We start from the raw sequence: 57,671 nt of genomic DNA, 5'->3' as shown, positions 1-57,671 counted from the left end.
AGATCAATCAGCAACTAATGCGACAGACTGTCGCACAACAAAAGCAAAACAATAAAAAACTAAAAATTGGAAAATAAAAACATATAAAACTAAAAAATAATCACATTTAGCAACTATCAACCAATTTTAAAACATAGCTTGCAATAAAAAACCTCAATCTATAGTTTTGTAATCAGAGACACGCAGTACGGCGTACCTTTTATCTCATTATCACAATAATGTCAGTATGCCCTGCGGTTATGTTTTATTTCATTGACGACGATTAAGGATCAGCTATGCCGATGTTAAGTAACCCCACCACTAAATACCGTGCCTATCCTGCCTTGGACTTGCCTGACCGCACCTGGCCCAATAACCGCATAACCCAGGCACCGATCTGGTGCAGCTCAGATCTGCGCGATGGTAATCAGTCATTAATAGAACCGATGAGCCCAGAAAAAAAGCTGCGCTTCTTTAAAACCTTAGTAGCCGTGGGCGTTAAAGAGATTGAAGTCGCCTTTCCATCCGCTTCGCAAACAGATTTTGATTTTGTGCGGTTGTTGATCGAAGAGGGTCACATTCCCCAGGATACGACCATTCAAGTACTGACCCAAGCCCGTGAGGATTTGATTGCTCGTACCTTCGAATCATTAAAAGGTGCCCCCAAAGCCATTGTTCACATGTATAACGCGGTGTCCCCAGCGTTTCGCCGGATCGTCTTTAACCAAGACAAAGACGGCGTAAAAGCCATTGCCGTGCACGCCGCCGAGCTGTTTAAAAAATATGCGGCCATGCAACCCGAGACTCAATGGACCTTCGAGTACTCGCCAGAAACCTTTAGCGCTGCTGAAACCCCGTTCTCTGTAGACGTGTGCAATGCGGTTTTGGATGTTTGGCAGCCTACGGCTGATAACAAGGTCATCTTAAACTTACCAGCCACTGTTGAGGTCTCGACACCCAATGTCTACGCTGACCAAATTGAATGGTTTGCACGTCATATTAACCACCGTGAAAACGTGATTATTAGCTTGCACACCCACAACGACCGTGGCACTGGTGTAGCGGCTAGCGAATTAGGCTTATTAGCCGGCGCTGATCGGGTCGAAGGTTGCTTATTTGGCAACGGTGAACGCACCGGCAACGTCGACTTAGTGACCTTAGCCTTGAATATGTACACCCAAGGCGTTAATCCCGAGTTGGATTTTTCAGATATTGATGCAGTACGCAAAGTCGTGGAAGAATGCAACCAACTGCCCGTGCATCCGCGCCATCCCTATGCCGGTGATTTAGTGCATACGGCGTTCTCTGGTTCACACCAAGATGCGATCCGCAAAGGTTTTGCTCAGCGCGAGGCCAATGGCATTTGGGAAGTGCCTTACTTGCCGATTGATCCCGCCGATATTGGTCGCGATTATGAAGCAGTGATACGCGTCAACAGTCAATCCGGCAAAGGCGGCGTGACTTATTTACTTGAACAAGAATATGGCATGCAATTACCGCGTCGAATGCAAATTGAATTTAGCCAAGTAATTAAAGCCGAAACTGACCGTTCTGGCTTAGAAGTGTCGGCTGCGCAAATTTACACATTATTAGACAGCGAATACCTGCAGGCTGTAACACCCTATGCCTTGCATAAACATCGCTTACAAGAAGAAGATGGTATCTGCACCTTAGTGACTGAAGTATCGGCGGATGGCACGATTAACAGTTGGAGTGGTTGTGGTAAAGGCCCGCTAGAAGCCTTAGTGGCGAGCTTACCGATGTCAGTGGAAATCATGGACTATCATGAGCACGCAATTGGTAGCGGTAGCGATGCCAAAGCAGCAGCCTACATTGAACTGCGCCTACCTGGACAACGCTCAGTATTTGGCGTTGGGGTCGACGCCAATATCACCACTGCTAGCATTCGTGCATTCTTTAGCGCACTAAACCGCGCAACAGCTACTGCTGAACCTATGCAAGATTCTGCTTAAACTGTCGTTTTTAGAGCAATAAAAAAGCCCTTGTCTAGTATTGAACTGAACAAGGGCTTTTTTTGATTCAACGAGTCACTATTGAAAGTGAACTCTACAGTCATTAAGCGTCTGCTTTAGCGACCGCATCTTTAACCATAGTCTGCAACTCACCACTTTCATGCAGCTCAGTGATGATATCGCAACCACCAACCAACTCACCACCTACCCATAATTGCGGGAAAGTTGGCCAGTTTGCATAAGCAGGTAAGTTTGCGCGAATATCTGGATTTTGCAGAATATCAACATAGGCAAATTTTTCGCCACACGCCATCAGGGCTTGAGTTGCACGCTGTGAGAAACCACACTGTGGTGCATTTGGAGAGCCTTTCATGTACAACAAGACCGCATTACTTGCGACCTGTTCTTTAATAGTTTCGATGATATCCACAATCCACCTCGACAAATATTGTAATCATTACGCTCATACAGTAGTGAGCACCTGACGCGTATTCTAGCCTAAAACCCAGCACAGCGCTCGGCTTTAGATTAACTCAAATCAAGCATTTTATTTTACTTGTGCAAATTAACCACAATCGTTGCCTTTTAATCAAGCGCTGTACAGAAAAGCGGCGGGCGGCTCGGTAAAAACAGGCCGCGTTTGCACAACACACCCTTTACCTTATAAGATTCAGTCCCAATCGCATTGGGCAAGCGGCTATACTCAATAGCCCTTACTTATTCGACGGTCTGGCCGCAAGCAGACATGTGCTTGCATGTGCAAAAGGCTTTATTGGAATTTTAATCTATCCGGTACCCTATCAGCATGGATAAACAAGGTCCTTTATTAAGCCTCACTGATTTAAGTTGTGGCTATCAGAATCAAACGATCGTGCAAGGTCTAAGCCTACACCTCAATAGCGGTGATATCGGTTGCTTGCTGGGCCCTTCTGGCTGCGGTAAAACCACAACATTGCGTGCAATTGCTGGCTTTGAACCCATTATCAAAGGCTCCATAACCTTGGCTGGCGAAGTCATTTCTCGTGCCAATTTCACCTTAGCACCGGAAAAACGTCGGATAGGGATGGTTTTCCAAGATTACGCGCTATTTCCACACCTGACTGTTGAAAAAAATATCGCCTTTGGCATTCGTAAACATCCCAATGTTCAACGCATCACCCAAGAGTTATTGGAACTGGTCAAACTCAGTGCTTTAGGTCAGCGTTACCCCCATGAACTCTCCGGCGGCCAACAGCAGCGTGTTGCTTTAGCGCGCGCCTTAGCCCCAGAGCCAAGATTACTATTACTCGACGAGCCTTTTTCTAACTTGGATGGCGAGCTGCGTCGCAGCTTAAGTAAAGAAGTTCGCGGTATTCTTAAACATCGAGGCACCAGTGCTATTTTGGTCACCCATGACCAAGAAGAAGCCTTTGCCATGAGTGATAGCATTGGCGTGTTTAATAAAGGCCAGCTGGAACAATGGGATTCACCTTTTAATCTCTACCATGAACCGCTCACGCCTTTTGTTGCCAGTTTTGTCGGGCAAGGTTACTTCATTCGCGGCCAAATGCTTACCAATGATAGTGTGCAAACAGAACTGGGCGTGATTCGTGGTAACCGTGCGTATAATTGGCCCGCCGGTAGTACCGTCGATGTGTTATTGCGACCTGACGATATTATTGACTCGCCAGAAAGCCCTCTCAAGGCCCGTATTATTGGCAAAACCTTTTTAGGCGCAGCCACTTTATATCGACTTGAGCTGCCCACAGGCAATCAACTGGAAGCCATCTTCACCAGCCACATCGATCATTTTCTGGGTGAAAATGTCGGCATCGCGGTGGCGGCTGATCACTTGGTAGCCTTTGCCACGCCTGGCACGGTTGCTGCACATAACAGCTTGCCGATGACAGGGGTCCGTCGTTACAGCGCCAGCAACTGATTCAATCAAAAACCATACCCAGGAACAGCTAACTCCGAGCCATTCTCGCGAAGGGTTAGCCAACAACCTCGACCCACAGCTCAGTAACAGAAACGACGCTCTACCCTTTCCTAACTATTTCGTGAACCTTTGCGCCCCTGCCAGATCAGCCACGGCCCGCGTATGAGCCCTCGCACAAAACCTTTACCGCATCACCATGTGCTCACCTATCACCCGTCTTGATATCTTCTCTGACTTGACCCCTGTCAATTCATAAAACGCTCTCTTCGCGTACCTTGCACTACATCTTGTGTCTGGATCGACACAAAAACACAACATAAGGTATCAAGAGGTTATCTATGCCTGCGCTATCCGCTGTAAAAACCCCACGCCAACTGCGTAAACGTGATCATCGCGACGTCTCTTTTGATGCACAAAAAATTCTGCATGCGATTACCGCTGCGGGGCGTGCGACTAGTGAATTTAACCCAGCATCTGCCGCTCAGCTCTGCGAGCGAGTGCTGGAAAGCCTGCCTGAGCACGACGCACTCAACGTCGAAGAAATTCAAGATTGTGTAGAAATCACCTTGATGGAAGCAGGGCATTTCCGTACCGCTCGCGCTTATATTGTTTACCGCGAACAACATTCACGTTTACGCCGTGATCGCAAATCATTAGTGGATGTTGCCTCATCAATGAACGAGTACTTATCTCGTGAAGACTGGCGCGTGCGTGCCAATGCAAACCAAGGTTATTCATTGGGCGGTTTGATTCTTAACGTATCTGGGAAGGTGACTGCCAACTATTGGCTCAATGAAGTTTACAGCCCTAAAATTGGCGAAGCGCACCGTGAAGGCGATTTGCATATCCATGACTTGGATATGTTAGCAGGCTATTGCGCCGGCTGGTCGTTACGCACCTTACTTAACGAAGGTTTTAACGGTATTCCAGGTCGCGTTGAAGCCGGTCCACCGAAGCATCTTTCCAGTGCTTTGGGACAAATGGTTAACTTTCTTGGCACCCTACAAAACGAATGGGCCGGCGCACAAGCGTTCAGCTCCTTTGATACTTATCTCGCGCCTTTTGTGCGTAAAGATAATCTCAGCTATGACGAAATACGCCAAGATATTCAAGAGTTTATCTACAACCTCAACGTACCTTCACGTTGGGGCACGCAAACGCCTTTTACCAATCTGACCTTTGACTGGGTTTGCCCTGATGATTTACGTGAGCAAATCCCTTACATTGGCGGCGAAGAAATGCCGTTTGCTTACGGTGATTTGCAAGCAGAAATGGAGCTGATCAACCAAGCCTATATCGAAGTGATGCAAGCGGGGGATGGTTTAGGTCGAGTGTTCACCTTCCCGATCCCCACCTACAACATTACTCATGATTTCCCTTGGGATAGCGAAAACGCCAATCGTTTATTTGAAATGACTGCACGCTATGGCCTGCCCTACTTCCAAAACTTTCTTAATTCTGAGCTAGAACCCAATCAAGTTCGCTCAATGTGCTGCCGCTTACAGTTAGACGTACGTGAATTACTCAAGCGCGGCGGTGGCCTGTTTGGTTCAGCCGAGCAAACCGGCTCTTTAGGTGTGGTCACCATCAACTGCGCGCGCTTAGGCTATTTGTATAAAAACAATCCAATCCGCTTATACCGCCGTTTAGATGAACTACTAGAGATGGCTAAACAGAGTTTGGAAGTGAAACGCAAAGTGATTCAGCACCACATGGATGCAGGCTTATACCCTTACACCAAGCGCTATTTAGGCACCTTACGTAACCATTTCGCCACCATTGGTCTCAACGGTTTACATGAAATGCTGCGCAACTACACCTCAGATCAAGACGGTATGCATACTGCTGCGGGCCGCAAGATGGCGATTGAGTTGCTTGATCATGTGCGTGAGCGTTTAGTCGCTTTCCAAGAAGAAACCGGCAATTTATACAACCTCGAAGCAACACCAGCGGAAGGTACCACTTACCGTTTTGCCAAAGAAGACCAAAAACGCTTTGCCGATATTCTCCAGGCCGGCAGCTACGAAGCACCCTATTACACCAACTCATCACAGTTACCGGTGGGCTTTACCGATGACGCGTTTGAAGCGCTGGAACTGCAAGACGAACTGCAATGTAAATACACTGGCGGCACCGTGTTGCACTTATATATGTCGGAGCAGATTTCGTCGACGCAAGCTTGTAAGAACTTAGTGCGTAATGCCTTAGGCCGCTTCCATTTACCTTATTTAACCATCACGCCAACCTTCTCTATTTGCCCGACTCACGGCTATTTAGCGGGCGAACATGAGTTCTGTCCGAAGTGCGATGAAGCACTACTGCAAGAACAACAACGTGCCCAACATCTCCAGGCGGTCAACTAAGACCACTTCGAGTCACCCAACGCGCTCAATAGTGGCGCATTGAACAGATGCTTAGCATCAAAAAAAAGGAAGCGATTATGCAAAATTCTGTACAACTCCCAGAAGAACAACGTCAACGCTGTGAAGTTTGGACCCGTGTGATGGGCTATCACCGTCCAGTCAGTGCCTTTAACCCAGGTAAACAATCTGAGCACCGCGAGCGTCTACACTTTAACGAACAGCCCACTCAGCGCCAATCCGCCTAAGTATGGCTGAGCTGTTAAGAGTCGGGGGCTTCGTGCCCCTGACCACCTTAGACTATCCTGATCACCTGTCTTGCGTGGTGTTTTGCCAAGGTTGTGCGTGGCGCTGTCGCTATTGTCATAACCCTGACTTAATCCCTGCCCGCGGTGAACAAAATAAGAGTTGGCCAAGCGTTTTAGAGTTCTTACAACGCCGCCAAGGTTTGCTTGAGGCCGTAGTCTTTAGCGGCGGTGAAGCCACTTTACAACACGCGCTCAAAGCAGCTATGCAAGATGTGAAAAAACTCGGTTTTAAAGTAGGCTTGCATAGCGCGGGGATCAACCCGAAAGCCTTCGAGCGAGTTTTGCCTGAATGCGACTGGGTTGGTTTTGATGTGAAGGCGTTAGTTGAAGACACTGAACTGATTACCGGTGTATCAGGTAGCGGCCAAGCGAATTGGCAGTGCTTAGAATTACTTCTCGCCAGCGGTGTCAGCTATGAATGCCGCACCACAGTGCATTGGGATTTAATTGACCCGCAGCGGCTACTGCAACTTGCTCAACGTCTCAGTGCAGCGGGTGTTGCCCATTTTGTCGTGCAACATGTACGGACAAAAAGCATGCTCGATAACCAACTGGCACAGCGCAATGCCAATCTTGGCACAAAAGCACTTTGGCAAGAAATCAGCAAACTGTTTAGCACCTTTGTACGTCGCAACGATTAATCTCGCCCAACGCACACTTGCACTTAAAGCAATCGAGAGAAAACACTAGTGCCGTTAAGCAAACGGCTCTAGTAAGCGTTCAATACTTGGAATATGGATACTACGGCCTTTCATTATGATCAATTCTTGTTGATTTAAACGCGCCATAATTCGTGACAAGGTTTCCGGCTGCATCGACAAACGCGCAGCGATCAGGCGTTTTGGCAAGGGTAATTCAATATCAACGGTTTCTTGTCCACGGTCTTCAAGCTGTTGAATCAAATACAAAGCAAAGCGCTGCGTCGCATTTTGTAAAGTTAGGGTTTCTAACTCACCTAGACGCTGATGTAAGCGCATGCTCATATGACCCAATAACTGAATGCAGACTTTTGGATTTTCTTCGAGCAAGGTCATCATCAGTCGATTTGGAAAACTCACCAACTGCACCGCTTCTAAGGTTTCGGCACAAACCGGATATTCCGAGCGCTGCATAAACATGACGGCTTCAGCAAAGGTTTGCCCTGCTTGAATGATTTCAACGACCTTCTCTTGGCCATCCGCAGAAATACGGTAGAGCTTAACCCGTCCTTTTAGAACCAAGAAGAAACGCTCAGCAGGCTGCCCTTGGCGGATTAATAGCTCGCCTGCGCCAAACTCCTGCTCATGACTTTGCGCAATTAAACGCTCTTGTTCCACTGGACCAAGATGCTTAAAAAAAAGATGCCGCAAAATAGCACTCACAGCTGGATGCGTGAACTGCATACACCGCTCCTGAACAAATCAATACGTATAGGGCATCATTCACAACGACTGTATTAATCAGAGTTGATGCCAGTCAAGTTGCGCTTACCTTAATACCTTATTGATAATGCTTCACTACTCTTGACGCGCAGCACAGGCTTTTCTTGATTTACAACAAGAAGCAGCACAGCACGACGCGCCCATCACTCACTAAAGTTAGCAATATCAACACACTGCCCTTGAGTTAAGAGCAACAAATCATCAGCCGCAATTTCAACTTCCAAACCTCGACGACCGGCACTGATATATAAAGTGGCAAATTTCTTAGCACTGCAATCTAAAAATGTGCGTAAAGATTTTTTCTGTGCCAAGGCGCTGATACCGCCGACTAAATACCCTGTACTCCGTTGCGCCTGTCTTGGGTCAGCCATTTCAGTTTTTTTAACTCCAGCACAGGCAGCAATAGCTTTTAAATTAAGCTGCGCATGCACCGGCAACACTGCAACCAATAACTCTCCCGCCTCGGTGTTGACCAATAAGGTTTTAAACACACGTTCAGGCGCTAAACCTAGTTTTTCCGCCGCCTCAAGACCGTAAGACGGCGAACGTGAATCATGGTTATAGCTATGCACGCGATGAGCAATGCATTTTTGTTTTAATAAGAGAATAGCCGGAGTCATTACTCACCTTTCTGTGCAAAATAAAGCTGTGCACCATTATGCCTAAAAAGCTAGAGCAAACACGCTATTTAGCGATAAAAAACCGCCATTTAAATAAGCCTCTTACCAACATACACCAATGAATGTATATTAACCGGCTAAATCAAAACGCACTGCATTTCAGCCTAAAACAGTGCATAATTGAGCAGCTCTGCACCCGTATTTGCGTGCGTTTATCGTGCACTGCTAAAAAAGATGCTAATTAGGAATATTTCTATGACCCGCCCTTCATCAAGCACTACTGCTATTTTTCTGACTCTTGCTTGTGCAGTACTGATCAGTGCTTGTGACCAACCCAAAGAGCCTGTACAGCAAGAGCGTCCAACGCCTAAAGTTGGCATTGTCACTCTATCTTCACAAGCGTACACCCTAACCAGCGAGTTACCCGGTAGAACCGCTGCCTATCGCATTGCTGAAGTGCGACCGCAGGTCAATGGTATTATCCAAAAACGCCTCTTCAAAGAAGGCAGCGAAGTTAAAGCCAATCAACAACTGTATCAAATTGATCCTGCTCTTTATGAAGCCAATTTAAAAAGTGCACAAGCCAGCTTCTTAGCCGCTCGCTCGTTGGCCGATCGTTATAAATTACTGGTCGAAGAGCGCGCTGTGAGTCGCCAACAGTACGATGACGCACAAGCCAACCGTCTGCAAGCAGAAGCGGCGCTGGAACGGGCAAAAATCGAACAACGCTACACTCGCGTACTCGCTCCTATTGCCGGTCGTATTGGCCGCTCCAGTGTCAGTGAAGGTGCGCTAGTCAATAGCGGTCAAGCACAAGAGTTAGCAGTGATTCAGCAGTTGGATCCCATTTATGTGGATGTCACCCAATCCGCCAATGACTTATTGCGCTTACGCCGCGAACTGGCCAGTGGTCAACTGGAAAAAGCCGGTGATAATGCCGCACAGGTCTCGTTAAAGCTCCAAGACAGCAGTGCCTATCCACATACCGGTACTCTAGAGTTCTCTGAAGTATCAGTCGATGCCAGCACCGGTTCAGTGACCTTACGCGCCGTCTTCCCAAATCCTGACGGTCTGCTGCTACCTGGCATGTTTGTTCAAGCCAACCTAGTCAATGGTGTGCAGAGCCAAGCCATTTTAGCGCCTCAGCAAGGGATCACCCGCAACGCTAAAGGTGAAGCGACAGCCATGGTGGTCAATGCCGACAATACCGTTGAAGTACGTAGCTTAAAAGCGCAGCGTACTGTTGGTGATCGCTGGTTAGTCACTGAGGGTTTACACGATGGCGATCGTATCATCACTGAAGGTACCCAGTTTGTGAAGTCAGGCGCAAGCGTTGACCCATACCCTGCTGGCAACGTTAAAGCAGCAACAGACAGTACTGAGACTTCTGAAAACGCTGCAAGCCAAGCTCAATAAGGGATAACTTCATGTCGAACTTTTTTATCGACCGCCCCATTTTCGCTTGGGTTTTAGCCCTTGTGGTGATGTTAGTTGGTGGTCTCGCAATTCTTAAATTGCCGGTCAATCAATACCCCAGCATTGCTCCACCTGCTGTAGGTATTTCGGTCAGCTACCCTGGTGCCTCTGCACAAACAGTGCAAGATACCGTGGTGCAAGTGATCGAACAAAAAATGAACGGTATTGACGGTCTGCGTTATATTTCGTCAGAAAGTAACTCCGATGGCAGCATGAGCATTACCATCACTTTTGAGCAGGATGTTGATCCCGATACGGCTCAAGTGCAGGTGCAAAATAAACTGCAACTGGCCACACCATTGCTACCGCAAGAAGTACAGCAGCAAGGGATTCGCGTGACCAAATCGGCGCGCAACTTCTTAATGGTCGTAGGGATTATTTCTGAAGACGGTAGCATGAGCAGGTATGACCTGGCTGACTACACCGTCTCCAACATTCAAGACCCTATTTCACGTACTGCAGGTGTCGGTGACTTCCAGATTTTCGGCGCACAATATGCAATGCGTATCTGGCTCGATCCAGCCAAACTGACCAACTTCGCGATGACGCCGGTGGATGTTTCGAACGCCATTCGTGCGCAAAACGTGCAAGTATCATCAGGCCAACTGGGTGGTTTACCTGCCTCGCCTAACCAGCAACTGACTGCTACCATTATTGGTAAAACCCGCTTTGAAACCCCAGAACAATTTGAAAACATTCTGCTGAAAGTGAATCAAGATGGCTCACAAGTACGTCTGAAAGATGTGGCTCGGGTTGAATTGGGGGGTGAAAACTACAGTGTTAACGCCGAATACAATGGTAGCGCAGCAACAGGTATCGGTATCAAGCTGGCCACCGGTGCCAACGCCCTAGATACGGCTCGCGCCGTACGTGCGACCTTGGCTGAGCTGGAGCCCTTTTTCCCGCAAGGGATGAAAATTGTTTACCCGTACGACACTACACCAGTGATTTCAGCTTCGATTGAGGGGGTTATTTACACCCTTGCCGAAGCCTTTGTGCTGGTGTTCTTGGTGATGTACTTATTTATGCAAAACCTGCGTGTGACCTTAATCCCGGCCTTGGCTGTTCCGGTCGTGATTCTCGGTACATTCGGTGTATTAGCAGCGTTTGGCTACAGCATTAACACCCTGACCATGTTCGCCATGGTATTGGCCATCGGCCTCTTGGTGGATGACGCCATTGTTGTGGTGGAAAACGTCGAACGAGTGATGGAGGAAGAAGGCCTATCACCGCTCGAAGCAACCCGTAAATCAATGGGGCAAATTCAAGGTGCTCTGGTTGGTATCGGTTTAGTACTGTCGGCAGTATTTATTCCGATGGCCTTCTTTGAAGGCTCGACCGGGGCGATTTACCAGCAATTCTCGGTCACCATTGTTTCCGCCATGGTGCTCTCGGTGATGGTCGCTTTGATCTTTACCCCAGCCCTGTGCGCCACCATGCTCAAACCCATTAAAAAAGGTGGCAATATCGAAAAACGCGGTTTCTTCGGTTGGTTCAACCGCAGCTTCCAGCGGGGTGTTAATCGCTACGAGCAAGGCGTTACCGCGATGATTCGTCGTAAAACACCTTACCTACTGATGTATCTGATAATCGTGGCCATTATGGGCTGGATGTTTACCCAAATCCCCACCTCATTCTTACCCGAAGAAGATCAAGGCGTGCTATTTGCCCAGATACAAACGCCAGAAGGCTCAACCACTGAACGCACCTATGAAGTCGTCAGCAAAATGCGTGACTATTTGCTCAATGAAGAAACCGACACCGTTCGTTCTGTGTTTGCGATTACCGGCTTTAACTTTGCCGGGCGTGGGCAAAACTCTGGGATGGCGTTTATTGGCCTGAAGCCTTGGGAAGAGCGCACCCAAGCGCATCAAAACGTGTTTTCTTTAGCCAAACGTGCACAAATGCACTTCTTCTCTTTCCGTGATGCAATGGTGTTCGCTTTTGCACCACCCGCAGTGATGGAGCTGGGTAACGCCACTGGTTTTAATATGTTCTTGCAAGACCGTGCGGGTGTCGGCCACGCCGTACTCAGCCAAGCGCGCGATCAGTTTGTCCAGTTGGCGAATCAAGACCCACGCTTAACACAAGTGCGCGCCAACGGTTTGCGCGATGAGCCGCAATACAAGTTGATTATTGATGATGAAAAAGCCAGCGCCATGGGCTTGTCATTAGCCGAAATTAACCAAACGCTATCAGCGGCGTGGGGCAGTAGTTACGTCAACGACTTTATTGATCGCGGCCGCGTGAAAAAAGTCTTTATGCAAGCCGAAGCTAATGCAAGGATGAACCCTGAAGACTTAGCTAAATGGTATGTGCGCAATAATAAAGGCGAGATGATTCCATTTAACAGCTTTGCCCGTGGCGAATGGACCTATGGCCCACCGAAACTATCGCGTTATAACGGCGTACCGGCCATGGAAGTTCTTGGTAGCGCAGCGCCAGGCTCAAGTTCGGGTGATGCCATGTTGGCCGTAGAAGAAATCGCCAAGCAACTACCGACTGGTGTGGGTATGGCTTGGACAGGCTTATCCTACGAGGAACGTCTGTCGGGTGACCAAGCGCCTGCTTTGTATGCGCTGTCGTTATTAGTCGTATTTTTATGCTTAGCAGCGATGTACGAGAGCTGGTCAATCCCATTCTCGGTGATGCTGGTCGTACCTTTAGGCATCATCGGTGCCTTGCTAGCGACTTATGGTCGTGGCTTATCCAATGACGTGTATTTCCAAATTGGTTTGCTCACCACCATTGGCTTATCGGCGCGTAATGCGATCTTGATTGTTGAGTTCGCAAAATCTCTGCATGAGCAAGGCATGAGCTTGGCTGAAGCGGCAGTAGAAGCCAGCCGTATTCGTCTACGTCCGATTATCATGACCTCGCTGGCCTTTATCCTCGGCGTAACACCACTGGCGATATCGACGGGTGCTGGTGCGGGCAGTAAACATGCAATCGGAACCGGCGTGATCGGCGGAATGTTAACCGCAATGCTTTTGGCTATATTCTTTGTGCCCTTGTTTTATGTATTTGTGAGCTCTTTATTTAAAACAACCGCTGATAAACAGGAGGACGCACCATGAAGCGTACCGCCCTCGCCGCTGCGTTATTGATGGCACTAACCGGTTGTTCACTGATTCCTAACTATCAGCAACCCGAAGCGCCGGTTGCTGAACAGTGGAGTGATACAGATGTGCAACAGAGCCTAGCGGCCCTCCCCAACTGGCGTGAGTTTTTCCAAGATCCAGTCTTGCAATCTCTGATCAATACCGCCTTAGACAACAACCGTGATATGCGTATTGCGGCACTGAATGTTGAGGCATTCCGCGCACAGTACAGCATTCAACGCAGCGCTCTGTACCCTTCGCTCGATGCCAGTGGCGGTGCCACTCGTCAGCGTATTCCTGGCAGTATGAACCCTACTGGGAGTGACTCGACGATCAACAGTCAGTACTCGGCAAACGTAGGTATTAGCGCATGGGAACTCGACTTCTTTGGCCGTGTGCGCAGCTTACGTGATCAAGCATTAGAGACCTACTTTGCCAGCGAGCAAGCCCAGCGCAGTACACAGCTGAGTTTAATCGCTAGTGTTGCCACTGCTTATTTGACTCTGCAAGCAGATCAAGAAACCTTAGCCTTAGTGCGCGACACCTTAGCCACCTATGAAGACAGTTTGGGGCTGGTTGAGCGCAGCTATGATGCTGGAATTGCAGCCTCACTTGAACTGCAACAAGCACGCACCGCGGCTCATGGTGCACGGATTAGCCTGGCCCAGTTTGAGCGACAAACAGTACAAAGCCGTAACGCACTGAATCTGCTGTTAGGCAGCAAAGCACCAGCTGACCTTGCTAAAGCCGTACCACTCAATCAGTTTAGGTTTGCACAGTTACCGGTCGGTTTACCTGCTGATTTGCTGCAGCGTCGTCCCGACATCCTACAAGCCGAATATGAACTGAAAGCGGCTAACGCCAATATTGGTGCCGCCCGTGCAGCATTTTTCCCCAGCATTAGCTTAACTGCGAATGCGGGTAGCTTAAGCCCTGACTTATCGGGATTGTTTGATAGCGGCAGTGGTTCATGGTTGTTTATGCCAAGCATTAATATACCGATATTTAATGCTGGTCGTTTAAGCGCTAACTTGGACTACAGCAAGATCCAAAAAGATATCAATATCGCCCGCTACGAAAAAGCCATTCAAACGGCTTTCCAAGAGGTGGCTGACGGCCTGATTGAGCGTACCACCTATAAGCAACAACTGGCCGCCCATGATGATCTGGTTCAATCCAGTGACGAGTATTTAAAACTGGCTGATCGTCGCTACCGTGAAGGGATTGATAATCAGCTGACTTTACTGGATGCACAGCGCTTGTTATTTAATGCGCAACAACAACGCATCAGCACTCAGTTTGCGCAGTTGGTCAGTGAAATCAATCTGTATAAAGCCTTAGGTGGTGGTTATACCGAGGACAACGCACAGCAACCATAACGCTGTGCGAAAGCGCTGCTGGTCAAAGCATATAGCAATAAAAAAGGGCGTCCTGTTAATACAGACGCCCTTTTTTATTGCTATATGCAAGGTGCTGATTAGTCACCCCGTTGCGCTGATAGCAACTCAATTTTGTAGCCATCCGGGTCTTCAACAAAAGCTAGAATACTTGAACCATGTTGCATGGGTCCCGGCTCACGAGTGATTTTTCCACCACGCGCACGGATATCATCACACGCCTTATAGACATCATTCACTTCTAAAGCGATATGGCCGTAACCATCACCCAAATCGTACTTTTCAACGCCCCAATTATGCGTTAATTCAACCACACTGTTACTGGCTTCATCACCATAACCAACAAACGCCAAGGTGAACTTACCCTCGGGATAATCACGACGACGTAACAGTTGCATGCCTAACACTTCAGTATAAAAAGCAATCGAAGCATCCAGATCACCCACACGCAGCATTGTATGTAAAAGTCTCATCAAGTTACCCTCTTTAGCATCATAAAATGACATCAGTGCAAACATCAGCATACAGGCTGAGAGGTATTTTACCCATGAATCGCACGGCTTAACACCCAGCCGCTTCAAGTCAGTCACAGAGACACTGAGCTATTTCTTTATGGGAAGGTTCTCAAGTAGTTTTATGATGGTGTGGTTGTTGTTTAGATTGGCCAAATCAAGAAGGTAGCTTCTTTCAATATCAAGCATGGGCCGGTTGCCCAATAGCTTTTCCACCAACGCCTCCTCGCCATTTATTATGGCGGTTTCTAAGGCCATGTAATTTGCCATTCGATGCTCATTTTGATCAGTCATCCTAGACCCCATTCGTTATGTTAATTGTTCACAGCTAAAGTCACAGCTCATTGTGAGTCCTAACAATATGACCCGTCATGTTGCAATGCAAGAGTCTGGGTCAACCAAACTCTTGCTCAAACCTAGGCAATAACAAACAAGTCCATAAAGCGGTTAACTGGTGTGGCCTCCAACGTGGTTTGATCTTTACACAGAGTGAAAATCGTTTCACTTTGCTGGCTTGGAAAACGTGTAGCTAGATTTGATTTAAATTTAAGCTCCAACAGAGGAATCCCCTCTGCACGACGACGGCGATGACCCACTGGGTATTCAACCACTACGTCTTCGGTGCAACTGCCATCTTTAAAGAACACCTGAATAGCATTAGCAATCGAGCGTTTGTCCGCTTCTAAATACTCTGCAGTAAAGCGTTTATCTTCGACAATTTGCATTTTGTTGCGCAGTTCATCAATGCGCGGATGAGCCTGATGAAAATCATCTTCGTAATGCTCAGCGATCAAGTCGCCAAAAATCAACGGCACAGCAACCATGTACTGTAAACAATGATCGCGGTCTGCCGCGTTAGCCAATGGGCCTGTTTTTGAAATAATGCGAATGGCAGACTCGTGGGTACGAATCACGATTTTGTCGATATCCGCTAAGCGATCTTTAACCTGAGGATGTAAAATAACCGCCGCCTCTGCAGCTGTTTGCGCATGGAACTCTGCAGGAAAGGAAATCTTAAACAAGATATTTTCCATCACATACGAGCCATAGTCTTGGGAAAATGAAAACTGGCGCTCATTCTCAGGTTTGAGTTTTTGATCTTTATTAGTTTTCGAGAACGAGACGTCATAAAAGCCCCACTGTGGCGCGGTTAATACGCTAGGAATACCCATTTCGCCGCGCATGGACATGTCGGCTAAACGCACCGCTCTTGAAGTCGCATCGCCTGCCGCCCAAGATTTACGTGAGCCAGCATTAGGCGCATGACGATAGGTACGCAGTGCCGAGCCATCAACCCAAGCTTGCGAGATGGCCGCCATAATTTGCTCTCGGTTGCCACCCATCATTTTCGTGACGACCGCAGTTGAGGCAACGCGGACTAATAAGACGTGACACAAGCCGACCCGATTAAACGAGTTTTCTAGCGCAATCACACCTTGAATTTCATGCGCCATGATCATCGCTTCAAGTACGTCGCGCATCAGTAAAGGCTGCTCACCATTGGATAGCCGCACTTGAGATAAGTGATCGGCCACGGCCAGAATGCCACCGAGGTTGTCTGATGGATGCCCCCATTCAGCGGCCAGCCAGGTATCGTTGTAATCCAGCCAGCGAATGATGCAACCTATGTCCCACGCCGCTTTTACTGGGTCGAGCGTCAGTGATGTACCTGGCACTCGCGCGCCATTGGGCACAACAGTGCCTTGCACGATCGGTCCGAGGTGTTTTGTGCATTCGGGAAAGCGCAAAGCAAGCAAGCCACAACCGAGTGTATCCATTAGACAGTTACGTGCGGTGTCGAGCGCTTCTTCGCTGGAGACTTGAAAAGTTAATGCATAATCAGCGATATCTTGGATGACTTGATCGTAATCGGGGCGAATATTAATATCTGCATTACTACTCATCTTTTTATCCTCATTCGTTTGTTTTCTGAGTCTTACGTCTACCTTACTTTAGGTTTATTTATCTGTGATGTCCTAATCTGAACAAATTGGACAGTTATAATGTGCACATGTTCGGCTGCGCTGGCTAGCTCATTCAGGCAGATCAACTCGTTTAGTCATACTGACGCCTTAACTCGCCGATGCTATTAATCACACCACTGCGCGACCTGTTGCAACGCTTATTTATAATGGACGGCCAACCATATAGTTTCGATATCTGGGTCTGTCCAAGCCACTTTATGCTTAGTGTGTGCAGGAATATTAAGGTAACTGCCAGCCAGCAAATGAACAGGCGCTTGGTTTTCAAACTCTATTTTTGCTTGACCCTTTAGCACAATCACCCACTCATTTTCACTTTGATCATACCAGCCTGACGTCGGTGAAGAATGGCCTTTGGATATGATTCGCTCTATTTTTATATTTTGCCCAGTGACAATATTTTCAAACAGCTCGTTGCTGATGTCATCCGCTAAAAACTCAAAGATATTGCTAATGGCTTGGCTCATATGTATGTCTCACTGGCGGCATAAAAATTAATAAGCCCCGATGGCTGCGCGTTTATTTGCTGTCCGCGCCCGACTGTGCCCCACCTAAAGTATCTTTAGGGAAATACGTATAATGTGTGACGGGTCTTTCGTGGGCACTGAAGGCCCAACACGGCGGAGTACCCAAGGTTTTTTTAGCGCGCTAACCACCTTGAGGTTTTATTGAGCATAGGATAAACGAACTGTTTGTCTTGCAAGCTGTGGCTTGGGGGCTGGCGAAGCTCGTAATATACCGATCTAATCATGCAAAGGGTCTAAATGCCTCTAGACCCTTTTAGCACCATCATCAGTAATCTTAAAAAATCACTTACTTATAAAAAGCTTCAACAGTTCCTTTTAGCGTAATCATCAGCGGCTGGCCGCGACGATCTTTCGCTTTAGGCGAAGCAATTTTCACCCAACCTTCGCTGATGCAATATTCCTCAACATCAAAACGCTCTTTGCCGTTGATCCGAATACCAATATTATTCTCAAAAATTTGTGCCACATGATGAGGGCTCTGCGGATGACCCGAAAGACGATCGGGTAAAGCAGGTAGTGCTGTCGTGTCGTTCATGTTTGACCTAGCGTCGATAAAAAGTGCGTCATTGTAGACAACATAGACCTAACGCTCAAGAAATAGCATTAGCAATGCACGATCTCAACCAGCCTACTGATGCGTGGTCAAATCTTTGAGTGAATCAATGCTCTTATTTAATTAGAGAAGCTCACGAGTTACGTTTATCACACGTCCTTCTACGCTGCGCTGTATCTTGTCTTCGATTTGGCTGCACTGCGCTTCGACTTCACGCTTGGAGTTTGCCACCACCACAAATGACCACTCGCTGGCATCGTGTTTGTTCTGTTCGCCACTCTCGCAGACCGCCACCGCTGGGTTGCGCCCGAACCGTTCATGCATGCCGCCGATACGCTGGCGCTTTTCTTTTAGAGAGCCGCATCCAGGTAGAGAAAAAGTCATGGTCAGGACACCGATGTGCATCTTGTACTCCTTACTAAAATGTAGCTGTCAATCGCCAATGGCTTACATCTACAGCAAAACGGGTAAAACACTGGCGACAACACACCATAGCATTACCACTAGCGGAGAAACACGCCATACCACTAGCATCCCAAAAGCAACAAGCGCAATGACCCAGTCAGTCAGACTCGATATGCCTGCGGTGAAGATAGGGTCATACAGAGCAGCACCTAGCACACCGACCACGGCGGCATTAACGCCAGCAATGGCGTTGCTCGCTGCAGAGCTGTGAGAGAGCACTTGCCAAAATGGGAGAACACCAGCGATCAGTAGCAAACCAGGAAGAAACATAAAACATAAGGCCGTTGCTGCTGTGACATAAGAGTTGTCAGCAGGTGAAATGACGGAGCCAAGATAGGCGGAGAATGCAAACATGGGGCCAGGAATAGCTTGTGATGCACCGTAACCGGCTAAAAAGTCATTGGACGAAACCCAGCCTGAAGCAACAACTGAATCCTGAAGCAATGGCAGAACGACATGACCGCCACCAAAAACCAAGGCGCCGGCTCGATAGAATGCTTCAGCGACAGACAGCAATCCAGATTCTGAAGTGGCCAACATAGGCAGTGCGATCAACAACCCAACGAATAGCGCAATAAGAACACTTCCAGTACGCGTCCCAAAGGGGACTAGCAATTGGCTTGTTTGATTGGATGTCATTTTGCCGCGAAGAAGAAACGCGCCGACGATTGCAGCCAACGCCACCACGGCCAACTGAGCCATAGCAGTCCCGAGGATGAGCAAAGCAATAGTCGCTAACACAGCAATGATTTTTCTCGGTGTATCGGGACAAAGCTTTTTGAACATTCCCAGAACCGCATCGGCAACTACGGCACAAGCCACTAGCTTTAGCCCTTGTATGCTGGCCTGCCCGACGGGACCCGATAGAAGCGGTAACGCTGCCGCAAACCCGACCAGAAAAATAGCCGAAGGCAGCGTAAAAGCTAAAAAAGCCACAAGCCCGCCGAGCCAACCCGCACGCAGCAAACCAATACTAAATCCTAGCTGACTACTGGCAGGGCCAGGCAAAAACTGGCAGATCGCTAAGAGGTGTCCAAACTGACTATCGTTGAGCCAACAGCGCCGCTCGACAAACTCAGTTCTAAGGTAACCCAGATGTGCAATAGGTCCGCCGAATGAAGTGAATCCCAGCTTCAAAAAAGCCAAAAAAACGTCTAGCACTCTTGCAGATCTTGCGGGGTCTTGCTGACGTTCAAGCATACAACAACGGTCCTCTTTTAACGGCTAGCATTGCGTTAAGCGCTGCCCTGAAAAACATTCAAGCAGTGACCGAAAGCGATTTTAAGGGAGGTGTTAACGGTACCTTTATACGGACTATAGATACGCATCGTCCATATAAAGGCTAGTACATAATTTTATCTCGACCTGATCGACAATAACGGTCAACTCTTGTCAGAACTAAAAGCACCTATTTCTATGACGTTTGATAAGGGCTAACCCCTCACAACCCTGCGCTGTAAGGCCTCTCAGCGAAAGTCAGCGTCGAGATGCAGGAGTTTCTCTTACTAAAAATTCAAACTTCTTGACGATCCTCAAGCGTAAAGTCTTACATTTTGTTACCATTTAAAACAATCCGTAGCGCTTGCCTTGCAGCTACCTCCATTTGGCCAATCTTGAGAAGACATTTATGTTACGAAGTTTGTTTATATTTGTTGCTGCAGCATTTTTATCGATGCCAGCTTTAGCCAGTGTATCTGCTGAGCCAGTCAACCACTTAAATGCTACATCGACCCTTGCCGGTTATTTGGCTGTCTTTATTTTTGCTATTGCTTACCTAATTGTTGTGCTTGAGGAAAAGCTACAGCTGCGTAAGTCTAAGCCCGTTTTAGTAGGTGCCGGTCTTATTTGGCTTCTGGTTGGAATTGTTAGCACAGACCATGCGGCAACAAGTGCAGCCTTTAGCAAAAACTTCCTTGATTTTAGTGAGCTGATGCTCTTTTTGCTAGTGGCGATGACGTACATCAGCGCGATGGAAGAGCGTCGTGTTTTTGAAGGTTTACGTGCGTGGATGGTGCAAAAAGGTTTTGGTTATAAAACCCTCTTTTGGCTGACCGGTATTCTGGCCTTCTTTATCTCTCCTGTAGCAGATAACTTAACCACAGCTTTGTTGATGTGTGCTGTGGTACTTAAGGTTGCCGAAGGTCAAAAACGCTTTATTGCCATGTGCTGTATTAATATTGTTGTTGCCGCGAACGCCGGTGGCGCATTCAGCCCATTTGGTGATATCACCACACTAATGGTATGGCAAGCAGGCAAGGTTCAGTTCTTAGAGTTCTTTGATCTGTTCTTACCTGCAGTGGTTAACTTTGCGTTACCCGCAATAATAATGACGTTCTTTATCCCTAAAGGAAAACCTGACAGCATCACTGAAAAAGTCGAACTTAAGCGTGGCGCTCGTCGCATTATGGCGTTGTTCTTGCTGACGATTGTGACTGCTGTGTGTGGTCACCAGTTCTTAGGCTTACCACCTGTGTTTGGCATGATGGTTGGTTTGGGTTACTTGCAGTTCTTCGGTTACTTCCTCCGCATGAGCTTGCCATCGTCTTTGGCCAAGAAGCGTACAGTTGCCGAGGAAAAACACGACCAGCGCCAACTGAGCTACTTAGGTAGTGTGATTCCTTTTGATGTTTTCAAAAACGTCGCCCGTGCTGAGTGGGACACCTTGTTATTCTTCTATGGCGTGGTCATGTGTGTCGGTGGTTTGGGTTACCTGGGCTACTTGCAATTAGTCTCTGTTGTCCTGTTTGACGGCCTAGGCGCATCGTGGGCAGCATTTGGTATTGGTCTTATTTCTGCCGTGGTAGATAACATTCCAGTCATGTTTGCCGTACTAGAAATGAACCCCGAAATTAGCCATGGTCATTGGTTGCTAGTGACCCTAGCAGCGGGTGTCGGTGGTAGCTTGCTGTCTGTGGGCTCTGCCGCCGGTGTTGCGCTGATGGGTGCTGCACGTGGTCACTACACCTTTATGAGCCACTTACGCTGGACCCCTGTTATTTTGCTGGGTTATATTGCCAGTATGTTGGTGCATCTATGGTTAGGTCATGCTTTGGGTGTGTTTGATGTCTACAATTAATAGCTAAGGCTAAGAAAAGTAGTCAGTGACACTTTGACATGAAAACGTACAATGGTGTGGATACCCCCTCAAGGGTTGCTCCACACCATTTGCTGATCAGTACAAATACTGTAAAAGATCTAAAATAAAAGATATCTTCTTCTCACCCATCCCTTAAGTTGAGCGGCGACCTGTAACAAAAGTCCGTTGTAATCAACTGTTGTGCGCTGCTCACCCGATAGACGAACAACCAATCAATTAACAGAGATGGCCTGTAAGCCAGTCTTCCCTCAAAATCGCATGTAAAAATACAAACGTCCCAACATTAATAGGATAACTAATGAAATTTGTTCTTTTGGCTTTAATCGTTGCATTTGTAGTCTTTTACTTCATGAGAAATTCAGATGCTAAAAAGATAGCACCAGAAAATATCGCGATAGGGAGTGATTTTTTAGCAAATAACAAAGCTAACGAAGGCGTCTTCGAAACCGCTTCAGGTCTGCAATATCAAATACTGAAAAAAGGCGAAGGGACTACTCACCCAAGTGCCAGCTCAACAGTAAAAGTGCATTATCATGGCTCGCTATTAGACGGCACTGTATTTGATAGCTCAGTAGAACGTAACGAACCCATCAGTTTCCCTTTAAATCGAGTGATTGCAGGATGGACTGAAGGTGTGCAATTAATGGTAGTGGGTGACACATTTAAATTTTTTATCCCGTCCAACCTAGCCTACGGCAATAGCGCAACTGGAAAAATAAAACCGGGATCTTTGCTGATTTTTGACGTAGAACTCTTAGAAATCCAATAATTAAAATCGCTCAACAGGTATCAGGCTCCACGCTAAAAAGCGCTACTCGAGTCAATCTCGACAGCGCTTAAGCGTTGATCAGAACGGCGCTTCAAACTAGCGCCAAGGCTTTTTCGCCAGAAAAATAGTATGCCGACTGCCTTTACCAGGCCGAGCTCTCACGGTTTGTACGGTGACGTTAAACCCAGCTTTTTTCAGTTGAATAACAAACATCGAATCTGGACCTGCAGACCATACGGCCAACATACCTTCAGGGCGCAGACTGTTATATAAAGCCTCTAAACCTGTAGTGGAATACAGCCAGTTATTATTGCTATGGGTAATGCCTTCCGGACCATTATCGACATCCAGTAAAATAGCATCAAAATCAGGCTGTTCTTGTTTGATTAACTCAACGATATCACCCAAGCGCACATGGCTGCGCTGATCTGCCAACGGCCGGCCTGCACATTCACCTAACGGCCCCTGATTCCACTCCACAACTTCTGGGATCAGTTCTGCCACAGTAACCCGTGAGCTGGCCGTCACACACTCCAGTGCTGCCGCCAAGGTGTAGCCCATACCTAAGCCGCCGACTAAAACTTGCGCGTTCTCGGTGTTTTTAAGATGCGCACAACCCAGTTTAGATAACTCCTGCTCGGAGTTAAAAACTCGGCTATTCATCAACTCTCCACGCACACCGGACAGCCGGATAGAGAACTCATCTTCACGCTGGAATAAAGTCAACTCACCACCGTTGTTGGGAATAATTGCTCTAGCGAGTTTAGTTAAAGGCTTCATGTGATCTCGTACTGGTTATATGATTTTTGATTTAGGGGATGTCCAATGCGCTCGCTTGAGCCCGCTGGAAAAGTAGCTGCTTAGTGCTGACACCTACTTTGATTACGCGTAAATATAAAAAAGATACTCCTGGCCATTTTTGATAGGTTCTTGAGCAAAGGTATAGCCATGCGCGAGCGCTTCTTCGGGAACATTGCGAAAAGAGCCAGGACAATCCGTGATGACTTGCAAAAGCTCGCCTTTATTCATGCCTTCCAATGCTTCTAGTGTGTAGATCACTGGATAGGGACAAGATTCTCCCCGCAGATCAAGGGTGAAATCAGCTTCTTTAGTGGTTTGCATGTTATTTCACTGCTCTTTTTAATTCGAAATGATGATGATAATTTTTTTCCCGAGCGACCGTTAAGGCATACAGTATCCCAAGCATGGCCAGTGTACTGAGAATGGCAGCGACTGGACCCATAGTATCCACCAAGTTTATTTTTGCCCCCCCACTGACCAAGGTATTATAAATACCTAGATGATCCCAGGCATAAGCCAGCAAGGTTGCACCAATAATATTGCCGGCAAAGACCGGTAAGAAAAGCACCTGCCCTTCCATAAGTCGATACATCATGCCAGTTTCACACCCCGAAGCCATGACAATACCCAAGCCAAACAACACACCGCCCACCAGCGTGCTGAGCGCAGCAATTTGAGTAATCGGCGTTAAGCCATAGATTGCAATAATAATGAAGGTTAATACCGAACTAGCGGCCATCCCGACAATAATTGCTTTCGCCATCAGACTGCGACCAACGAGAAACAGATCACGGAAGGCGGCCGTAAAACAGATTTGCCCACGCTCAATGAGGATGCCAAAAGCCAGACCAAACAGAGCACCTAAACCGAGCGCTTTTTGCCCCGTAACAAAAAAGTACAGAATCAAGCCAAGGTAAGCAATGGCAATAGCAGCGCCTACATACGGCTGGATAATCCGCGTTTTGACCTTAGACGGTTGTGCAGCACCGCGCACTAAAGAAGGACGACCCTTCCACCAAGGCATTTTCGTCAGCTTCGCTCCGAAAAAGGTGCCAATTCCAGTCGCGACAATGAAAATCCATGAATGCAAAGAAAACTGTGGCACCCCGGTAAAGAACGCAGCCAAGTTACAACCCAATGCTAAACGCGCACCAAATCCGGCAATGATGCCGCCAACCAATCCTTGCAGATAACGGCGTTTGTGTTGTGGAAGTCTGATCTTAAAACTATTACTCAAGAGCACCATCATCAGCGCACCGATAAACATCCCCCAGACAATCCAGCCATCAGGACGGCTCCACGTTGTGCCGTGCAGACCGACCATAGCGTAATATTGCCAAGCAGAAGCATCGACGCCCAGCAGCAGTAAAATATCACCGCCGAGCCGAGTAAACTCACCGGTTACCGCCCAAACCGTTGACGTCAAACCGAAGTACAAAGCACTGAGCACGCCAGCAATGAGCAGTACGACATAAGGATTCCAATGGCGCTGAAAAACAGTGTGAATCATTTTTTTCATGTCTTGTTGCTCTTGATTTTAAATCGTGTCGCAGCCAGAGTATTAAAATCTCCAGGTGTCTGCCGTTGTTAGCTGCAATTATACTTATTGGGATAAGCCGTCTGCGCCAAAATAATGTTGAGCCCGTTAGTCTTTTTTATCAATCGTGACCTCAAGAGCTTTGCTATCACCGGCAAACCACTTCTGCACATACAAAGTACCTACGATAGGCGCTGTTCCTGCTTCAGGAACCTCCTTATAGCGAACACTATTTTTGGTTTCTTTCTCATACTCAAACACCACTACTGTCTTTGTCATCAAATAATCTCTATCACTAACGTCGAAAACTTGGGCTCAATTCATTTAACTAGTCAGGTTTACGCGCCAACAGGGTGGCAAACTGCATCTGCGCGCCATTGTGCATCGTACCGACATCTTCATTGTACTTAACAAACTCCCAGCCCGCGTAAGCGTCACGTAACTGCCCTGCTTTAAGAGTAAAAGGGAAACGGACTGGACATGGGTTCTCTGCAGTACTCATCGCGCAAACAATCAGGTTATAACCGCCGGGCAACGTATGCTCTTGCATATCGGCAATCACCGCATCAATTCGCGCAGGATCGAGAAACATTAAGGTTACGGTGCAGGCAATAAAGCCATAGTCTGCAGTAAGCTTAGCGTTATTGATGTTGTAGACCTGCGCCTTAATGTTAGCAATGCCTTCCTCGCCAATGATTTGCTGCAGCATATCAATCGCACCGGGGTTGCTGTCTACGGCGGTGACGTCAAAGCCACGTTGGCTTAGGTACAACGCATTACGTCCATTGGAACAGCCCATATCTAAGGCGGTGCATGGCTCAATAATTTTGCACGCGTCCACGACTTCACTATGCGTAGGTGTTAAGCCGTAACGGCTATTTAGGTCAACTGTCATGGTCTTCACTTATTTTTTGAAAAGATGACCTTTATGTTACTACTTCTTAGCCACAGGTAAATGATAATAGCCAGTTCGCTGCAATGCGTGATGAGTCATTTCTCTACTTGCGGCTAAGTTTTGCAAGCCCGTGCCCAACGGCTAAAAAAGTCTAAGCGTTTAGCGTTAACAAGGAAAAACCACCACGTCATCGCCCTCTTGCCATGACTGAAACGTGCTCATAGCTTGCAGAAAGAAGGGATGCTCCACAGCGTTGGAGCCAGCTTTACCTGTCATTCGCCTTACGATAGTGACCTTGGTAATCAAAAATCCGCTCCTGTACCCGCCAATAGTGCTTGTGTTTGCGAGCAATAACGAAATCTGGGGCTGGCAGTAAGCTTTGCACAGCCACCACCTCTTCTAGCGTGCTGAACTCTTGCGGCGCTTGGCTATTGGCTAAGCGTCGGCCAAACAACTTATTGAAAACATTACGCTGCGCCGGCTTGTTGAAATCAAAGGATTCACTCAGCTCTTCGCCATCCTCAGCGTGATAGGTGACTTTCAGTTTGCTCGCGTGATTGCTGTCATTAGCATTTAGAGTGATCCCCGCGCAACGAATCACCATGGCATCTTTCAACTTGAGCGCATCGCGCAGTTGATCATCCGGATCAATAATGGCTTTTTTACAGTGTTGGCAATTACGCGCGGCGATATCATTTTCGCTGCCGCAGTGCGGGCACTCCTTGAAGCGAAAGCGGTAATCGCACTGTTCAGGGCGTTGGTACTGCGCAGCTGTCTCATTCTCCTCAGCAGACTCCAGCAAGCCATGACAACGGCGGCCGTAATGCTCAGTCACCTGCCCTTCACCGTCTGTTTTGCCCCAAAATATATTGGCAAAACCACAACCTGGGCACAACACCTGCACCGGTTCACTATCAGAGTTAGGTTTCTTCTCCCCGACTTCGGGGTGATACAAATTGACATTATTGCCAGTGTAATCAATCACCAAGCAATCTTTCTTGCCTTCATCCAGACGCAAGCCACGGCCGACAATCTGCTGGTACAAACTGACCGACTGAGTCGGGCGTAAAATGGCGATAAAGTCCACATGCGGCGCATCAAAGCCGGTGGTGAGTACCGAGACATTCACTAGATATTTTAATTGCCGCTGCTTAAAGCGCTGAATCAGCTCATCGCGTTCACGCTGATCGGTCGCACCGGTAATCAAAGCGGTCTGCTCGTGCGGCAAATAGCCAGTAATCTCCTTGGCGTGATCCACGGTGGCAGCAAAGATCATCACTGCTGTGCGCTCAAGCGCTAACTCCATCACCTGTTCAATAATGGCGCGAGTCACCCTTTGATGTTTACCGAGCAGCTCATTCACATCTTTTTCTGCGTACTCGCCAAAGCGGTTCTGCGCCAGCGCGGAGAAATCGTATTGCGCCACCGCGGCATCAACCAACTCAGGCTTGGTCAGATAACCGCGGCTGATCATATAAATCAACGGCAGCTCATAAATACAGTGGACAAAAGGCTTATCCTCTTCGCTGCGGACAAAGCCCCGATAGTGATAGCGATAAATCCAGCCCATGCCTAAACGATAGGGCGTGGCAGTCAGCCCCAGCACTTTCAGGCCTTTATTCTGCTGCCGCAGTTGCTCAATAATCCGCTGATACTGACTGTCCTCCTCGCCACTGACCCGATGACACTCATCGATGATGATTAAGGAATATTCATCTTTGAACTGCTGAAGATTCGCCGCCGCCGACTGCACACTAGCAAAGGTGACCTGATGGCGGTTTTCCTTACGGCTTAACCCAGCAGAGAAAATGCCGCCGACTACGCCATAACTCTCGTATTTGGCGTGATTCTGCTCAACCAACTCTTTTACGTGAGTCAACACCAGAATTTTACGTCGAGCCAGACGGGCCAATTCAGCAATCACCAAACTTTTGCCAGCGCCGGTGGGCAAGACAATCACCGCCGACTGATCGGATTTACGAAAGTGTTTTAAAGTGGCATCCACGGCTTCCTGCTGGTAAGGCCGCAGTGTAAAAGGTGCATTCATTGGGCAGTGCTTAATATCATGAGGATGAAAAACAGTCATACTAACAAATACCCTGACCTGCTAGCCTGTTAATCAATCTGTTCCGGCTGTTGAGGTGATTTGAAGGGTCGGAATTTCTGCCTTTTTTCCAAGAGAGCTTGCAGCTTATGCATGAAAATATCAAAATCCAAGGCCCCGCCGTCGCAGAGGAGCAACTGATTGATCTGTATCGATCCGCTCCAGATCAGCCTTCACCTTGGACTATAATCAGCGACCAAGTGATGGGTGGCGTGTCCAGCGCAGAACTGCACCAAGAACAGCGCGATAGCTCAAACTGCAGTTGTTTAGTCGGCCGCACCCGCCTGGATAACAACGGCGGCTTTGTGCAGATGAAACTTGATATTGAGCCGAGCGAGTTGCGTGCTGACTACAAAGGCTTATTTATTGAGCTGTACGGCAGCATGCACGACTATAATCTGCATGTGAAAACGACTCAACTGAACCGACCTTGGCAATCCTTTCGCTGCACCTTGTCGGTGGAGCCGCAATGGACTCGGTTTATAGTGCCCTACGAACAACTGCAGGCGCACCGTACCGATGCTGAGCTGCAGCCTGCCGATATCAAAAGCGTTGCCGTAATTGCCATCGGTCAAGCGTTTGATGTTGATGTCTGCGTGCGGCGCTTCGGCTTTTATCGCTAAAAATGCAAGGCTGTTGACGCAAGAAAATGCTGGATAACAGCCCGTCATGACTTATTCTCATGTACCGATTGAAATAAGATCATTTTTGTTCATGTCACTATCCACGTATAAATGTATCCATTCTTAGCTCTAGGCCACTAGAGACATCACAGTTAATTATTAAGGCGTACAAACCTGAACAGGTGCTGCAGACTGCTGGCAAGGAGAGCTAGCGGAGTCCAGCAACAGCACGCTTACATTCAGGTTTTATCGCAGGAATTGGATACCAGAACATCATGAGTAACGACTTTACATTTGCTATCAACAGCATTGATTTCGATGAAAATTATCATCCATCAGACAATACGCGAGCGACGACCAACTTTGCTAATTTGGCTAGAGGCGAGAGCCGTCAACAAAACTTGCGCAATACTTTAAAGATGATTAACAATCGCTTCAATGCCTTAGCGCACTGGGATAACCCCAAAGCCGATCGTTATTCCGTTGAGCTGGAAATTGTTTCTGTTGAGATGGAGATTGATAACCAAGGCAATGAAAGTCGTTTTCCTGCCATTGAAGTACTCAAAACACATATTGTTGATCACCTCACCAACAAACGCATAGAAGGCGTGGTCGGCAATAACTTTTCCTCTTATGTGCGAGATTATGATTTTAGCGTACGGCTGCTAGATCATAATAAAGGGCAACCTCAATTTAGTGTCCCCGATGATTTTGGCGATCTGCATGGCAATATTTTCAAAAGCTTTGTCAATTCAGAGACATACCAACAACACTTCACTAAACCACCAGTGATTTGCCTCAGCGTTTCAGATAATAAGATCTATCATCAAACGGGGAATCAGCATCCGGTATTAGGTCTTGAATACCAGCCCAATGAATCATCGTTAACTGAGCAGTATTTCAAAAAAATGGGCTTAGCGGTTCGCTACTTTATGCCGCCTAATAGCGCAGCACCTCTGGCTTTTCACTTCTTTGGTGATTTACTGCATGATTACACTGATCTTGAGTTGATCAGCACGATTAGTACCATGGAGTCTTTTCAAAAGATTTACCGCCCTGAAATTTATAATGCCAACGCGGCGGCAGGAAAATGCTACCAACCCAGTTTAAACAACCAAGATCACTCGTTAACGCAAATTGTCTATGACCGCGAAGAACGTAACCAGCTCGCGATTGCGCAAGGGAAATTTACTGAAGAACACTTCATCAAACCCTATCAAGCCATACTTGAGCGATGGTCTGCTAAATACGCTGCCTGAATTTGAGCTTTATAACTTACAAGAATTGAAGGAGGCACTGAATAATGCTGCCGAGGCAGTCAGGGTGGTAATTATTCAGCGCTTCCTTAATACGGAATCTACTATGAGCATTTTACTACCCACATCCACCGCAGGCAGCTTGCCTAAACCATCTTGGCTGGCAGAGCCTGAGACCATCTGGTCAGCTTGGCGATTAGAAGGCGAGCAATTAATTGAAGGTAAGCAGGATGCGTTACGAGTGTGGTTGCACGAGCAACAACAAGCAGGCATTGATATTGTCAGTGATGGCGAGCAAACCCGCCAACATTTTGTAACGACCTTTATTGAGCACCTTGATGGTGTCGATTTTTCAAAGCGTCAAACGGTTAAAATTCGTGACCGTTACGATGCCAGCGTGCCGACCGTGGTCGGTGCCGTGAGTCGAAAAAAGTCAGTGTTTGTTGAAGATGCCAAATTTTTACGTCAGCACACCAATCAGCCGATTAAATGGGCCCTGCCCGGTCCAATGACCATGATCGATACGCTGTATGACGCCCACTATAAAAGCCGTGAACAATTAGCGTGGGAATTCGCCGCCATCCTCAATCAAGAAGCCCTAGAGCTAGAAGCGGCAGGTGTGGATATTATCCAGTTTGATGAGCCGTCATTTAATGTGTTTTTTGATGAGGTGAATGACTGGGGCATTGCCGCGCTAGAAAGAGCCGTCGAAGGTCTGAAGTGTGAAACGGCCGTGCACATTTGCTATGGCTATGGCATTAAAGCCAATACCGATTGGAAAAAGACCTTGGGTTCCGAGTGGCGCCAGTATGAAGAAGTCTTTCCTAGGCTGCAAAAGTCTAATCTGGATATTATCTCGTTAGAGTGCCAAAACTCGCATGTCCCCATCGATCTACTTGAACTGATACGCGGCAAAAAAGTGATGCTCGGTGCCATTGATGTAGCCACCAATCGCATTGAAACGCCAGAAGAAGTCGCCGATACGCTACGCAAAGCACTGCAATTTGTGGATGCCGACAAACTCTATCCTTCAACCAACTGCGGTATGGCGCCTTTATCGCGTGCTGTGGCCCGAGGCAAGCTCAATGCCTTAAGCGCTGGTGCCGAAATAATCCGCCGCGAACTCACAACTTAAACTTTGGTTTTCTGTAAGCCGCTACTGAGTTAGCGGCTTTTTTATGTGGCACGAGCACCCGCTAAGCGCGCGTTAAGTAAGCCTGCGCTAACTCCACCTTGAGCATGACCGCGTAGCCGCCAAGATATTTAAATATATACAACAGCACAGATCATCAAGCTTATGCAGCATCATAGTGCTTAAAATACGCACTATTAAAAATTAATCATTTAGCCTTTCTTCATCATATTTTTCATAAGTACTTTTAAGCTTAATTTTATTTTTATTTTTATATTCATACATTTTCTTGTCTGCAATTTTATACAGCTCATTATAGCTCGTCGCTTCACTTGGATAATTTGCACAGCCAATCGAAACAGTTACGTTCAAAGAGTACCCATCAACAATAATTGGCTTTGAAATCACTCGACTCATTCTTTTTATAATCTCGTCTAACAATTCATCGTTTTTTAAATTATCTAAAATAACAATATACTCATCACCGCCAAATCTTGATATAGAATCTCCGAGCCTTAGCGTTTGACCAATTCTAGAAGCTATTTTAATCAGTACGCAATCTCCAACATAGTGGCCCAAGTTATCGTTAATCGACTTAAAATCATTTACATCTATTAATAAAAAATAAAATGGATTACTTTCATTATTTAATTTCCTATTTACAATTTTCTTAATAGCCTTTTTATTTAAAGTTCCTGTCAATGTGTCTAGCTTCAAGTCATCGAGCTTCTCTAAATAGTTCTTAACAGTTAAGTATAAAAGTAAAAATATTATAAAAAATATAAAATAAAAAAACGCATTAAAGTATTTAAAGAAACCTTGTTCATCTTTCCAGCCATCCTTAGGATAAATAGCCAGCTCCCAAGTCACCTCTGGAAGTTTAATTTTCTTTATTATTGATTTTTTGTCAAAAATATCAACAACACCAAAAAGATTTTCTTTAACATTTTCATTGTTTGATCTCAATGAAAAAAGATAGTTAACATCATTTAGACTGGTCTGATACTTTTCAAGTATCTTATCAAAATCGATAGCCACCACAGCCAATCCCCAAAACTGCTCCACATTATTTTTTTCAATAAAAATAGCTTTTCTGTTAAAGAGTAAAAAACCGCCTTGCTTAGCAAGAACTGGACCTTGTAAAACAACCACTCTTTTATCTATAGCTTTTTGCGTTAATTCAACTCGAGCTGGATCACCGAGCAAATCATGCCCAATTGCAGCTTCATTTCCAGCCAGCGGATAAACAGTTTGAATAACTGCATTTGGAGCAAACTGAACACTCTTAATATTTTTGTTATATTTTAATGCTAAAGAAGAGTACAACTCCAAAATCTCAGGTTTTATATCAGGGTTATACGAAATAATAATTGAAAAGAAATCCGTGTACACAATTGAGCTTTGAATCTCTCTCTCTAAATCATTAGCAATATCTGTTAATTTACTCAAAGCATTAAAACGCTCTAAATTACTACTAGACGTTATCTCTTCTTTTTGAAAAACAACAAAAAAGTAAAATATCAACAAAGAAAAAATCATAGCTATGATTATTGAAAAAATATCTTTTTTAAATTTTTTATTTTTAATATTTATCATAAACACCCTTTCACAACTTAAAGTTCAAAAAAAACTTATAAACTTATTAAAAATAATTCAAAAAACAACACTATTTAAACTCTAATGACCCCAATGCATTGTCACCAGAACCAACATAAAAAATATTTACCGATGCTCACTCAAGCTCAACGATAACAAATTGAAGACGCTTTAGCTTGTATAAAATCACCCGCTAAAACCGCTAAAGAGAGAGGCATAGCGAGCAAAAGTAAAGTCTCGGCATGCGGGGGAAAAACACATGTATTGGCAGCAGAAACGCCATTTGATATAGATGCGCTCATGGCCGTTGGCGGTTTGAAATACAGTAGCTGAATCGAGCCAATCACTGTCGATATCACTGAGCGCACTGAGTGGGCAAATCCCCAAGATAACGATGCAATCCAGATAGCCTAATGAACTCGCATCATCACCTAAAACCAAGTGACGCACTGCACTGCGAATGCCATCGGCACCCACCACTAAATCTGCGTTGGTCGTTTTTATCTGACCATCGACAACAAAGCTTAGCTTGACCCCCTCGATGTTTCCTTAAGATCAACCAACTGATGCCCCCACTTTAGCGCCTCATGCTTAATGTTTGCTCATCAGCAAAAGCCGTGGACCACTGTGAGAACTGCAAGTTACTGGTCACAATAATACTGCCTTGCGCATAACGCTTGCGGGGTACTCCGCTAGCAAACTTAAAATCATAGTCTTCAAAGTGCTTAATAGCTGGCATGCCTGATGTTTTTAATAGCATGTCTTGGCTGCGCTGCATGCGTCCATCCAGTTCAATATTGAGTACGCACTCAAAAAATCGCTGGTGACGTACATGAATATCCACTAATAACTCCTGAGTTAGCATCAGAAACACACCGCCGTATCCACTTAGAATTTGACGATTATTTTGCTTCAGGTGGGTCAGTTTTGCATTACCGTTAGCAATACGTTTCGTTTGCTCCGGCGTAAACGACGTAAAGCACACATAATTGACGGACGGGCTAAACTCTCACCCAACAACAGTTGGCGGCAAGTAAATAGTGAATTCATTTATTGGCTCGATTAAGACACTGTAAGGTGATTGTTGCTCTGCTTCTTTGACGATACCGAGATCAGATAAAAGCTTGAAATTTGCTGAGCGCAATTTAGCAGGCTTAACCTGCAACTCGTTGTGCCATACCCGATACGTACCGAGCTTATTGTCTCTTCGATAATAAAACCCAGCGAGAGGATGGGTAAGATAGACCAGAGCTGACTCAATATCAGGGAAGCCTGGAAAATCAAATGCGTCAGACTCTGATTGAACCAATTCAACCGAAGCTTCAGCCCAAGCAGATGAGGTTTCCATGCGGTACTTTTCGTATAAGCCAGTTGTTTCATTTAAGCTGCAATCGAACGTGATCTTTCCTGCGTGCCAAGGCATATTCCATACATATCGCGGTACCGCTAATGTCCAAGAATCAAGGGTTGTACCAAGAAACCATACACAGCGCTCACCCCTTTCAGGATCGACAATGTAAATCCGATAGTCTGTTTGCCCCATGGTAAATTTGGGGAATGGAAAGACAGCTGAAGTAAAATCGACATTAATAAGTGGAACGACTGATATCAATCCCATTTCTTGACCCTTTACTTCAACGCTATCCAACTGAAAGCGCTCGGGGAACAACCCTTTAAACCTATCAACAGGAACAGCGTAAGTAATAATTGCGAAATGCTTTAAACCACAAAGAACATCTATACCTTGCGGTTTAGGCCTTTCTATCAAGTAGTCTTTTAGCTTTCGTGATTTCTGCACAGTCCTGCCTTGAAATTTAGCGCTTCTGTCAACGGTGAGCAGAGCCAACACGCTACGGCCTTAACGAACCGAAGTTCCTCAGCAGTTCTCTCGAATTCCTCAAGCCATTGAACAACAGCTACGCCACGACCACGGCTCGTAAGCAGGATTGGGCGACGTGTATCCTGAGTTCGATTAACCACCTTTCCCTGGTTAATCTTTAGATCTGAAAGAGGGACGACATCTTCTGAAAACTTTACTTACATGACACATACTCCAAAGCCGAACAGGTGTCATTAATAGCACCATTTAACAGATGCCGTAAAGAAAACATAAAACTTAGATAACCGTCCTTGCCTCGCCCAAAAAAATCACTCGAAACCTTAGGACGTATTGTAAAAACCACCCACAAGGGGCGGTTCATCGACTTGTTGTACAGAGTTGCTGACACAAGTGCTCAGCGTTTCTTTATTAATGGAAATTCCTTTTGACCGACGTGGCCACCAGCGACGACTTAACTGCGCTGGCCCACCACAGGTCTTGCAATAAACTACCATCGATAGCCAGTCAACACTAAGTGTGAGCTGTCGCCCTCACGTATGCAGTGCCATTAAAATATCTAGTGTGACACCACCATAGCGCTTCCGCCCTAGCAGTTTTTGTAATATTTCTTGGCTCGCTTTAAATAGAATCCCAGCAAATAGTGCTTCGTTATAACGCCACAGCGGTCAGTACTCATGTGGCAAGGTGAAAATCACATGAAAGTGCGGCACATTAAGCAGTCGCGCCTTTTGCTTCTCAATCCAATCAAGGCGTTGTTTATGGGCGCAGACATAACAGCTGCGATGGCGACACGAATGAAGTTGCTCTATCTCGGCATGATTTGATTTGCAGCGATAATAACTGGCAGCCAACACCGGTGTACGGCAATAAGTTAATGCACCAATCGCTTTGAGGTTTTTAAGCAGTTGCTTGGTATTCTTCAGTTGCTCAGAGTAACAAGCAAACAGATTTTGTATGGCGCGACTGGACATATCCTTTGTCCTCAGTTGTTATATACACAACTCTAATGTTAATACTCTGCTTGCGCTGCTTATTTAACAAACAAAAACGCGCAACCTCTTTCGAGACTGCGCGTTATATTTATCTTTTGGGATAGTTCAACACCCACTTCATCTTGAATCTCCCTAGCCTCTAAACTGTTTACTCCAGTAGACGGAGATTAGCTTTAGGTTGTGGAGTAACCCAAATACTCTGGCAGCCACAGCGCAATTTGCGGGAAGAACAAGACCAGCAATAGCGCACTAAACATGGTGACCATAAATAGCATCGCCCAACCAAAGGTTTCTTCCAGCCGTATATTGGCGACCTTGGTTGTGACCATCAGGTTAATCGCCACCGGTGGAGTGAACTGGCCGATGGCGATATTCATCGCCAGTAAAATACCAAACCAAACGGGGTTCCATCCAAAATGTTGGATTAATGGCACGAGGATCGGTGTCAAAATTAAATAGATGGAAATGGCATCCAACAACATACCCGCCAACAACACCAGTAGCATGACTAATAACAGTAAGACCAGTGAGCTGTCAGAGATGGAAAGGATGACATCAGCTAAGCGGGTAAAGGTGCCTAACGTCGTGCCAGCCCAAGCAAAAATACCGGCTAACGAAATAATAATTAACACGATGCCAGAGATTTTTACTGCATCATTAAACATCTCAAGTAAGCCAGACCAGTTCAGCTGTCGGTACACGAAAGTACCAATCAATAAACCATAGGTCACCGCAACAACTGCTGCTTCAGTCGGGGTAAATAGGCCAGAGCGTAAGCCACCTAAAATAATCACCGGCGCTAATAAAGCAGGAATAGCTTTAACAAAACTAGCTCGAATCGATGGCAGCTCTTCATCAGTGCTCTTCACCGTTTCCCAACCATTACGTTTGGCCAAGAAGTAAGCCGGCACTAGCAACGATGCACCGGCTAATAAACCTGGAAATAAACCTGCGGCAAATAAAGCACGTAAATCTAAACCTGGCATCATCACTGAGTACAAAATCAGCGCAATGGACGGTGGAATAAGAATCGCCGTAGACGAGGCTGCGGCAATTAAAGAGGCCGAGAACGGGCGCGGATAGCCCGCTTTAGTCATGCTGGGCAACATCACCATCGCCACTGCCGCAGCATCGGCAGGCCCTGAGCCACTCATACCACCCATAATCAAACAGACCAATACCGCAACCAGCGCTAAGCCGCCATGTCTGCGGCCAATCAAGGATTGGGCAAAATTAACCAGACTGGCCGCCACCCCTGCCCGTTCAAAAATAATCCCAGTCAAAATAAACAATGGAATCGCAATCAGCGGGTACTTGGCAATACTGTTATAGGTGTTGGTACCCAGTGTCGCCAGCATATCCGGTGACAGGCCGGTAACAATGCCTGCGGCGCCACCCAAACCTAAAGCAAAAGCTACCGGCATACCTAAAACTAAACAAGCTCCGAAAATCAGTAGCATCCAGATATCAGGGCTCATTGCTCTTCCCCTATCTGCGGATCGCCATGACGTAAACGATCAAAGAGGTTTTGTGTGCAGCGAATGATAATGGCGCTGGCTAATACAGGCAGCCAAATCAGATAAATCCAAGTGGGGTAGCCCAATCCCGGTGACAGTGACTCCCAAGAGTATTCTTCATAGGTGAGCAATGCGCCATACCAAACCACCAAGCCCAGTACCAACAATGTACCGAGCCACTGCAGAACATAAACAATACGACGCCCCGTTAAACCCAAATAGTTTTCTAACAGGGTGATACGAATATGTTCATTACTGCGTGCCGCAACTGCCGCACCGGAAAAAGCCAGTACCACCATTAAAAACACCGAAAATTCTTCAGTAAACGCAAAAGATGCATTAGTGGTATAGCGCACGACAACGTTAGCCAGGCTGATAATACTAATCGCAGCCAAAGCGATGATGCCCAGCCAAGATTCGAGGGAAATTCGTTTCTTTGACATAAATAATCGCAACCAGAGAGAGCAAAACCCAGCGCCGGCTAGAGGTACCGAGACTGGGTTTTAGAGTGAGTAGATATTAACGGTTTTTAATGGCGTCTTGCGCGCTATCAACCAGTTTTTTACCGATACGCGGCGTCCATTTCTCATAGACTTTTTGCGTCGCATCAACAAACGCCTGATGCTGCTCAGGTGTCAGCTCAGTCACTTCGACACCACGCTCACGGATCGCTTGCAGAGTGTCATCTAACTCAGAACGGGACTTTTCGATTTCCCAAGCACCGGCATCAATCGCCGCTTGCTTAAGCAGAGCCTGATCATCTGCAGAGAGCGTTGACCACACACGTTTGCTCACACCAAAAATCAACGGATCATTCATGTAGTGCCACAGTGTCAGATAGTTCTGGTTGGCACGATCAGCACGGGCCACATCAAACACCGCCAGCGGGTTTTCTTGGCCATCAACCGCACCGGTGGTGAGTGCTGGTAAGGCATCAGTCCAACTCATTTGAGTTGGGTTAGCGCCTAAAGCATTAAAGGTATCTAAAAATAACGGTGAACCTACCACGCGTACTTTTAAGCCTTTCAGGTCGGCTGGCTCGGTCAATACACCGCGAGAGTTGGAAATTTCACGAAAACCATTTTCACCCCAAGCCAAAGGCACAACGCCACGCTTTTCAATGGCATCAAATACCATTTTTCCTGTATCACCTTGGGTAATCGCATCGACAGCGGCGTTATCCGGCATTAAAAAAGGTAAGGAGAACAGATTGACTTCAGGCACTTGGGTCGACCAGTTAATAGTGGAGCCCACCGCCATATCAATTAAACCACTGCGCATCGCAGAAAACTCGCGAGTCTGATCGCCGGATACCAGCTGTGCATTCGGGTAAATTTTTAGAGTAATGCGACCTTCAGAACGCTCCTCTACCAGCTCAGCCCATTTAACAGCCGCTTGCCCCCACGGGAAAGCTTCGGATAAAACGGTTGAAACAGAAAACTCACGGGTTTCTTCAGCAAAAGTCGATGTAGCGCTAAAAGCTAAACAAGCAGCACTGAGTAGCAGCCATTTTTTGATTCGCATTATAGTCTCCAGCATGATTTTTAGCGCACGATATTAGCAGAATATGCCGCCAAGGCTTTAGTTCGTTGGTGTAAGTTTGCGCAAACTCTAGGGTCTGTAGAGCCTACCGCCACGCAATACCGTAAACCTACAGCTTTTCTTTGCCTTTCCAGCGTTGGCCAAACAGCTTGTAAAAGACCTTGCGCTGGGCCGGTTTGTTGATAGCAAAGCGCGCTGTGAAGTTGTTTAAACTTTGCTAAACAAACATTCTGCAAAAAGAATAATCATTGTAGTTTTCTTGCCATCAATACATATGTTTGCCATGGTTACGCTAATCGTAATGCTGTTTGGGCCGCTAGATCGCAACTTTACCGAGCCGGTTACAGCTGTTTAAAGTGCAGACATATCTAAGCAAAGGGAGATTCTGAAAAATATAAAGAGCAGCCAGCTTTAACGCTACATAGGCTGGGAAACGAATCAACACGTTCCATGCAATAAAAAATAAAAATCAGAGCATTCTGAAGGAGAAATTATGAAGTTCTATAAAAAGCTGTGCGTTGCTGCAGTCTTTGGTCTTGTCACAGCGACTGGCGCTGCAAGCGCAGAAACATGGCGATTTGGCCTCGAGGAAATTGAGGGCAGCGTCCAAGCAAAATATGCAGAAGCATTCAAGGAACTCATAGAAGAAAAAAGTAGCGGTGATATCACCGTGCAACTGCTGCCCTATGGTAAATGGGGTTCCAGCTACTCTGAGCTGTACGATGCCATCCAAGGCGGTGCTATCCAGATCGGTTTTGGCTCTGGTGCTTTGGGCGGAACCGTACCAGAGAGTCAGTTGCTCAGTCTGAACTTTGTCATGCCCAAAGATCAGCTGGAGACCGTTAAAGTGCTCAACTCTCCAGAGTTTATTGACAGCGAGCCATGGCAGCAATCGTTCCGTAAACGGGGACTGGTACCGCTGGCTGAGCTGGCCGAAGGCTATCAGGTGTGGACCTCGAACAAAGCCATCGAGACCCCTGCTGATATGAACAACCTAGCTATCCGGGTTATGGACAATAGCCTGTTGCGCTCCACCTACAAGGCCTATGGTGCATCCCCGATCACCATTGCCTATGGCGAGCTCTACAGCGCGCTGCAACAGGGCCAAGCTAAAGGAAATATTCAGCCCGTGTTTGCCCATGAAGAAATGGGTTTCTACGAGGTTCAGAAAAACATGATCTTCGCCGGCCAAGCGCAGTTTGTCGCCACTCTGATGGGCAACTTGGACTGGTATGAAGGGCTTTCAGGTAAAGAGCAAACTATGCTCAAGGATGTGACCAAACAGCTGGTGCAAACAGGTCACGATATCCAGAGCAAATTCAACGAAGAGCGTTTAGACACCATCAAGTCGAAGAGTGATATTAACATCATCGAACTCAACGATGAGCAGCAAGAAGCATTCCGCAAGTTAGCTGAGCCAGTACGCCAAGTCTTTATTGATGAGGTTGGTGAGCGTGGTAAACAATCACTGGATATCTTATTGCGCGAGTACGGCCTGTCCGACTCCTGATATCAAGCTGACAGCATAGGTACCACTCGGGCATCTGATGCTTAAACCTGAAGCCGACGGACCTGACTATAAGCAGTGCCGTCGGCTTTTTTGTGGCTATTTAGCAGGGCTTCACTGGCCGCCCAGCGACGGTAGAAACAGTGAGATCTGCGGAAACACAATCAGAATGACTGTCGCCAGCAGTAAGATAAAGATAAACGGTGGTGTGCCGCGAATAACATCCATATAAGGCCGGCGAAACACCGCAATTGCAGTGAAGATATCGCAACCAAAAGGCGGCGTTGCCGAGCCTATAGCCGCCTGCAAAGTAACAATGACACCCACGTGAATCGGATCCAGACCAGCAGACTGGATCAATGGTTTAAAAATGGGTACCAAAATAAGAATGACCACAATCGGGTCGACAAACATACAGCCAATAAAGAACGCTACGGCAATCAGCAACAGCGCGAGAATTTGACTGTCACCAACCCGCTCGATAACAGGACCAAGGAGTTGCTCTGGGATGCCTGCGGTACCCAGCGCCTGGGAAAACGCCGCACCGATGGCCACTAAAATAAAGACCACTGCGGTAATCATACCGGTCGACAGCGCCAAGCTGCCGAGATCGCGAATAGAGACTTTTCTGTAGATCACCACCTCTAACAGCAGTGCATAAGCGACGGCAACCGCAGAGGCTTCGACAGCACTGAAATAACCACCGTATATCCCGCCGACAACAATGATTGGGAAGCCCATCGGCAGAATGGCCTTGCGCAACGCCCTGAAACGTTCCGACCAGGACGCTTTCGGATCTAAGGGCATACCTTTGATGCGCGCCCATAAATAACAGTATGCAGAAAACATCAGCATAATCATCAATCCTGGCAAAATCCCCGCCAGAAATAGATCACCAATTGAAGCTTTCATGACCACGCCATAGATGATGAAGCCGATGCTCGGGGGAATCAGTAGCGCAACATCACTGGCATTGATAATTAACGCTAGCGCAAAGGAGTCTGGGTAACCTTTGGCCAGCAGACGCGGACGCATCGGTCCACCCATCGCTACTACAGTTGCCTGGGTTGAGCCTGAAACCGCACCGAATAGAGCACAAGAAATGGCTGTGGTGATCGGCAAGCCACCACGAATATGACGGGTAAAAGAGTCCACCAAGTCGAGTAGCCGATTAGCCGTATGGCCCTTAGTCAATATGTCGGCGGCAAAAATAAACATAGGTACCGCAGCAAGCACCCAGCTGCCCACCCCGTTTACCATCCAGCTTACGGCCTGATCTGGGCCAAAAAAGGTCATATCCGTGAACATCATAAAGAGTGTGCCGACGGCGAGGGGTACCATCATCGGAAACCCAAGCAAGAGCAGCACAACCATAATTACGCACAATAGGATTAGCATGCTTCGCTCCGGTCAGTCGATTGTTTGTTTTTTGTTATGGAGCGGTACATCTGAATACTCTTCCTTTTCACGGAAGGAACGGTAGATATCATCACTGACCAGATTGCGTATAGTGGTCAGCGTGTACTGAATACCCGCTAAGCTGAAGCCCACGGGTAACGCCAAATTGATGACCCACATAGGAATGTGTAGCGCAGAACTGGTGCGCCCGCGCGCATATAAAGCAAGATCGTATTGCGCTGACTTGTAAGCGAAGTAAAACATCAAGACAGCGGTACCGACACTGATGATGATAAGCAGAGCCTTACGCAAGCGCCCACTGAGAAGGTCATACACCGCCGACATGCGGATATGTCGTGCGTGGCGAGCCGCATACCCCACGCCGACGAAGGTGATAATCACAATCAGCATTTCTGTGATTTCGTAGGTGCCGGGAATGCCGCGGCTGAAAAGAAGATTTCCTACGACGTGAGCACTCATAAGAAGTGCCATTAGGAGTACGCTACTGGCAATGATCGTACGTTCAATCCAACCGAGCCCCTGATCGATTGAATCGAGAACCGCAAGGAAGGCATTACGCTTAAGCCCTCCTTTGCTGCCATCGGTTTTATCCGAGTCGTCCATATTATTTCTCCTATATTCAGACGGTCGTTAACACTGCTCAGAATTAGGCCGCGTCACTGCGCTGATACGTCTGAATATATCTAATTTATTACCGAGTTCGATTTATATATAAAAGAAAGGTTACAGCCAACAGACCGCCTTCGCCACCCTCAGCTGACTTTCTATGGTCTTGAAGAGATGATACGAATCGGTCAATCGTTGAGTTAACCGTTGCTGTTTACTCAACGCACGCAGCAGCAGATTGGCAGCAGAGGTGATACGGCTCGCGGAAAATTCAGCTTGAATCTGCGCGTCTTGCTAACCTACCCCGCTTTATCTTTCATAGGCTTTACGGTAGCTGCCTTGGTAATCAAAAATCCGTTCTTGCACCTGCCAGTAGTGCTTTTTCTTGCGCGCAATCACAAAATATGGCGCTGGCAATAAGGCCTGCATCTCCAGCACTTCTGCAGCTCCTTCGACAAATATTTCCTTGATCATGCTGGTTTCTACTGCACCTAGGGCACTGACATTCGCTCGTATACCTTTTTGTCCATCATCAAACGACAGCTGCTTGGTATAACCTGTTAACAAAAAGAGGGCTGAAATACTTCAACCCTCTTTATCTGCAAACCGGCTAAATGACTTACTTCGCAGGTGCCTTAGTAAAGCGCAAGTAAGGCAATTTAATATCGATATCACCAAACTCTTTTTTCGCCTGCTCATCATTGAGACTTAAGCCCACAATCACATCCTGACCCGGAACCCAGTCAGCCGGTGTTGCAAGAGCCGCACCATCAGTGATTTGAATCGCATCCAAAGCACGTAGAATTTCAGCAAAGTTGCGCCCTACAGACATTGGGTAAGACATGGTCAGGCGTACTTTTTTGTCAGGTCCAATAATAAATACAGTACGTACTGTTGCGCTGTTCGCTGCTGTGCGAGATTCAGGCAAGTAAGCGCCCGCTGGCAGCATATCGTACAATTTAGACACATCTAATGAGGTGTCATCAATGATTGGGAAGTCTGCTGGCGCACCTGAAAACGCTTCAATATCGCGCTTCCACTTTACATGCTCTTCAACACTGTCCACAGACACACCCATGACCTTGGTATTGCGCTTAGCAAACTCCGGAGCAAGTCGAGCAACGGCACCAAATTCCGTGGTACAGACCGGAGTAAAGTCTTTTGGATGCGAAAATAAAATAGCGTAACTGTCACCAACCCACTCATGGAAGTTAAGCTGGCCGGCTGTGGAATCTACAGTAAAATCTGGAGCAATATCATCAATGCGAATGGACATAATTTATGTTCCTTAACTGTTATATTTTGAGTTTGCTACGCTGCAAAGAAACGTGCTAGCACACTGTAACACAACACACTTTCGCGTCTGTTTGAGTTATCGCTAACGCTGTTTAAACAGCACTGAAACACCTATCGATCTTTTAACAAAGCTCAACTCACAGGTGACTTTGACATAGCGAAGCGCAGACAACGGTATCCGAGTGCCGCATCTGGCCAAATTGCTATCGTTCAGTCTCCAAGCCATACCCGAGGAATAATGATGGTGCTGGTATCAATAATCCAATATCGAACCACATACTTTGCCGAAAACACTATCTCGGACAGAGTCAAATATCGGAGCTATTTTAACTGGCGTCCCGATTTTTGGAAAAATCTGGTAGGGTTCATACCCTTTGGGCTCGCCTCGCTGTACCAAATGGCTCCCTAGCGCAGCATTTGCACAGGCAGGGAGAGCACTAACGGTGGTGGGCTGTTTGTTGAAGATACTCTTCATATTGTAGGGTTGGTAGCTGTGCTGAACACCGACCGGTGATTAATGATTTTCGATGGAGGCAGTACATAGCAATGGAAGACGAAAACTCTCCTGCTCTGCGTGCTGGTGTGGACTTTCGTGGCACCCCAAACGCGACTCAGCCAGTCCTTGAACACATCAAACCGGGCAAAAAACGCGCTCCGCTGTTGCGCTACATCCGTATCAATCTGCCAAAGACCACCCGGCTGCTACTCATCGCTGTGATTGCCGTGGTTGGCGCTGCTTCAGCGGCTGTTGCGCTATCGAACCACGCGCCATTTCTTTTCGCGACCCCAGTGCTATGGAGTATTTTCGGGGCTGCCGCCGTGTTCGTCGCCGTTGCTTTGCTGACCTCTGTCCGCATCTGGACATGGGGGTTGACCATCGCGCTGTCTTCCCTGCTGGTCTACATTGCCGGCCTGCTGGGCAATGCGCCCTATGTTTGGAATGGCGCCAGTGTCGTTTCCGCCGCAATTTGGAATCTGACGCTGCTGGCCTCCATCGCCTATATGGTGCTGTTTTGGGCACTGCGCTACGGGATGATCGTTGCGGCTCCCGACAAGCAAAATTTTATGGACTGATAAGGGTTTTTTAATGGATCTCGGGTTTCCCTGGTGGCTTCGTGTGGAGCACTTCCTTAACATCATCTTTATTACATTCTTGGTGCGCTCGGGCCTCGAGATTCTGGGTACCTACCCCAAGCTTTACCGCTCGCAACATACTGTACCTGGCACAGCCTGGGCGCAGTTTACGGTGCAGGAGGAGGCCAAGCATAAGTACTATACGGTGGGCGGTGAATACAGCGATTATTCCCCGCGCATTTCCCTGCCCGGGCGTGGCCTGCTGGGTCTCGGCCGTTACTGGCATTTCATGGCGGTTACGGGTTTTGTCACCTGCTGGATAACCTACTTCGTGTTACTGCTGGCGACCGGTCAGTGGCGGCGCTATGTGCCCACCAGTTGGGACACGTTTGCTCAGGCGGGCCAGGATATGCTGGCCTACCTTGCCTTCACCATGCCGCAACCCGTCGATGGCATGGTGTTTAATGCCCTGCAGCAACTGTCGTACGGTTTTGTGATGCTGGTACTGACGCCTTTGGTGATCCTGACCGGTGCATTTCAGTCGCCGGCCATTGCCAACCATTTTTCGCGCATGACCCGTGCACTCGGTGGCCGCCAAGTGATCCGTAGCACGCACTTTCTGTGCTTGGTTGGTTACGTCGCATTCTTCATCATCCACGTGCCGTTGGTCTTTCTTCACGGCTATCTGCACGAGACATCAAAGATGGTATTGGGGCACTCCAATAATCCTGTTTTGGGCGGATCCATTTTCACTATCGGCCTCATCCTCGTAGTCGTCCTGCACGTGGTCGCCACGCGCTGGACCTTGGCAGACGGTCGTGCCGTTGAGAGGTTGCATAACCTGATTGTGCGGCCTTGGTCGAATCTGCTGTACAAACTGCCCGCGCGCATGCATTACGATCGCTCGAACATCACCGGTAAGGACGTGGGCCTGGAGAACACCACCCACAACTTCCGTGGCAGCGGGCGACCACCAGAAACCGAGGAGTATCTGGCGCTTATGGCCAACTGCTACGAGGACGACTACGTGCTGGAGATCGGTGGTTACGTTGAACGGCCAATGACACTGACCATTGCCGAACTGCGCGAGCTTGCCGCGGGCCATTCGCAGACCACGCTGCACCACTGTGTGCAGGGTTTCACCTCGATTGGGCGCTGGCGCGGCATTACCGTGTCGGACCTCCTCGAACTGGCTGGGCCCTTGCCCGGCGCAACTGACGTGGTGTACACCAGCTTCCAGAACATGGGCCGCGATGACACCTTGTACGATGGGGGCACTTACTACGTGTCGACACCCATGGTTGAGGCGCGGATGCCACAGACGCTGATTGCCTTTGAACTCAATGACGAAGGCGAGATTCCGGCCAAAAATGGCGGACCGGTGCGCCTGCGCTTAGAAAGCTCGACCGGGTTTCGCAGCCTGAAATGGCTTGATCGTATTGAGGTGGTCAACCGCTACGATATTATCCTTGAGGGCCGTGGTGGCTACTTCGAGGACACGGATTTCTACGACCGCAACCAACTGATCTGACCGTCCGCGAAAAAAAGGAAGTCCCTGTTATTATGTTGAAAAAAAGTATAACGCTGAAAAACACACGCCCACGTACCCAAGCCGAGCTCGATGCTTACATTGCCGCGCGACCCAGGCCGGTGCGCAACACCTTTGAAGGTATGTACCCGCTGCACGAGGATATTGAGCTGTCGGACGCACAGGTGCAGATCGTGCTGGACTACCTGCAAGAGGTTAATTTCCATCTGCCCGGCGCTGCTGCCCATGAGTTTCTTGTGGTGCGTTGGGCGCGTTACACTGGATTTCAGTTTCTGCAGGAACCCCTAGAAGCCTATGCTATCGGACTGCGCTGCACGCATCCCGGCATGGAAGATCAGCACACCTTTATTCGTATGTCCTGGGGCCAGCTGATGGGCGATCCCGAGGCTGTCCGTTTGCCGGTCAACGAGCCGGTGCTGGCCAGCGATATGATGACCCTCGCCCCCTATCGCGATACCCGCACTGGGCCTTCGCGAACCGGCGTTGACGCCTATGCTGCTGAGTCCAATGATTCTGTGTCAGGCACCGATTTTGACCTGAAACTGTTAAATGGTGCACTGGATGACGTGCTAGAGCAGCATCGTGCCGGCAAGGGTCGAGAAATTAACTCATGGTGGAACCCTGCACTTGACTGGGGGGTTGCATTGGCCGGGCGCTACCCGCGACTGAAGTACTTCGAGTCTAAGGGACGCCTCGATAAGAAAACCTTGGTTGCTTTGCACGCCTTCGAAGCACGGGCAGCGCAGGCGGAAACAGCGTTGCAGGAACTCGGTCTGGCCTCCCCTGCATCCGTGGCCGAATCTACGCTTAAGCAGGCGCAGAAAGCAGAGCGTGGAAAGTTTGCCCGCCACCACCGTATCCGCAACCCACAGCCGCTTACCGAATCAGAGCGTGACACCTAGCGCCAGCGAGTAGGCGGTGTCTGGCTCACTGGACTAGGTTATGCCTGCCTACTCCATCGCACCAGCATCACCGGAATGAAGAACGTATTAACGCCTTGCATCAATTGCCATAGCGAAGCGGAGGTCAATTGGATACGATTGTTATATCTAAATATATGCAAATTTAATAAGTAAAATCATTGCCAAGACAGATAGAAATGCTCTAAGAACTCTTTTATAGATATTTACATTAATTTTCTTTTTAAAGTTAATTCCAAGATACAATGCAAGTGAAACGACGATAAGCATTATCGAAGAAGTCGAAAGTTCACTTAGGTTAAAATTACCATGAATAGAAAACAACACCAATTGAATAATTTTTCCAAACATAAAGCAGAAATTTGACGCCTGAATTGTTTCACTTTTTGTATGTTTTGATTCTAGTGAATATATAATAAGAATTGGAGCCATGACATTAGTAAGCCCACCCAATATTCCCGCTGAAACTCCAAAAACAACCTTCGATAGACGTGGATAGATATAAACCCATGACAGATTTATTTTTATTTTGTCAGAGAGCAAGTAAGTTATAATTACTAAACCAAGAAGAGCTTCAAAAATATTAGAATTAGTAAATATTAATATTATAGTCCCTATAGCACTTCCCGCCATTGCCAATAATGCCAGTGAGAGATGGTGACGTAAGGCATACAGTATGTTCCCCTCACTGGCTATACTAGCTAGATTAACTAGAAGTGTTGGGATTAATGTTAATACAATTGCTGTCTGAATATCAGTAACAAGTGCCAATAAGGGTGTTGCCACCATCGGAAATCCAAATCCGATGCACCCATGAATAAGGGCTGCAAAAAATAATATAAATGTAACAGCTATCAATACCTCTGAACTTAAATCCACTAGAAACTGTACTCCGTTATTTTTTTTGATTTTTAAGCATAACGCCTTGGTAAGTGGCAATAAAATAGCAGGCTAAAATTAACGAGGAACGAGTAAAAGCCAACTATTTTTGTCCGTTTAATTAATTTTTTACATTCTTTGTGAACTTACGTTTTTATTTTTTGGCCATTATTTTTTTTACTTTTTTTGATCAAATTGTTTTGTCGAGTTTTACTTTCAACAATTCTGGTATAAAACTGAAACCGTTCTTTATAATTCCAAAAAATAAAACGTGATGGTTTTGATGGTAAGGTTTGCTCTAGTAACCCATCCCAATATTTTGAATCCCAACATTCTATCCCATCAAACGTTAACCCTAAGGTATGCGGGTATACATTACTCTGCCAATAGCCTAAGTTACTCCAGCCATCGTCTGTATAGATTGACTCCGGATCGCCGCGGCTAAATAAATGAAATATTGTGTTATGTGAATTCAATGGGGCGTCTGCGGTATCAAATGTATCCCCAAACATCATTTAATGTTTACCATTAAACTTAAACCTCAAGCAAACTTCTTTTGATTTGGCAATATCAATTCTTTTATTTACTGAAAAGTTTGCATGTTTACCATGATCCTCTCCATATATTAATTTGCTGTTCAGAATCGCTAACGCATCGTCTATTGAAGTCCAATGATATAAAACCTCGAAAAGTAAAATCTTTTCTGATGGCATGTCTTTTAATATCATTTAATCTAATACCAATGTCAAAATATACGCCAGTATTTGATAGGAATGTAATGCTTAGCTAAGCGGTGCACTGACAAGAACATTCGGCGGAGGTCGAAGGCCGGAACAAACTTAAGCATCTTGTTATGCGTGACTCTATTGCCCATTTGCGATTGCCTGCTTGATTATGGGGGCAACTGAATCAGGACTAATGTCTCGCGCTTTACAATAATTAGTTTGCAGCCAAACTGAGAGCTGCTTTTGACCTTTGCTAACATTACAGCCGCGACAACAGAGGCAGATATTTTCTCTTGTGATTATTGAAGCAATATCAATGATGTGCTCCAAGCTTGCGGAGACTTTCGTCGATTCTTTATGTGAAAGAAACTCGTTTCCGCAGTAGACGCAGAGGTTGTCTCGCTCTCTGATTTCCCGCTCTAGTTCAGCGGGAATATTCCAATTATTTGCCATAGTTCACTTCGATCTCTTTACGCATAGCGCAGCTGTGCTGCGTCCTTGTTTATATGAGACAAACTGCGGCTGTCCGCGCGTATTTCAATAAAACATCACTCCAAAATTAAGGCGCATCCACCGCGATCCACTGGATTAACTCGTTAGCATTCTTCAGGGCGTGCTGCCTTTTAATCATCCTTCCAGATGCATCGAAGAGTAAAAGCTCCGCCATGCTGGCATCGTGTGCAGCGATCAACTGGTCGCCCTCTGGAGTGTGAATTTGGGCGACGAGAAAGAAAGCTTGGTCGCCAAGCTGATCGCGAGCTTTATTCATTTGCTCAGTCTGGCTTACGCTAACGCCAAGGTTTGGATCGTAGACAAACACCAGAGCCGGCTTACCGGTACCTATTTGCTCGTGGGTCATCTTAAAACCTTTAGGCATTGTCGTAAATATAAGCCCTAGAAATATCAATATGGATGCGATGACGCCAATAAAAACCCAAGGCTTTCGGCGAGCAGAGTTGGAATTATATTTTTCGTTGATGATAAAATCCTCTTTATATTTTTGAAGCTATAACGCTGTCATAAACCGCGCGAGCTTGCGAGCGTCGGACAACCAAAGGAAGCGAATTTAATGGCCTTGTTAAGTTTTATCACGGTAGTAATTGGATTCCAAATTGGCGAACCACGAATGAAAAAGTCGCAAAACAAAATATGGTAATACCAATACTCATCAGCATCGTGAGCCAGAACCCAAAGCGCGGAAGTAATAGGGGAAATGCGAGGAACATAGGTAAGGTAGGAATCACGTACCAGAAAGTATACCAAGCATGATTGGAAATTTTTTCCATTGGTTGTTTTTCAACGTAGAGCCATATAAGCGCAAGAAACGTCACTAAGGGCAGTGCCGCAATGAGTCCACCGAGTTTGTCGCTGCGTTTTGCGGCCTCAGAGATTAACACCACAACTGCTGCGGTGAGCATGTACTTAGTAATCAACCAACTCATAAATAATCTCCAAAAAAGACCTAACGCTCTTGTTTAGCAACGCCCGTGTAGCACAGCGAAATCGACGCCCGCTGCAGGGCCTGAGACCCGGAACGAACTACACCAGTTGGTTATGTGGTGCGCGGCCCAAACATAATGATAGCCATACCCACCAACGCAACGACAGAGCCAACCAAATCCCAAACGGTTGGGCGAATCCCATCAACAGCCCAAAGCCACATGATCGCCATAAAAATATACACACCACCATACGCAGCATAGACCCGACCAGCAGCGGTGGGATGGAGCGACAGTAACCACGCAAATGCTGCAAAACTCAGCGCAGCTGGCACCAAAAGCCAGATGGATTTTCCCTCACGAAGCCAGAGATAAGGCAAATAACAACCAACGATCTCTGCTAGCGCGGTGACGAGAAAAAGACCTATTATTTTCAGCTCAGACAAAGAAATTGACCTCTTGGCAGTAAAATATAACGCCCACCACACACGCGAACAACTTGTTGTGAGTCGAGCGTTGAAAGAGCGCGTTTGTGCTGGCGTTTGTTATATGCTGTCGACATGGCCAAACACTAAGCTTATGAACAGCAAAAGAATACCAAAAGACTGAATTAAAATATCAGATTGGCGATACTTGTTTTTTGTCTCCATTAGCGTTGAAAACGATAACTTCCGAGCGAATAAGTCAGCTGGCACGAGCCGGATACTTGAATATCCCAAACAGCTAAAGCTAACAGCTTGCAATAACAATGACGCCTTTTGTTCATAGATAAAGGCAATAGCAGCAACAATCGCAACAGAGAACCAAAAATAACTTGGCCAGTGTCTATTTCTTTTTTTATCCATTCGTCAAGCTACTCCGTATTCTCTATATTCCAAGCATATAGCGCCCCAATAAGAGGCAAAAAACAGTTGGCTATAATGTTGAGGAACGAAAACAGTCAACTGTTTTTTGTCCTGCTTTATTGCCTTGTTATGCTATTGGCTAAACTTACCTTTTACAGCCATGTCAATTTTTTAAATTTTTTTTACCTTTTTTTTCATCTACTAGCTCGACACCCGCACCGCCGACAAAAACACCCATTTTTATATACTGGCTAACAAAATAGTTTTTATCGTTTTCTGTTTTAACAAGTAGATTATTAGGCGAAAACTCTGATTCTGTAGAAATCTTATGCTCAGTATTGGGTGAACATTTCGCTGGCACAACCAGTCCTATGGATGATTTAGCACTACTTATCAATGATCATTAAAAACGCGCAACCCCTTGCACAACTGCGCATTTTATTTGTTACCTAGCTATCTCTAGCTCACCAATCTCAACCCTATTGGTTTTCCCTGCTCCTAGTCGCTGTCTAATTTATAAGCAGTGTAAATGTTTAGCTTATAGCTGGATAAATAATGGTTATACTAAAATTAACCTAAAAAGGAGTGATATGAAATGAAAAAACAATTACTTGTAATAGGCGTTACGTTTGCTCTTGTGCTTGCAGGCTATGGCTCGGCGGCAACAAACGATGAAGAGTCCACTAAGAGCGCAGAGGTTTTCCACGAAGATATGAATGACATGGTTCATTCTGACGATGGAAGTATTCCCAATGGTTTAATGAAAGCCGCAAACCCCACGTATGCAGTCGGATCTGAAGCAATTATTCAAACGGATCATATGGAAGGCATGCAAGGAGCCACCGCAACAATTGTCGGAGCATTTAACACCACTGCATATTCCATCAACTACACCCCTACAGATGGTAGTGAGAAAGTATTAGATCACAAATGGGTTGTCCATGAAGAAATTGAAAATCCAGCACCCGCTCCTCTTGAAAATGGAGCTGAAGTGACGGTACTCGCTAATCATATGAAAGGGATGGAAGGAGCAAAAGCAGAAATTGAATCTGCCGAACAGACTACCGTTTATATGATTGATTATTTCTCAACAACAGACGGGGAAAAAGTAACGAATCATAAATGGGTCGTTGAAGATGAACTATCAGAAAAGTAAGTCATTAGGCATCTCTTTACGCTGATTACCCACAAAGATGAAATCGGACTGTCTAAGCGAGATGACTATCTTGGCGATGCTCAAAGGACTGACCAGATTAATGATTAAACCCAAACATAAACGACCTTCGACTGTATGACTCACACAGCGCGAGAGACTGTAATTAAATCTGTGCAACTGTTTATCATTACCCCATAACGGAAAGGATAGACAGTTGATGAACAAAAAAGACCTCGCAGCCTTTGCACGCGAAGCGGCAAAAGGTATCAAAACTGAAAAAGATCTGACAGACATGCGAGCCATGCTCACCAAGATCATGGTGGAAGCAGCTCTTAGCGTTGAGCTTGATGAGCATTTAGGCTATCGCAAGCACGAGCAGTCCAGTTCAGACAACAGTCGCAATGGTGTCACGCGTAAAACCGTGCGCACTGAAGATGGCCAGTTTGAACTGGATACGTCACGTGACTGACAAGGTGATTTTGAGCCGCAGCTGGTGAAAAAACACCAAACCCGTTTTACCTCGATGGATGACAAAATTCTATTTCTCTATGCCCAAGGCATGACGACGCGAGAAATTGTCGACACCTTCAAAGAAATGTACGGCGCAGATGTGTCTGCAAGCCTCATATCCAAAGTCACTGATGCCGTTATTGATCAGGTTGTTGAGTGGCAGTCATGGCCTCTGGATGCGGTTTATCCCATCGTTTATCTGGACTGCATCGTGGTTAAGATCCGCCAAGATAAACATGCGATCAACAAAGCCGTTTACCTTGCCTTGGGCGTCAACATGGACGACCACAAGGAGCTATTAGGCTTATGGCTGTCTGAAAACGAAGGGTCTAAATTCTGGCTTAACGTGCTCACTGAGCTGCAAAATCGCGGCGTAAAAGATATATTAATTGCTTGTATTGATGGCCTAAAAGGCTTCCCGGATGCCATTAATGCGGTCTTCCTTGAGACTCAAATTCAGCTTTGTATCGCTCACATGGTGCGCAACTCAGTCAAATATGCCCATTTACTGTTCCTGCTGTACCTAACCATGCATGCTGTGCATCACTGCAATTCGCTCAGAGCAGTTTACTCCTTTGAACTTGGTAAAATAAGTTGCAAAAACCACTTTAATACGCTCACCTACTCTAGGTCAGAGCAATCAAACTCAGTCACTGCTATTACGCCTAAACCTATATCATTGAGCTTGTTTTTCAATTGTTTCCAAAACCTTTTTCACAATCAATTTTTATTTCATTCTGACTCATACTCATTTACACATAACGCCGCCCACAACTGCGAGCGCTTGTGCGAGTCCAGCACCGTAGGTGCGCGTTGCTGGGCCTTATTATAGCTTTATACTACATCGATACTTTCTATGGATTTCTTGACATCCAATGGATTATCAACTTTCATAAAGACAACATCACTGATTCCGCGGCCTGTTATTTTTACATTACCAAAACCAAATATACGACCTAATACACTTTGGTCGATTTCTACAGTTTCAATTGAGCTTATTTTCATTTCATCTGTTTTTCTAGAGATAATTCCACTTTTTCGGATGACCCTTTTATTTGTAACACCTTGTTCAATGCTCCGAAGTTTTAACCATTCCCAGAGGGCTAATAAGGCAGTGAGGCCAATGGTTGGAATTGCTAATATGAGCCAAATAAACATTGGGATTTTTGAAAACCAGTGGAGCTTAAAAATTTCATGAGTTTGTTCGCCTTTTGATAGTGACTCATCAATATATGACATCTTTTTTTCCTTGAGATTATTGAAATCTATAACGCTTAGGTAACCGCCAACTGTCGCACAGCAGGCAACGTTGGTAGCCGTCTGATGACGGCTGATATTATGAGCCAGAACAGTCTCGGCTTGCCGGAATTTTATTGTATGCACCTTCTATAAGGATACTTTTATGCAACGCCTTTCTCTTTTCATCGTAGCGGGCCTGTTGAGCTTCGCCGGTGCTGTATCAGCGAGCAGTTTTATTGCCTCCACTGACACGATTGGCAGCTCATTAGCTAATACGTCCGAGAGCACCAGCGACGCTACGTCGAACATTGGCAATGACAAGGTTATACTTGCCGCCAAAAGTGATGCCGCCAGTTTTGTCGGTAGTGCCGGTGAGTTGCGTGGTGTCAACCTTGAAGCAGCCCTGAGCCACATTCGTCAACAGCTGCCTACCCTCGAGGCGACTGACATGCAACTGGCCGAGGCTATCCTCGCTCTTTGAGTCACGGTGGATGGAAACAGCAGATGCTATCTGCCTATGCGCTGCTCTTCAGCCTCTTGCTGCTAACCGCCTCGCCTGTACAGGCGGCTCTGCGCTTACAGCTTGAGCAGCAACAACTGACAGAAGATCAACTGCAAGCCTCCCAGCAATTGCTGGATGAGGTGTTTACAGTCTTGCCGCCAAGGATGGTCGAGCAATTGGATCAGACAGTACCGGTCAGCTGGAGCCAGCATCTGCCGGATAACGTGATGGGCCGCGCCAGCCCAGGCGGCAAAATCACACTGAATCAACGCTGGTTGCCGGTTCTTTTGTCCACAAGCGACAGCCATAATATTTCCGGGCGCCAGCACCCCACTCTACGCACCGAGCTCAAAGCGACGCTCATTCATGAGCTCGCGCACCTGTATGACCGTGGGCGTTTCTGGCTAACCGATGAGCGCCGGCTGCTGCAGCACTGCCGTAGCCGCGAGCGCGTCCAAGGTCATATCGGTCTGCCCAGCGAGTGCCGAGGCCAGACCAACAGGCAATTTACCCTCAGCGACGCACCCCGTTGGCTGGATCTGGCTGGCTGGCAGCAGCAGATCGGCAAGCGCGGGCGACGCGATGCAGACAACTTTCAACAACTGCGCAGCCCCGACACCTACGAACTCCATAATCCACAGGAGTTTGTGGCGGTCAATCTGGAGTATTTTCTACTGGATCCGCAGTACGCTTGCCGTCGCCCAGCTTTAGCCGATTATCTGCAAACACATTTTGCCTGGGCTCCCGCTCACACCCAGCCATGTACAACGCAACTCCCCTATTTAAATGCCAGCCTAGACACCAGCCCTCAAGCGCTGGCCTGGCTCGATCCGGAACGTATTTATCAGGTGCATTATCTACTGGCTGAACCCGATGAAAGCTGGGCAGGCCGCTGGGGCCACAGCATGTTGCGGCTGGTGATTTGTGCTCCGGGCCGAACACCTGGACCGGATTGCCTGCTGGATCTGGAGCACCACCTAGTGCTGTCCTTCCGCGCCTTTGTGGATGATGTGCAGCTATCCAGTTGGGATGGTTTGATGGGCAATTACCCATCCCGCCTGTTCCTGCTGCCGCTGCAAAAGGTAGTGGATGAATACACCCAGCTTGAACTGCGTGGTCTCAGCTCGGTTCCCCTACGGCTGGATGCCCAAGCCCGTCATCGGCTGGCTCAACAGGCCACTGCCCTGCACTGGAGTTATGACGGCACCTATTATTTCGTGAGCAACAACTGTGCAGTGGAAACCCTGAAATTACTGCGCAGCGGCAGTGCCTTGCCTCAACTGCAGAGCCTCGACAGTCAGACCCCAACCGGTCTGCTTGCACTGCTCGACGCTCGGGGATTGGCTGACCTAAAACCATTGCAGGATCATCAGGCAGCGCTACGCCAGGGCTACTACTTCGACTCCTACCACAAACGCTACAACCACATGTTCGAGGTACTACGCCGCCAGCTACAGATTCCCTTTGCACGCTTAGAAGACTGGCTCAGCAGCCCAGCCAGCAACCGACAAACCTGGTTTGCAGCAGCAAACACCCGCTCCACAGCTGCCTTGCTGGTACTTGAAGAAGCCATTCAGCGTCGGCATGTGCTGGAAATACAGCAGGATCTCAAACTACGCTTCCTGTCCAACGATGCACCACCCGAGTTGAACGAAGCCGCGCAATTGATGCAGGGACTGCTGAGTGGCAGCAGCTTTTTGAGCCGTCCCGGAGAGCTATTGAGCGAGGGCTATGGTTTGCCACAACCACAAGAATCACAGCAATTTCTCAAGATTGCCACAGCCCGACAGCAGATGTTACTGACCAGCGCTGAAGACCTGAAACAGCGCCTGCTCTCACTGATGAGCGCAGAACAGCGCCAGCAACTGGACGAGACCGGTGCCAATATCAACTTGCTCTCACGGCAATTGCGACAGCTGCACAGCGAGTCTGGCGGCATTCAGCTGCCCTGAGAGGGTTACTACCTAGCGGACTGCACACCCTAGCAGTCGCGCATATAAGGTTAGCTATGGCCCAACTCCTATCAATCTGAATGTAGCGCCCTTAACTATTAGCGGTATAGGTAACTGCCAGCGCCGGTAATCATTACGTCGTTATGTTTTGGCATTGCTGATTTGCCCAAGGATGTTGTTTTTATAGGGACTTATAATAGGCAAGATACAAAGGCATAACTTGATAAGCATGCCAGGTATTTAGTGAGGCGTGATAGGTACCGCCACATGGATGAGCGAGCTGCACTAAGAATCATGGCGAGCTAGCTAGTCTTTTTTGTCTATCGTTATTTCAATAGATTTGCTATCACCAGCAAACCACTTCTGAACATACAAAGTACCCACGATAGGAGCAGTTCCTTCATCGGGGACCTCCTTACGCGGTCTATTAATGATGAACAAAAGGTGGATTTTGGTTCAGCTGGGTTTCCCATTTCTGATTCACCCTCTGCACTTTCCAGAGGCAGTGATAACTGCTTAACAGGTGCCATTCAAAAACACTTCCCCAACGAGTACTTTCCGTGATTTGTTCAGGCCTTCAGCTGCAAGAGTGCGGCCTACTATGCCTTCTGCTGATTTCTGCAGTGCGGTCACAATCGATTGCTCTATTGTCAGTTGCTCCTTCAACACACTGCAGACCTCCCAGGGTAAAACACTTAACTTTCCTCGCGTAGACGCTCAATTTATAAAACATATTCCAGTTGCAGATGGAGGGCTTAGCAGTCACGTGCCCGCTGGCCCCAAATATGTCACACCTCATATTGAGTTCTTGTTCATCGCCCCGCGATTTCGCGTTGGACTTCCTTCAGACCCTGTCTCGCGACAACGCCCTTGCCCTTTCGCTAACCTTCGGCTCTGCGAATACCTGGTACGAGGACTTGCACCTCGCTAGTTAAGTGCCATGCCCGGCACACACGCTGCCAACACAGGCGAGCGTAGCGAGTCCAGCCAGCTTGCTGGCGTTTGTGCTTGGCCTTGTTAGTTGTCCTGTGCTAACGTTTGTACACACACAAAAAGTTGGATACTCTTATGGATACTAGAATTCAGTTTCGAGTCGATGAAGAAACCAAGCGCCTAGCCCAACAAATGGCTGAAAGCCAAGGCCGTACCCTTAGTGATGCTTGCAGAAATCTTACAGAACAATTGGCTGATCAACAACGTAAAGCCTTGTCTCATGATGTTTGGCTAAATGAGCAAGTAAATTTAGCTTTTGACAAATTAGATGCCGGCAAGTCTACTTTTATTGAACATGACCAAGCCAAATCCATAATGGCAGAACGCAAGGCTAAGATTCGCAGCCGGAGTGTTAATCCGTGATTCTATGGGAAGAAGAATCTCTGAACGACCGAGAAAAAATCTTTGAATTTCTTTATGATTTTAATCCTGCGGTTGCAGATAAAACAGATCAGGTCATTGAAGATAAAGTAGATAATTTACTTCGGCACCCATTAATGGGCGTACAACGAGATGATATAAAAGGTCGATTACTCATAATCCCTGAGATATCAATGATAGTTTCCTATTCAGTTGATGGTTCAGTAATTCGTATTATGCGAGTACTACATCAGAAACAAAAATTTCCGGCGTAGTAGTAACTAACGTAGAGCTAAGCGGTCGGAAGGGGCCTACTAAAAAACCATGCTATGACCCTGTAAATGATTCTGTGTAACTGCCAAGGTTAAATATAATCCGTTAAGCGGTCTTCAAATTCAATCATAAAT

The 57,671-nt window shown here is 47.0% G+C and carries 57 protein-coding genes and 2 pseudogenes; 23 read left to right on the top strand and 36 right to left on the bottom strand.

What is annotated here, in order from left to right; genetic code table 11:
- Positions 1-275: 275 nt before the first annotated feature.
- Positions 276-1,952 (top strand): 2-isopropylmalate synthase, encoded by a 1,677-nt coding sequence (gene leuA / locus JYJ62_RS10380; protein ID WP_205342156.1) that lies wholly within the window; start codon positions 276-278, stop codon positions 1,950-1,952.
- Between the two features lie 103 nt (positions 1,953-2,055).
- On the opposite strand, the gene grxD is transcribed toward leuA, so the two are convergent.
- The gene (gene grxD, locus JYJ62_RS10375; RefSeq protein ID WP_205342155.1) at positions 2,056-2,382 is read right to left on the bottom strand and encodes a Grx4 family monothiol glutaredoxin; all 327 of its coding nucleotides are present in this window, start codon (positions 2,380-2,382) and stop codon (positions 2,056-2,058) included.
- A 375-nt stretch (positions 2,383-2,757) separates the two neighbouring features.
- Between grxD and JYJ62_RS10370 the strand changes: the two genes are divergently transcribed.
- From JYJ62_RS10370 to JYJ62_RS10355, 4 genes are all read left to right on the top strand, one after another.
- The gene (locus JYJ62_RS10370; RefSeq protein ID WP_205342154.1) at positions 2,758-3,870 is read left to right on the top strand and encodes an ABC transporter ATP-binding protein; all 1,113 of its coding nucleotides are present in this window, start codon (positions 2,758-2,760) and stop codon (positions 3,868-3,870) included.
- Between the two features lie 338 nt (positions 3,871-4,208).
- On the top strand, positions 4,209-6,233 hold the full coding sequence (locus JYJ62_RS10365; protein ID WP_205342153.1) for a ribonucleoside triphosphate reductase: 2,025 nt from the start codon (positions 4,209-4,211) through the stop codon (positions 6,231-6,233).
- 77 nt (positions 6,234-6,310) lie between these two features.
- Positions 6,311-6,478: an anaerobic ribonucleoside-triphosphate reductase gene (gene nrdD / locus JYJ62_RS10360; protein ID WP_205342152.1), complete on the top strand. Its 168-nt coding sequence runs from the start codon at positions 6,311-6,313 to the stop codon at positions 6,476-6,478.
- A gap of 2 nt (positions 6,479-6,480) precedes the next feature.
- Positions 6,481-7,179, top strand: coding sequence for an anaerobic ribonucleoside-triphosphate reductase activating protein (locus JYJ62_RS10355; RefSeq protein ID WP_205342151.1), 699 nt, complete (start codon positions 6,481-6,483; stop codon positions 7,177-7,179).
- A gap of 54 nt (positions 7,180-7,233) precedes the next feature.
- On the opposite strand, the gene JYJ62_RS10350 is transcribed toward JYJ62_RS10355, so the two are convergent.
- Positions 7,234-7,920 (bottom strand): Crp/Fnr family transcriptional regulator, encoded by a 687-nt coding sequence (locus JYJ62_RS10350; protein ID WP_205342150.1) that lies wholly within the window; start codon positions 7,918-7,920, stop codon positions 7,234-7,236.
- A gap of 182 nt (positions 7,921-8,102) precedes the next feature.
- Positions 8,103-8,579, bottom strand: a complete 477-nt coding sequence (gene ybaK, locus JYJ62_RS10345; protein WP_205342149.1) for a Cys-tRNA(Pro) deacylase — start codon at positions 8,577-8,579, stop codon at positions 8,103-8,105.
- Positions 8,580-8,834: 255 nt separating this feature from the next.
- Between ybaK and JYJ62_RS10340 the strand changes: the two genes are divergently transcribed.
- The 3 genes from JYJ62_RS10340 to JYJ62_RS10330 are packed head-to-tail and all read left to right on the top strand — an operon-like array spanning position 8,835 to position 14,535.
- Complete coding sequence (locus JYJ62_RS10340) at positions 8,835-9,995, top strand: efflux RND transporter periplasmic adaptor subunit (RefSeq protein ID WP_205342148.1); 1,161 nt, start codon at positions 8,835-8,837, stop codon at positions 9,993-9,995.
- An 11-nt stretch (positions 9,996-10,006) separates the two neighbouring features.
- Positions 10,007-13,132 (top strand): efflux RND transporter permease subunit, encoded by a 3,126-nt coding sequence (locus JYJ62_RS10335; protein ID WP_205342147.1) that lies wholly within the window; start codon positions 10,007-10,009, stop codon positions 13,130-13,132.
- Entirely contained in the window at positions 13,129-14,535 is a 1,407-nt protein-coding gene (locus JYJ62_RS10330; RefSeq protein WP_205342146.1) for an efflux transporter outer membrane subunit, read from the top strand. Before JYJ62_RS10335 ends, JYJ62_RS10330 begins: the two co-directional genes overlap by 4 nt.
- A gap of 98 nt (positions 14,536-14,633) precedes the next feature.
- Here the strand turns inward: JYJ62_RS10330 and gloA are convergent, their stop codons facing one another.
- The 7 genes from gloA to chrA form a co-directional block, all read right to left on the bottom strand.
- Positions 14,634-15,026 (bottom strand): lactoylglutathione lyase, encoded by a 393-nt coding sequence (gene gloA / locus JYJ62_RS10325; RefSeq protein WP_205342145.1) that lies wholly within the window; start codon positions 15,024-15,026, stop codon positions 14,634-14,636.
- A gap of 129 nt (positions 15,027-15,155) precedes the next feature.
- On the bottom strand, positions 15,156-15,359 hold the full coding sequence (locus JYJ62_RS10320; RefSeq protein ID WP_205342144.1) for a hypothetical protein: 204 nt from the start codon (positions 15,357-15,359) through the stop codon (positions 15,156-15,158).
- Positions 15,360-15,481: 122 nt separating this feature from the next.
- Entirely contained in the window at positions 15,482-16,969 is a 1,488-nt protein-coding gene (prpD, locus tag JYJ62_RS10315; protein ID WP_205342143.1) for a 2-methylcitrate dehydratase, read from the bottom strand.
- Positions 16,970-17,187: 218 nt separating this feature from the next.
- Positions 17,188-17,514, bottom strand: coding sequence for a cupin domain-containing protein (locus JYJ62_RS10310; protein ID WP_205342142.1), 327 nt, complete (start codon positions 17,512-17,514; stop codon positions 17,188-17,190).
- Positions 17,515-17,860: 346 nt separating this feature from the next.
- Positions 17,861-18,109 (bottom strand): DUF3297 family protein, encoded by a 249-nt coding sequence (locus JYJ62_RS10305; RefSeq protein ID WP_205342141.1) that lies wholly within the window; start codon positions 18,107-18,109, stop codon positions 17,861-17,863.
- 141 nt (positions 18,110-18,250) lie between these two features.
- On the bottom strand, positions 18,251-18,532 hold the full coding sequence (locus JYJ62_RS10300; RefSeq protein WP_205342140.1) for a DUF503 domain-containing protein: 282 nt from the start codon (positions 18,530-18,532) through the stop codon (positions 18,251-18,253).
- A 48-nt stretch (positions 18,533-18,580) separates the two neighbouring features.
- Complete coding sequence (chrA, locus tag JYJ62_RS10295; RefSeq protein ID WP_205342139.1) at positions 18,581-19,792, bottom strand: chromate efflux transporter; 1,212 nt, start codon at positions 19,790-19,792, stop codon at positions 18,581-18,583.
- Positions 19,793-20,219: 427 nt separating this feature from the next.
- Between chrA and nhaD the strand changes: the two genes are divergently transcribed.
- Both nhaD and JYJ62_RS10285 read left to right on the top strand, forming a co-directional pair.
- Complete coding sequence (gene nhaD, locus JYJ62_RS10290) at positions 20,220-21,668, top strand: sodium:proton antiporter NhaD (protein WP_205342138.1); 1,449 nt, start codon at positions 20,220-20,222, stop codon at positions 21,666-21,668.
- Between the two features lie 319 nt (positions 21,669-21,987).
- Positions 21,988-22,458: an FKBP-type peptidyl-prolyl cis-trans isomerase gene (locus JYJ62_RS10285; protein ID WP_205342136.1), complete on the top strand. Its 471-nt coding sequence runs from the start codon at positions 21,988-21,990 to the stop codon at positions 22,456-22,458.
- Between the two features lie 96 nt (positions 22,459-22,554).
- Here JYJ62_RS10285 and JYJ62_RS10280 read toward each other — a convergent pair whose 3' ends face one another.
- From JYJ62_RS10280 to JYJ62_RS10255, 6 genes are all read right to left on the bottom strand, one after another.
- Positions 22,555-23,238, bottom strand: coding sequence for a hypothetical protein (locus JYJ62_RS10280; protein WP_205342135.1), 684 nt, complete (start codon positions 23,236-23,238; stop codon positions 22,555-22,557).
- A 102-nt stretch (positions 23,239-23,340) separates the two neighbouring features.
- Positions 23,341-23,580 carry a sulfurtransferase-like selenium metabolism protein YedF gene (gene yedF, locus JYJ62_RS10275; protein ID WP_205342134.1) on the bottom strand — a complete coding sequence of 80 codons (240 nt, stop codon included), beginning with the start codon at positions 23,578-23,580 and terminating at the stop codon, positions 23,341-23,343.
- 1 nt (position 23,581) lies between these two features.
- Complete coding sequence (yedE, locus tag JYJ62_RS10270) at positions 23,582-24,778, bottom strand: selenium metabolism membrane protein YedE/FdhT (RefSeq protein ID WP_205342133.1); 1,197 nt, start codon at positions 24,776-24,778, stop codon at positions 23,582-23,584.
- Positions 24,779-24,904: 126 nt separating this feature from the next.
- Complete coding sequence (locus tag JYJ62_RS10265; protein WP_205342132.1) at positions 24,905-25,075, bottom strand: hypothetical protein; 171 nt, start codon at positions 25,073-25,075, stop codon at positions 24,905-24,907.
- Positions 25,076-25,124: 49 nt separating this feature from the next.
- Complete coding sequence (gene tehB / locus JYJ62_RS10260; RefSeq protein ID WP_205342131.1) at positions 25,125-25,691, bottom strand: tellurite resistance methyltransferase TehB; 567 nt, start codon at positions 25,689-25,691, stop codon at positions 25,125-25,127.
- Between the two features lie 265 nt (positions 25,692-25,956).
- On the bottom strand, positions 25,957-27,738 hold the full coding sequence (locus JYJ62_RS10255) for a DEAD/DEAH box helicase (RefSeq protein ID WP_232365772.1): 1,782 nt from the start codon (positions 27,736-27,738) through the stop codon (positions 25,957-25,959).
- 146 nt (positions 27,739-27,884) lie between these two features.
- Here JYJ62_RS10255 and JYJ62_RS10250 point away from each other — a divergent pair, with 146 nt between their 5' ends.
- The 3 genes from JYJ62_RS10250 to JYJ62_RS10240 all read left to right on the top strand — a co-directional run bounded on the left by JYJ62_RS10250 (position 27,885) and on the right by JYJ62_RS10240 (position 30,809).
- A complete protein-coding gene (locus tag JYJ62_RS10250; RefSeq protein ID WP_205342129.1) occupies positions 27,885-28,418 on the top strand; it encodes a CIA30 family protein in 534 nt (177 codons plus the stop codon).
- Between the two features lie 275 nt (positions 28,419-28,693).
- Positions 28,694-29,677 carry a DUF1852 domain-containing protein gene (locus JYJ62_RS10245; RefSeq protein WP_205342128.1) on the top strand — a complete coding sequence of 328 codons (984 nt, stop codon included), beginning with the start codon at positions 28,694-28,696 and terminating at the stop codon, positions 29,675-29,677.
- Positions 29,678-29,780: 103 nt separating this feature from the next.
- Positions 29,781-30,809: a methionine synthase gene (locus JYJ62_RS10240; protein ID WP_205342127.1), complete on the top strand. Its 1,029-nt coding sequence runs from the start codon at positions 29,781-29,783 to the stop codon at positions 30,807-30,809.
- 201 nt (positions 30,810-31,010) lie between these two features.
- Here JYJ62_RS10240 and JYJ62_RS10235 read toward each other — a convergent pair whose 3' ends face one another.
- From JYJ62_RS10235 to JYJ62_RS10195, 9 genes and pseudogenes are all read right to left on the bottom strand, one after another.
- Entirely contained in the window at positions 31,011-32,402 is a 1,392-nt protein-coding gene (locus JYJ62_RS10235) for a diguanylate cyclase domain-containing protein (RefSeq protein WP_205342126.1), read from the bottom strand.
- Between the two features lie 186 nt (positions 32,403-32,588).
- On the bottom strand, positions 32,589-32,879 hold the full coding sequence (locus tag JYJ62_RS10230; protein WP_205342125.1) for a hypothetical protein: 291 nt from the start codon (positions 32,877-32,879) through the stop codon (positions 32,589-32,591).
- 100 nt (positions 32,880-32,979) lie between these two features.
- Positions 32,980-33,267, bottom strand: coding sequence for an ATP-binding protein (locus JYJ62_RS15975; protein ID WP_420042840.1), 288 nt, complete (start codon positions 33,265-33,267; stop codon positions 32,980-32,982).
- A gap of 144 nt (positions 33,268-33,411) precedes the next feature.
- On the bottom strand, positions 33,412-34,200 hold the full coding sequence (locus JYJ62_RS10220; protein ID WP_205342124.1) for a DUF2071 domain-containing protein: 789 nt from the start codon (positions 34,198-34,200) through the stop codon (positions 33,412-33,414).
- Positions 34,179-34,415, bottom strand: a pseudogene (locus JYJ62_RS10215) (type II toxin-antitoxin system prevent-host-death family antitoxin); the annotation flags it as partial. The gene JYJ62_RS10220 and the pseudogene JYJ62_RS10215, both read right to left, overlap by 22 nt.
- 492 nt (positions 34,416-34,907) lie before the next feature.
- Positions 34,908-35,213, bottom strand: coding sequence for a transposase zinc-binding domain-containing protein (locus JYJ62_RS10210; RefSeq protein WP_205342123.1), 306 nt, complete (start codon positions 35,211-35,213; stop codon positions 34,908-34,910).
- Positions 35,214-35,407: 194 nt separating this feature from the next.
- A complete protein-coding gene (locus tag JYJ62_RS10205) occupies positions 35,408-36,712 on the bottom strand; it encodes a TRAP transporter large permease (protein WP_205342122.1) in 1,305 nt (434 codons plus the stop codon).
- The gene (locus JYJ62_RS10200) at positions 36,709-37,194 is read right to left on the bottom strand and encodes a TRAP transporter small permease (protein ID WP_205342121.1); all 486 of its coding nucleotides are present in this window, start codon (positions 37,192-37,194) and stop codon (positions 36,709-36,711) included. Before JYJ62_RS10200 ends, JYJ62_RS10205 begins: the two co-directional genes overlap by 4 nt.
- Positions 37,195-37,270: 76 nt before the next feature.
- On the bottom strand, positions 37,271-38,275 hold the full coding sequence (locus JYJ62_RS10195; protein WP_205342120.1) for a DctP family TRAP transporter solute-binding subunit: 1,005 nt from the start codon (positions 38,273-38,275) through the stop codon (positions 37,271-37,273).
- Between the two features lie 511 nt (positions 38,276-38,786).
- Here JYJ62_RS10195 and dctP point away from each other — a divergent pair.
- Positions 38,787-39,803, top strand: a complete 1,017-nt coding sequence (dctP, locus tag JYJ62_RS10190) for a TRAP transporter substrate-binding protein DctP (protein ID WP_205342119.1) — start codon at positions 38,787-38,789, stop codon at positions 39,801-39,803.
- A 111-nt stretch (positions 39,804-39,914) separates the two neighbouring features.
- On the opposite strand, the gene JYJ62_RS10185 is transcribed toward dctP, so the two are convergent.
- The 4 genes from JYJ62_RS10185 to JYJ62_RS10170 form a co-directional block, all read right to left on the bottom strand.
- Positions 39,915-41,198 carry a TRAP transporter large permease gene (locus JYJ62_RS10185; protein WP_205342118.1) on the bottom strand — a complete coding sequence of 428 codons (1,284 nt, stop codon included), beginning with the start codon at positions 41,196-41,198 and terminating at the stop codon, positions 39,915-39,917.
- 12 nt (positions 41,199-41,210) lie between these two features.
- Positions 41,211-41,822: a TRAP transporter small permease gene (locus JYJ62_RS10180; protein ID WP_205342117.1), complete on the bottom strand. Its 612-nt coding sequence runs from the start codon at positions 41,820-41,822 to the stop codon at positions 41,211-41,213.
- Between the two features lie 312 nt (positions 41,823-42,134).
- Positions 42,135-42,392, bottom strand: coding sequence for a hypothetical protein (locus JYJ62_RS10175; RefSeq protein ID WP_205342116.1), 258 nt, complete (start codon positions 42,390-42,392; stop codon positions 42,135-42,137).
- A gap of 52 nt (positions 42,393-42,444) precedes the next feature.
- Positions 42,445-43,101 (bottom strand): peroxiredoxin, encoded by a 657-nt coding sequence (locus JYJ62_RS10170; protein ID WP_205342115.1) that lies wholly within the window; start codon positions 43,099-43,101, stop codon positions 42,445-42,447.
- 566 nt (positions 43,102-43,667) lie between these two features.
- On the opposite strand from JYJ62_RS10170, the gene JYJ62_RS10165 reads away from it, so the two are divergent.
- Genes JYJ62_RS10165 through JYJ62_RS10155 form a run of 3 tightly spaced genes read left to right on the top strand, consistent with a single transcriptional unit; the run spans position 43,668 to position 46,646 of the window.
- Positions 43,668-44,195, top strand: a complete 528-nt coding sequence (locus JYJ62_RS10165; RefSeq protein WP_205342114.1) for a hypothetical protein — start codon at positions 43,668-43,670, stop codon at positions 44,193-44,195.
- Between the two features lie 13 nt (positions 44,196-44,208).
- Entirely contained in the window at positions 44,209-45,726 is a 1,518-nt protein-coding gene (locus tag JYJ62_RS10160) for a molybdopterin-dependent oxidoreductase (protein ID WP_205342113.1), read from the top strand.
- A 32-nt stretch (positions 45,727-45,758) separates the two neighbouring features.
- Positions 45,759-46,646 carry a hypothetical protein gene (locus tag JYJ62_RS10155; RefSeq protein ID WP_205342112.1) on the top strand — a complete coding sequence of 296 codons (888 nt, stop codon included), beginning with the start codon at positions 45,759-45,761 and terminating at the stop codon, positions 46,644-46,646.
- 147 nt (positions 46,647-46,793) lie between these two features.
- Here JYJ62_RS10155 and JYJ62_RS10150 read toward each other — a convergent pair whose 3' ends face one another.
- From JYJ62_RS10150 to JYJ62_RS10125, 6 genes are all read right to left on the bottom strand, one after another.
- Positions 46,794-47,543: a sulfite exporter TauE/SafE family protein gene (locus tag JYJ62_RS10150; protein ID WP_205342111.1), complete on the bottom strand. Its 750-nt coding sequence runs from the start codon at positions 47,541-47,543 to the stop codon at positions 46,794-46,796.
- Between the two features lie 146 nt (positions 47,544-47,689).
- A complete protein-coding gene (locus tag JYJ62_RS10145; RefSeq protein ID WP_205342110.1) occupies positions 47,690-48,058 on the bottom strand; it encodes a hypothetical protein in 369 nt (122 codons plus the stop codon).
- Between the two features lie 769 nt (positions 48,059-48,827).
- Positions 48,828-49,127, bottom strand: coding sequence for a hypothetical protein (locus tag JYJ62_RS10140; RefSeq protein WP_205342109.1), 300 nt, complete (start codon positions 49,125-49,127; stop codon positions 48,828-48,830).
- A 229-nt stretch (positions 49,128-49,356) separates the two neighbouring features.
- A complete protein-coding gene (locus JYJ62_RS10135; RefSeq protein WP_205342108.1) occupies positions 49,357-49,710 on the bottom strand; it encodes a DUF3147 family protein in 354 nt (117 codons plus the stop codon).
- Positions 49,711-49,820: 110 nt separating this feature from the next.
- Entirely contained in the window at positions 49,821-50,153 is a 333-nt protein-coding gene (locus tag JYJ62_RS10130) for a YnfA family protein (protein ID WP_205342107.1), read from the bottom strand.
- 562 nt (positions 50,154-50,715) lie between these two features.
- Entirely contained in the window at positions 50,716-50,913 is a 198-nt protein-coding gene (locus JYJ62_RS10125) for a DUF2846 domain-containing protein (RefSeq protein WP_232365764.1), read from the bottom strand.
- A 234-nt stretch (positions 50,914-51,147) separates the two neighbouring features.
- Between JYJ62_RS10125 and JYJ62_RS10120 the strand changes: the two genes are divergently transcribed.
- Both JYJ62_RS10120 and JYJ62_RS15820 read left to right on the top strand, forming a co-directional pair.
- Positions 51,148-51,708: a YdhK family protein gene (locus tag JYJ62_RS10120; protein ID WP_205342105.1), complete on the top strand. Its 561-nt coding sequence runs from the start codon at positions 51,148-51,150 to the stop codon at positions 51,706-51,708.
- 217 nt (positions 51,709-51,925) lie between these two features.
- A pseudogene (locus JYJ62_RS15820) lies at positions 51,926-52,717 on the top strand (IS256 family transposase); the annotation flags it as partial.
- Positions 52,718-53,052: 335 nt separating this feature from the next.
- Here the strand turns inward: JYJ62_RS15820 and JYJ62_RS10105 are convergent.
- Complete coding sequence (locus JYJ62_RS10105) at positions 53,053-53,457, bottom strand: PH domain-containing protein (protein ID WP_205342102.1); 405 nt, start codon at positions 53,455-53,457, stop codon at positions 53,053-53,055.
- A 163-nt stretch (positions 53,458-53,620) separates the two neighbouring features.
- Between JYJ62_RS10105 and JYJ62_RS10100 the strand changes: the two genes are divergently transcribed.
- The 4 genes from JYJ62_RS10100 to JYJ62_RS10085 all read left to right on the top strand — a co-directional run bounded on the left by JYJ62_RS10100 (position 53,621) and on the right by JYJ62_RS10085 (position 57,539).
- Positions 53,621-53,938, top strand: a complete 318-nt coding sequence (locus tag JYJ62_RS10100; RefSeq protein ID WP_205342101.1) for a DUF2388 domain-containing protein — start codon at positions 53,621-53,623, stop codon at positions 53,936-53,938.
- Between the two features lie 23 nt (positions 53,939-53,961).
- A complete protein-coding gene (locus JYJ62_RS10095; RefSeq protein WP_205342100.1) occupies positions 53,962-55,911 on the top strand; it encodes a DUF4105 domain-containing protein in 1,950 nt (649 codons plus the stop codon).
- A gap of 1,068 nt (positions 55,912-56,979) precedes the next feature.
- The gene (locus tag JYJ62_RS10090) at positions 56,980-57,267 is read left to right on the top strand and encodes a type II toxin-antitoxin system RelB/DinJ family antitoxin (protein WP_205342099.1); all 288 of its coding nucleotides are present in this window, start codon (positions 56,980-56,982) and stop codon (positions 57,265-57,267) included.
- Positions 57,264-57,539, top strand: a complete 276-nt coding sequence (locus JYJ62_RS10085) for a type II toxin-antitoxin system RelE/ParE family toxin (RefSeq protein ID WP_205342098.1) — start codon at positions 57,264-57,266, stop codon at positions 57,537-57,539. Before JYJ62_RS10090 ends, JYJ62_RS10085 begins: the two co-directional genes overlap by 4 nt.
- Positions 57,540-57,671: the final 132 nt, after the last annotated feature.

This window comes from Denitrificimonas caeni (genome assembly GCF_905120345.1).
Taxonomy (GTDB): Bacteria; Pseudomonadota; Gammaproteobacteria; order Pseudomonadales; family Pseudomonadaceae; genus Denitrificimonas; species Denitrificimonas caeni_A.
This window is presented reverse-complemented; position numbering and strand designations above follow the sequence as displayed.

Excerpts from the sequence above, each read along its gene's own strand:
- leuA (WP_205342156.1), top strand. The coding sequence starts at position 276 with ATGCCGATGTTAAGTAACCCCACCACTAAATACCGTGCCTATCCTGCC.
- JYJ62_RS10370 (WP_205342154.1), top strand. The coding sequence starts at position 2,758 with ATGGATAAACAAGGTCCTTTATTAAGCCTCACTGATTTAAGTTGTGGC.
- JYJ62_RS10365 (WP_205342153.1), top strand. The coding sequence starts at position 4,209 with ATGCCTGCGCTATCCGCTGTAAAAACCCCACGCCAACTGCGTAAACGT.
- nrdD (WP_205342152.1), top strand. The coding sequence starts at position 6,311 with ATGCAAAATTCTGTACAACTCCCAGAAGAACAACGTCAACGCTGTGAA.
- JYJ62_RS10355 (WP_205342151.1), top strand. The coding sequence starts at position 6,481 with ATGGCTGAGCTGTTAAGAGTCGGGGGCTTCGTGCCCCTGACCACCTTA.
- JYJ62_RS10350 (WP_205342150.1), bottom strand. The coding sequence starts at position 7,920 with ATGCAGTTCACGCATCCAGCTGTGAGTGCTATTTTGCGGCATCTTTTT.
- ybaK (WP_205342149.1), bottom strand. The coding sequence starts at position 8,579 with ATGACTCCGGCTATTCTCTTATTAAAACAAAAATGCATTGCTCATCGC.
- JYJ62_RS10340 (WP_205342148.1), top strand. The coding sequence starts at position 8,835 with ATGACCCGCCCTTCATCAAGCACTACTGCTATTTTTCTGACTCTTGCT.
- JYJ62_RS10335 (WP_205342147.1), top strand. The coding sequence starts at position 10,007 with ATGTCGAACTTTTTTATCGACCGCCCCATTTTCGCTTGGGTTTTAGCC.
- JYJ62_RS10330 (WP_205342146.1), top strand. The coding sequence starts at position 13,129 with ATGAAGCGTACCGCCCTCGCCGCTGCGTTATTGATGGCACTAACCGGT.
- gloA (WP_205342145.1), bottom strand. The coding sequence starts at position 15,026 with ATGAGACTTTTACATACAATGCTGCGTGTGGGTGATCTGGATGCTTCG.
- JYJ62_RS10320 (WP_205342144.1), bottom strand. The coding sequence starts at position 15,359 with ATGACTGATCAAAATGAGCATCGAATGGCAAATTACATGGCCTTAGAA.
- prpD (WP_205342143.1), bottom strand. The coding sequence starts at position 16,969 with ATGAGTAGTAATGCAGATATTAATATTCGCCCCGATTACGATCAAGTC.
- JYJ62_RS10310 (WP_205342142.1), bottom strand. The coding sequence starts at position 17,514 with ATGAGCCAAGCCATTAGCAATATCTTTGAGTTTTTAGCGGATGACATC.
- JYJ62_RS10305 (WP_205342141.1), bottom strand. The coding sequence starts at position 18,109 with ATGAACGACACGACAGCACTACCTGCTTTACCCGATCGTCTTTCGGGT.
- JYJ62_RS10300 (WP_205342140.1), bottom strand. The coding sequence starts at position 18,532 with ATGCACATCGGTGTCCTGACCATGACTTTTTCTCTACCTGGATGCGGC.
- chrA (WP_205342139.1), bottom strand. The coding sequence starts at position 19,792 with ATGCTTGAACGTCAGCAAGACCCCGCAAGATCTGCAAGAGTGCTAGAC.
- nhaD (WP_205342138.1), top strand. The coding sequence starts at position 20,220 with ATGTTACGAAGTTTGTTTATATTTGTTGCTGCAGCATTTTTATCGATG.
- JYJ62_RS10285 (WP_205342136.1), top strand. The coding sequence starts at position 21,988 with ATGAAATTTGTTCTTTTGGCTTTAATCGTTGCATTTGTAGTCTTTTAC.
- JYJ62_RS10280 (WP_205342135.1), bottom strand. The coding sequence starts at position 23,238 with ATGAAGCCTTTAACTAAACTCGCTAGAGCAATTATTCCCAACAACGGT.
- yedF (WP_205342134.1), bottom strand. The coding sequence starts at position 23,580 with ATGCAAACCACTAAAGAAGCTGATTTCACCCTTGATCTGCGGGGAGAA.
- yedE (WP_205342133.1), bottom strand. The coding sequence starts at position 24,778 with ATGAAAAAAATGATTCACACTGTTTTTCAGCGCCATTGGAATCCTTAT.
- JYJ62_RS10265 (WP_205342132.1), bottom strand. The coding sequence starts at position 25,075 with ATGACAAAGACAGTAGTGGTGTTTGAGTATGAGAAAGAAACCAAAAAT.
- tehB (WP_205342131.1), bottom strand. The coding sequence starts at position 25,691 with ATGACAGTTGACCTAAATAGCCGTTACGGCTTAACACCTACGCATAGT.
- JYJ62_RS10255 (WP_232365772.1), bottom strand. The coding sequence starts at position 27,738 with ATGAATGCACCTTTTACACTGCGGCCTTACCAGCAGGAAGCCGTGGAT.
- JYJ62_RS10250 (WP_205342129.1), top strand. The coding sequence starts at position 27,885 with ATGCATGAAAATATCAAAATCCAAGGCCCCGCCGTCGCAGAGGAGCAA.
- JYJ62_RS10245 (WP_205342128.1), top strand. The coding sequence starts at position 28,694 with ATGAGTAACGACTTTACATTTGCTATCAACAGCATTGATTTCGATGAA.
- JYJ62_RS10240 (WP_205342127.1), top strand. The coding sequence starts at position 29,781 with ATGAGCATTTTACTACCCACATCCACCGCAGGCAGCTTGCCTAAACCA.
- JYJ62_RS10235 (WP_205342126.1), bottom strand. The coding sequence starts at position 32,402 with ATGATAAATATTAAAAATAAAAAATTTAAAAAAGATATTTTTTCAATA.
- JYJ62_RS15975 (WP_420042840.1), bottom strand. The coding sequence starts at position 33,267 with ATGCTAACTCAGGAGTTATTAGTGGATATTCATGTACGTCACCAGCGA.
- JYJ62_RS10210 (WP_205342123.1), bottom strand. The coding sequence starts at position 35,213 with ATGTCCAGTCGCGCCATACAAAATCTGTTTGCTTGTTACTCTGAGCAA.
- JYJ62_RS10205 (WP_205342122.1), bottom strand. The coding sequence starts at position 36,712 with ATGAGCCCTGATATCTGGATGCTACTGATTTTCGGAGCTTGTTTAGTT.
- JYJ62_RS10200 (WP_205342121.1), bottom strand. The coding sequence starts at position 37,194 with ATGTCAAAGAAACGAATTTCCCTCGAATCTTGGCTGGGCATCATCGCT.
- JYJ62_RS10195 (WP_205342120.1), bottom strand. The coding sequence starts at position 38,275 with ATGCGAATCAAAAAATGGCTGCTACTCAGTGCTGCTTGTTTAGCTTTT.
- dctP (WP_205342119.1), top strand. The coding sequence starts at position 38,787 with ATGAAGTTCTATAAAAAGCTGTGCGTTGCTGCAGTCTTTGGTCTTGTC.
- JYJ62_RS10185 (WP_205342118.1), bottom strand. The coding sequence starts at position 41,198 with ATGCTAATCCTATTGTGCGTAATTATGGTTGTGCTGCTCTTGCTTGGG.
- JYJ62_RS10180 (WP_205342117.1), bottom strand. The coding sequence starts at position 41,822 with ATGGACGACTCGGATAAAACCGATGGCAGCAAAGGAGGGCTTAAGCGT.
- JYJ62_RS10170 (WP_205342115.1), bottom strand. The coding sequence starts at position 43,101 with ATGTCCATTCGCATTGATGATATTGCTCCAGATTTTACTGTAGATTCC.
- JYJ62_RS10165 (WP_205342114.1), top strand. The coding sequence starts at position 43,668 with ATGGAAGACGAAAACTCTCCTGCTCTGCGTGCTGGTGTGGACTTTCGT.
- JYJ62_RS10160 (WP_205342113.1), top strand. The coding sequence starts at position 44,209 with ATGGATCTCGGGTTTCCCTGGTGGCTTCGTGTGGAGCACTTCCTTAAC.
- JYJ62_RS10155 (WP_205342112.1), top strand. The coding sequence starts at position 45,759 with ATGTTGAAAAAAAGTATAACGCTGAAAAACACACGCCCACGTACCCAA.
- JYJ62_RS10145 (WP_205342110.1), bottom strand. The coding sequence starts at position 48,058 with ATGATGTTTGGGGATACATTTGATACCGCAGACGCCCCATTGAATTCA.
- JYJ62_RS10140 (WP_205342109.1), bottom strand. The coding sequence starts at position 49,127 with ATGACCCACGAGCAAATAGGTACCGGTAAGCCGGCTCTGGTGTTTGTC.
- JYJ62_RS10135 (WP_205342108.1), bottom strand. The coding sequence starts at position 49,710 with ATGAGTTGGTTGATTACTAAGTACATGCTCACCGCAGCAGTTGTGGTG.
- JYJ62_RS10120 (WP_205342105.1), top strand. The coding sequence starts at position 51,148 with ATGAAAAAACAATTACTTGTAATAGGCGTTACGTTTGCTCTTGTGCTT.
- JYJ62_RS10105 (WP_205342102.1), bottom strand. The coding sequence starts at position 53,457 with ATGTCATATATTGATGAGTCACTATCAAAAGGCGAACAAACTCATGAA.
- JYJ62_RS10100 (WP_205342101.1), top strand. The coding sequence starts at position 53,621 with ATGCAACGCCTTTCTCTTTTCATCGTAGCGGGCCTGTTGAGCTTCGCC.
- JYJ62_RS10095 (WP_205342100.1), top strand. The coding sequence starts at position 53,962 with ATGCTATCTGCCTATGCGCTGCTCTTCAGCCTCTTGCTGCTAACCGCC.
- JYJ62_RS10090 (WP_205342099.1), top strand. The coding sequence starts at position 56,980 with ATGGATACTAGAATTCAGTTTCGAGTCGATGAAGAAACCAAGCGCCTA.